The following is a 56,391-nucleotide window of genomic DNA, read 5'->3' as shown; positions in this document are numbered from 1 at the left end:
GTACTGTAAAGGGACGCGCGACGTTGTGTTTATGGGTGCTATTTACGGAAAACGCAGGTCAGTTTGGTCTTATGGCAGCCTGCTGTCGGCCGGTTTATAGATAAGGAGTGGCAGTGTTTAATCGAATCGATCGGTTTTTAATCTATCCCCCAGATGTTGCTCTGAAGGGCGTTACCCGATACAGCCTTGAGTTTCTCTGGTTTGGTATCAAAGAGCTGCGCGCCTGCCTCTTTGCCGGGCTCTTTTTTATAGCGATCTTCTCTGTTCCCCGGAGCGGATTAGGCGGGATCGCGCGCTACGATATCCTGCTGATCGTGGCCCTTGTCATCCAGTTCGTCATGGTGGCAACGAAGCTGGAAAGCCGGGATGAACTGAAGGCCATAACGTTGTTTCACATCCTGGGATTTGGGCTGGAGCTTTTTAAAACTTCTTCTGCGATTGGCTCCTGGCATTACCCCGAGGAGGGGTGGAGTAAAATCGGCGGAGTACCCCTGTTCAGTGGTTTTATGTATGCGGCTGTGGGCAGTTATATCGTCCAGTGCTGGCGCCTTTTTGATCTAAAAATCCGCCATCATCCGCCGGTTTCAATGGCGGTACTTCTCGCTTTAGCGCTATATGCTAACTTTTTCACTCATCATTATGTGGGTGACTATCGCTGGTACATTGCAGCCGTTGCGTTTGGGATGTATGCACGTTCAACGGTGATATTTACCCCTTACGATCGCCCGTACCGGATGCCCCTGCTGCTGGCATTTATCCTGATTGGATTTTTTATCTGGCTGGCTGAAAATCTGGGAACGTTATTTGGCGTCTGGCAATATCCCAATCAGATTGGCGCCTGGGCAACGGTGCATGTCGGAAAGTGGGGAGCATGGTCGTTGCTGGTAATGATGACCTTCACCATTACGTTGTTTCTAAAAGATATTAAGAAACGCATACATATTGCGCAGTAGATACCGGTAGTAATTGTACAGCTGCTGCTTGCGGGTGAGCAAAAGCGGAAGATAAGAAGAAAAAGGTGCTTATGGCGCCCCCTGCAGAAAGCAATTATTACGGTAATACCTTGAAATAGTTGTTTATTTATTGCATTTGTGTATTTGGCAGAAAACTTACGCCATTTCGGCAAATGTTTTACGAAAACGCAGCAGTGCGATGGTAAAAAACGCGCCGCCGATCGCCAGCAGGGTCAGGAACTGCGGCCAGACGATGGTAAAGTCCGCGCCGCGATAGAGAATAGCCTGCGCCAGACTCACAAAATGGGTGGTTGGCATACTCAGCATAATATCCTGCACCATCTGCGGCATACTTTCGCGCGGCGTCGAACCGCCGGAAAGCATCTGTAACGGCAGCAGCACCAGAATCATCAGCAGCCCCAGCTGCGGCATTGAACGGGCAACCGTGCCCATAAAAATGCCGATCGACGTCGTAGCGAACAGACTCAACGCCACGCCGAGCATAAACAGCGGGATCGAGCCGTCAATGGGCACCTGCAAGACTCCCTGCACCATACCTGTCAGCGATAGCCCGGAAACCACCAGCACTACCAGCCCCATTGACCAGACCTTAGCGAGCATAATTTCAAACGGCGTTACTGGCATCACCAGCAGATGCTCCACCGTACCGTGCTCGCGCTCGCGGATCAGTGCCGAGCCGGTCAGCACAATCGCCAGCATGGTGATGTTGTTGATAATCGCCATCACCGCGCCGAAACGCTTCTGCTCAAGGTTTGGGTTAAAGCGCATCCTCACCGCCAGATCCACTGGCAGCACGCTATTATCGCGGTAGCGGGCGACAAAGCTGTTTATCTCGCCGGTGACAATATTCTGAATATAGCTATTGCCGGTAAACGCCTGACTCATCCGCGTGGCGTCAACGTTGACCTGCAGATCCGGCTTTTTACCCGCCAGCACGTCGCGCTGAAAGTTCGGCGGAATATTGATGGCGAAGGTATAACGCCCGGCATCCAGCCCGGCGTCCATCTCTTCAGCGGTAATCAGCTCAGGCTCCAGAAACCACGGGCGATAGAAACCGTTGATGATCCGTGATGAGAGTTGTGATCTATCCATATCGGCGATGGCGATCGGCGCCAGATGCAGCGAGCCTGGCATTACCGTCGCGGAGGAGTAGACCGACACGGTAAAGGCAAAGACGATCAGCGCCAGCATCGCTTTATCGCCCAGCAGGCTGCGCAACTCTTTCACCCCGAGGTTATAAATATTGCGTAATCCGCGCATTATCCCTCCTGTTTTTTCAGCAGCCACACGCTCAACCCCAGCACCAGCGGCACGGCAATCAGCAGCGGGATAAACGATGCCCACAGATCGCTAAGCCCCAGTGCTTTCGAAAACGTACCGCGGGCGATGGTCAGAAAGTGGCTGGTTGGGTAGACCTGACCTATCCAGCGGCCCGGCCCTTCCAGCGAAGCCACCGGGTCGATCATCCCGGAAAACTGCGTTGCGGGGATCAATGTGATGATCGCAGTACCGAAAATCGCTGCAATCTGGCTCTTCATAAACGTCGAGATTAGCAGTCCCATGCCGGTTGCGATGGTGACGTATAGCAGCGCCGCCAGCGTCAGCGTCAGGAAACTACCCTTATGCGGCACCCCAAACATAAAGACTGACAGCGCGCACAACAGCAGGAAATTGAACATCCCCAGCACGATGTAGGGTAGCTGTTTGCCAAGTAAAAATTCGCTGCGGGTGGTCGGCGTGACGTACAGATTGATAATCGATCCCAGCTCTTTTTCCCGCACCACGCTCAGGGCGCTGAGCATTGCCGGGATCATCATCAGCAGCAGCGGAATTACCGCCGGAACGATGGCGGGCAGGCTTTTTACATCCGGGTTGTAGCGATAGCGGGTCTCTATTGACATCAGCGAGGTGTCGCCGCTGGCGTTAGGTTGCCGCCCGGCCATTTCCTGTAGCCAGGCCAGATGCATTGCCTGCACGTAGCCTCGCACCGTCTCCGCGCGGTTGGGCATCGCGCCGTCAACCCACACGCCAATCTGCACCGGCGTGCCGCGAGCAATATCGCGGCCAAAGTTCGGCGGGATCTCAATCGCCACCGCCAGCTCGCCATTGCGCATTCGGCGATCCAGATCGTCGTAGCTGTAGAGCGGCGTACGTTCGATAAAGTAGCGTGACCCGGCGATGCTCTGCGTCCAGCTCTGACTACTGACCGTTTGATCGCGATCGAGTACGGCGAAGCGCAGATTTTCTACATCCATACTAATCCCGTACCCCATGATAAACATCAGGATCACCGTACCCAACAACGCCAGCGTCGAACGTACCGGATCGCGTCTCAGCTCCAGTGCCTCCCGGCGGCTATAGCTGAACAGACGGCGCAGGCTGAAGAGCTGACGCGGCGCGTCGGCCTGCTTTTTAGGTGCGCTTTCGATCGCCCCGATGGCGGCGACCGGGTCTGCCGCGTCCTGTAGCCAGGCGATAAACGCCTCTTCAAGATTTGCCGTACCGCGTTGTTTTACCAGCGCTTGCGGCGTATCGCTGGCCAACACCTTGCCCGCGTGCATCAGCGAGATCCGGTCGCAGCGTTCCGCTTCGTTCATAAAGTGGGTGGAGATAAAAATGGTGACCTTATCTCGCCGCGCCAGGTCAACCATCAACTGCCAGAACATATCGCGGGCGATAGGATCGACGCCGGAGGTCGGCTCATCAAGGAGCAGCATCTCCGGGCGATGGATCACCGCCACCGCCAGCGATAGTCTTTGCCGGATGCCCAGCGGCAGCGCGGCGGGCAGGGCGTGCTCGACGTCGGTGAGCATAAAGCGCTGGCTCATCTCGGCCACGCGAGCGGGGATCTCTGCGTCAGGGATGTGAAACAGGCGCGCGTGCAGCTCCAGATTCTGGCGCACGCTCAGTTCGCTATAGAGTGAAAACGCCTGCGACATGTAGCCCACGCGGCGGCGGGTGTCGATATCCTTCGGATCTATCGGCTGGCCGAATAGCCAGGCTTCGCCTTCGCTGGCGGGCAGCAGCCCGGTCAGCATCTTCATGGTGGTAGATTTGCCGCAGCCGTTTGAGCCGAGAAAGCCGAAAATCTCGCCGCGCGAAATGCGGAAATTGACATTATCCACTGCGACAAAATCACCAAAACGCATGGTCAGCCCGCGCGCTTCAATGGCTATCTCATCTTCTGCGGCGTCACGTGGCGGAATAACGACTTGCTGATGCGTGTTGCGTAACGCTTCCGGCAGCAGGGCGATGAACGCCTGCTCCAGCGTCTGACTGGCGGTTTGCGTTCGTAGCTGTTCAGCGCTGCCGGTAGCCAGCACCTCACCCGCGTTCATGGCGACCAGCCAGTCGAAACGCTCGGCCTCTTCCATATAGGCAGTGGCGACCAGCATACTCATTTCCGGCTGACGCTCGCGGATGGTGTCGATAAGCTCCCAGAACTGCGCCCGGGAGAGTGGGTCGACGCCGGTAGTGGGTTCATCAAGAATCAGCAACTGCGGATCGTGGATCAGCGCGCAGCACAGGCCGAGTTTCTGCTTCATCCCACCGGAGAGTTTCCCTGCCGGGCGATCGCGGAACGGCGCCAGCCCGGTGCTGTGCAGCAGCTCGTCGATACGGCTTTCCCGCTCGTGCTTATCATGGCCGAACAGGCGGGCAAAGAAGTCGACATTCTCATACACCGAGAGGGTGTGATAGAGGTTTTTCCCCAGCCCTTGCGGCATCCAGGCGATTTTCGAGCAGACGTTGCGCCGATGCCGGGCGTCGCGCATGTCGCCGCCAAGCACCAGGACGTTACCCTGCCCGATAACCCGCGCGCCAGCGATCAGCGACAGCAGGCTGGATTTGCCTACGCCGTCGGGGCCGATTAGCCCGACCATGCAGCGTGAGGGGAGGGTCAGCGTGATATCGCGTAGTGCGGTCGTCGCGCCAAAGCGCTGGCTGACATTCTCCAGGCTGGCGACCGGGGGATAAACGTCCAGTTTCATTGCGGCACCCTTACCGCCAGCGCGGCGGGCCACGGCTGCTCTTTATCCAGCCGCACGTAGGCCATACCCGGCAGGCCGGTCTTCACATACTCCAGATGCTGCGCCAGCAGTTCAGGGGGAATGCGCGCTTTGACGCGGAACATCAATTTGAGCCGCTCATCGTGGGTTTCGACGGTTTTCGGCGTGAACTGGGCGACGCTGGCGACAAAGCTGATATTGGCCGGAATGACCAGATGCGGTGCGGCGTCGAGCACGATACGTACTTCGCTGCCCAGCGCCAGCAGACCCGCCTGCTCGGTTGGCAGGAAGAAGGTCATATAAACGTCGGCCAGATCGACCATATTAAGCACCCGGCCACCGGCGGCCAGTACTTCGCCCGGCTCGGCGACGCGGTACTGGATGCGGCCGTCGCGCGGGGCTTTCAGCGTACTATCCTCAATATCGGCAATGATGCGTCGCTCAGTCGCCTGAGCGGCCTCCACGCGGGTTTGCGCCTGAATAATGTTGGTGCGCGCGGCTTCAATAGCGGCCTTATCGGCGGAAACCTGCGCTCTGGCGGACTCCAGCGCCGCTCTACCGCTCCCGGCGGCTGCCCGGTCGTCATCCAGTTGTTGCGCCGATACCGCGCCGCGCTGGGAGAGCGTGCTGGAGCGAACGTGGCGTTTAGCGGCTGCGTCCAGCTCCGCCTGGCGCTGTTTCACCACAGCTTCGCTGGCGCGCATTTCGCTTTGCCGTTGATCCAGCAGCGCCCTGGCGGCAGCGACCGCGCTTTGCGCCTCTTTAATCTGCGCGGCGGCTTCCAGCCGTTGCTCGTTCAGCACCCGGGAGTCCATTTTCGCCAGTACGTCGCCCTGGTGGACAAACTGCCCCTCCTTCACCAGGATGACGTCAATACGACCGGCGATTTTGGTGGCGATATCCACCTCAGTAGCCTCAATTCTGCCGTTACTGCTGGCAAAGCCGTCCGGCAGTCCCGGCGGACGCAGCATCCACCACGCCACGGCGGCGGCAATTACCGCGAAACCGATAATGCACCAGGTCCAATGTCGTTTTAATTTATCCATACGCTACCCGCTCTGTTCCCTGTTGCTGAGTGGCGCGCGTTTCGTACTAAAGACGGAGGGGGAGGCTGTGAGGTGTGCTACTTATGTGATCATCATCAGCAATCCTGGCCGTAAATGAAACACGCACAGTTATAGCTACTGTGAATGTCATATTAACACCGGAATCGTTTATGTCCATACTGTTAGTAATGAATTGAAAAAACGTTAACATAACGAGAACAGTGTTGATGCGATCAGCTGCGCGGCGGCGGCGGGTAGAGGTAAGCCGGTTCCACCAGCCTTCTTTATAGCCTGCTTCTGTCCTGCCGGGTCAACGCCAGCAAGCAGCTTCATTTTTGCTTCTGATTGTTTTGCCCTGGCCCCAGTGTTCAGGATGCATATAGAAGAATGAAGGGCTGTGATGGTTCTTGTTCTGGAGTGAGGAGGTGGGTTCTGGCAGGAATGGCGTCCCCTGCAGGAATCGAACCTACAACTAGCCCTTAGGAGGGGCTCGTTATATCCATTTAACTAAGGGGACGAGGCGGCAAGATTATAACGTTAAATCCCTTTTGCGTTAAGCACATTGCCGCCTGACTGCTTAAAGAGTCGCCATTCAGGATGCTTTTTTAGCCTTCTCTTGCTCTTTCTGCTGCGCCTGAAGTTCCGCCTTGCGCTTGTTCGACATGTCATTACGAATTTGGGCGTGACTCAGCAGGGCAAAAATAAAGGTGCCTCCGCAAATATTTCCCGCAAGCGTCGGCAGGGCGAACGGCCAGAAAAACTCCGTCCAGTGTAGCGTACCGTTGAACACCAGATAGAGGATCTCAACCGTACCCACCACAATATGCGTCGTATCGGCCAGCGCGATAAGCCAGGTCATCAGAATAATCACCACAATCTTGGCTGAGCCAGCTGAAGGAAACATCCAGACCATCGTGGCGATAAGCCAGCCGGAGATAATCGCGTTAGCAAACATCTCAAACGGGGTGTTTTTCATTACGTCCATACCGATTTGAACGAACGCATCGCGCGTCTTTTCGTCAAAAATCGGCATATATTCAAACGCCCATGCCGCAATCCCGGTGCCAATCAGGTTCCCCAGCAGCACCACGCTCCACAGACGCATCAACAGGCCAAAATTCCCCAGGGTGGGATTTTGCATTACCGGCAGGACCGCCGTGACGGTGTTTTCCGTAAAGAGCTGCTGGCGCGCCATAATGACAATAATAAAGCCGAAGGTGTAACCCAGATTCTCAATCAGAAAACCACCCGGGACACCTTCCAGATGCACATGGAAAATCCCCTTAGCCAGCAGGGAGGCTCCCATCGACAGACCGGCGGCGATGGCAGACCAGAGCAGGGCCATGGCGTCACGCTCCATCTCCTTTTCGCCATCCTGACGAATATGCTCGTGAATCGCCATGGCGCGCGACGGCAGGCGATCCTCATCCACCTCTATCTCTTCGCCGCTGCGATTCTCCTCGCTCTCCACTTCCAGCTCGTCACTCTCTTTGTTGATTTTCTCTTCTTTTATATTGTCCATATAAAGACATCCTCAGCCTGAACATGGTATTAAGCGTAGCGGTTTTTTGTGACATACCCGGTAGCTATGCTCTGAAATTGTCGGTAATGACAATAAAGGCAATACAGGGAAGGCGCAGAGCCGATAAAATCAGAAACGAAACGAAAATAATAAAGTCGGGCTATGCTGAGATCGAGGCGGTGGCGAAGGTGCTATCGCATGCGTGGACATCGGTAAGCGTGCTGTTACAATCAGCAGCATGTTAACAGGCGGGGCGTATGTCGCTTCGTTACGGATGGCAATCAACGATAGCCATACTGCACAGGGAGAAACTTATGAAATTTCGGCTGTCGGCGCTTGCGCTGGGCACCACCTTGCTCGTGGGCTGCGCCAGCTCAGGCGAGCAAACGGGGCGCTCCGATCCTTTAGAAGGGTTCAACCGCACCATGTACAACTTCAACTACAACATGCTGGATCCCTACGTGGTGCGTCCGGTCGCTGTGGCATGGCGCGATTATGTTCCGCAACCTGCGCGTAATGGGCTGAGTAATTTTACCAGCAACCTGGAAGAGCCCGCGGTGATGGTCAACTATTTCCTGCAGGGCGATCCCTATCAGGGAATGGTGCACTTTACCCGCTTCTTCCTTAATACCCTGCTCGGCATGGGCGGCTTTATCGACGTGGCGGGAATGGCGAATCCGAAACTCCAGCGTGAACAGCCGCATCGCTTCGGTAGTACGCTCGGGCACTATGGCGTAGGCTACGGCCCGTATGTGCAACTGCCTTTTTATGGCAGCTTTACGCTGCGTGATGAAGGCGGGGATGCGGTGGATACGCTCTATCCGGCGCTGTCATGGCTCACCTGGCCGCTCTCTATCGGCAAGTGGGCGGTAGAGGGGATCGAAACCCGTGCCCAGCTGCTCGATTCCGACGGCCTGCTGCGCCAGTCCTCCGATCCTTATATTATGGTTCGCGAAGCTTACTTCCAGAATCATGACTTTATTGCCAACGGCGGCAAGCTTAAGCCAGAAGAGAACCCGAACGCGAAAGCGATCGAGAATGAACTTTCTGAGATCGATTCAGAATAAAAAAAAGGTGAGCCAGGCTCACCTTTTTATCATTTACGCTATCAGAATGCGTAGTTGAAGTTCGCGCCGTAGAGCCAGGCTTTACCCTTGGATTCGAACTCGTACGGGCCTTCCTGGAAGCTGACTTTCTGACCGTGCATATAAGAGACGCCGACATCCACCGAGGCATCTTCGTTAAATGCGTAGGTTGCACCCGCACTCACCCAGAAGCGATCCTGATCCGGGATGGAGATAGACCGATGATCTGCCGGTACCGGGCTGTCATCAAAGGCAACGCCGGTACGGAAGGTCCAGTTATCATCCATATAATAGGTAGTACCCAGCGCGATACGGTAGGCGTCGCGATAGCTTTCATCTTTATAGAACAGCGTATCGCCATCGCTGTTGGTCGCTTTCAGCTCCTGGAACTGGCTCCAGCTGGTATAGGTCAGGCTGTAGTGAATCGCCCACTGCGGCGCCACTTTGTTATACCCCGACAGCTCCCACATTTCCGGCAGGTTGAGGGTTAAAGAACCACCGGTTGTCCGGCCATCGGTACCCATCGGCAGACCGAACGTGCCGAGGATTTGGTTATAGGCGGAGGGCAGGCTGCTCTTGTAATCGCCGTCGAAATCAATTTTGACTTCGGAACGATAGGTGAAGCCATAACGGTTATCTTTATCGACTTCATACAGAATACCGGCGTTCCAGCCAAAGCCCCATTCGTCGCCTTTCAGATGCGCAATCTGCGTATCACCAGGAATACCGGCGACCTGCTGCGCAAGCGGCGGCGGCAGCGCGCCAGAGCCAGCAACAATCTGGCCCAGGTCACCTGCATAACGCTCGATTTTGGCTCGGGCGTATACGGCATCGAAGCCCACGCCAAAGCTCCAGTGGTTATCCAGACGGTAGGCGCCGCTCAGGTTGAGGTTGAGGGTCTCCAGATCGGTTTTCCCGCCAAATGCGCCAGCCGGGTAGTTATTTGAAAATTCAGTCGCTAAGCCGTAGTTAGAGGTGACCGATGCGCCCCAGCCAAACTGGTCGTTAATCGGGGCGACAAAATGCAGGTTCGGTACCCAGGCGGTGGGGGCGATATTATCCCCATGCAGGCTACGACCGGTCGGAGAGGTACCGGTAATATCGACGCCCGGATCAACGAAAATAGCCCCCGCCGAGAAAGTAGGGCGGTCAAACAGAGTGATCAGCGCCGGGTTGCGGCTGACGTTGCCCGCGTCATCGGCGATAGCACCTTCCCCGGAGTAGGCTCGGCCAAGTCCAGAGGCGGAAAATTCGTTAAGCTGGAAGCCCGCTGACCAGGCGGAGGAGGAGACGATTGCCACTGCAACTGCTAACGCAGTTTTGTTGAACAGGGTTTTCTGGCTCATGACCAAAACCTCATCGAGTTATTTTTATTCAATAAATGTTACATACAGTAACAGGAGCGCGAAGTGTAGGGTCTGCGGTAATACTTAGAAATCAGACCAGTGGCGAGAGTATAGGTCTGACCAGATGTAATGTTGCAAGTTTGTTTATAAGATTTTTCAGAGTTGTTTTTCGAAACGGGATCTGCGTGGCAAAAATGGGGGCCGCTTCGTTGGTGAAAAAAAGCCATATTTGAGTTAGATCATTTTTTATTGTGATATTGGTCACTTATCCCCATTCATAGCATTAACGGCTGGAGCCCCTCCTTGCAGGAGAGTAAAATAGTCGCATTCTGTTTAGCTCGCGCCACGCGCGAAAAGAGAGGAGATTACGCTATGAGTAAATGCAGTGCTGATGAGACCCCGGTTTGCTGCTGTATGGATGTTGGCACCATCATGGACAACTCCGATTGCACCGCTTCCTGGAGCCGCGTTTTTGCAACCCGTGCCGAAGCAGAAGAGATGCTCGCTTCGCTGACCAAACGCGCGCGCGATGTGGAATCTGAACCCTGCCAAATCAGCTCCACCTTCACCGACGTTGAAGGCGGCGTGCAGCTGGATATCGATTTTGTCTTTGCCTGCGAAGCGGAAACGCTGATTTTCCAGCTCGGTCTGCGTTAATCCCTTCACGCTACGCGTTACATCCCGGCCCCTGATTGTTCAGGGGCCTCTTTTTTTCTGTTTTACCTCGCAATTTTTCAACTCCCCGATTGGCTGAATGTAAAATAATGGTTAAAACTGTTATCAGGTCAGACCACTTAATATTTTGTCATTTCACAGGGGAGCGTTATGAGTCAGGCATTACCGCTAATCACCCGCGAGGGCGATCGCATTGCCATTGTGAGCGGATTACGCACGCCGTTTGCCCGACAGGCGACCGCATATCACGGTATACCGGCAGTCGATCTCGGGAAAATGGTGGTAGGGGAGATGCTGGCTCGCAGCGAAATCCCCGCTGAAGTCATTGAGCAGCTGGTCTTTGGCCAGGTCGTTCAGATGCCTGAAGCGCCCAATATCGCCCGTGAAATTGTGCTGGGCACCGGGATGAGCGTCCATACCGATGCCTACAGCGTAAGCCGCGCCTGCGCCACCAGCTTTCAGGCGGTGGCGAACGTGGCGGAAAGCCTGATGGCAGGCACCATTCGCGCCGGGATCGCAGGCGGCGCCGACTCCTCTTCCGTACTGCCCATTGGCGTCAGCAAAAAGCTGGCGCGTGTGCTGGTGGATGTGAATAAAGCGCGCACGATGAGCCAGCGGCTGAAGCTTTTCTCCCGCCTGCGCCTGCGCGATCTGGCCCCCGTCCCGCCTGCCGTGGCGGAATATTCCACCGGTCTGCGCATGGGCGATACCGCCGAGCAGATGGCGAAAACCTATGGCATCACCCGGGAGCAGCAGGATGCGCTGGCGCACCGCTCCCACCAGCTTGCGGCGCAGGCCTGGTCAGAGGGGAAACTGAGCGACGAGGTGATGACAGCCTATGTGCCGCCATACCGCCAGCCGTTAGCGGAGGACAACAATATTCGCGGCGCGTCGACGCTGGCGGACTACGCCAGACTGCGTCCGGCATTCGATCGTAAACATGGCACCGTTACGGCAGCAAACAGTACGCCGCTGACCGACGGCGCGGCGGCGGTGATCCTGATGACCGAATCCCGCGCCAGGGAGCTGGGCCTGACGCCGCTCGGCTATCTGCGCAGCTATGCATTCACCGCGATTGATGTCTGGCAGGACATGCTGCTCGGCCCCGCCTGGTCAACGCCGCTTGCGCTGGAGCGCGCCGGTTTAACGCTTTCCGATCTTACCCTTATCGACATGCATGAAGCGTTTGCGGCGCAGACCCTGGCTAACCTGCAGCTGCTTGCCAGCGATCGTTTTGCCCGGGAAGTGCTGGGCCGTTCGCAGGCTACCGGCGAAGTTGATGAGAGCAAATTCAACGTGCTGGGCGGCTCGATTGCCTACGGGCATCCGTTTGCCGCCACCGGTGCGCGCATGATTACCCAAACGCTACGCGAACTGCGTCGACGCGGCGGTGGATTCGGGCTGGTTACCGCCTGTGCCGCAGGCGGGCTGGGCGCAGCGATGGTTCTGGAGGCTGAATAATGGAGAATATTTCCGCTTTTACCCTGACGATCCGCCCGGATCAGGTTGCCGTGGTCACCATCGACGTGCCGGATGAGAAAATGAATACCCTGAAGGCTGAGTTTGGCCAGCAGGTCCGCGCGATTCTGAAGCAGATCCGCGATGACAAGGCGGTGCGCGGGCTGGTCTTTATCTCCGCCAAGCCCGATAACTTTATCGCCGGGGCGGATATCAACATGATTGCCCGCGCCAGCAGCGCGCAGGAGGCGGAAGATCTTGCCCGGCAGGGGCAACAGATTATGGCTGAGATCCACAGCATGCCGATCCCGACGATCGCGGCGATCCACGGTGCCTGTCTCGGCGGCGGGCTGGAGCTGGCGCTGGCCTGCCACAGCCGCGTCTGTACCGACGATCCTAAAACGCTGCTTGGCCTGCCGGAGGTGCAGCTGGGATTACTGCCGGGTTCCGGCGGTACGCAGCGGCTGCCGCGCCTCGTTGGCGTCAGCACCGCGCTGGAGATGATCCTGACCGGCAAACAGCTTCGCCCCCGTCAGGCGCTAAGGGCGGGGCTGGTGGACGAGGTGGTGCCACATACCATTCTGCTGGAGGCGGCGGTTGCGCTGGCGTTAAAGGGGCGCCAGACCCGTCGTCCTCTGCCGGTGCGTGAGCGTGTGCTTGCCGGACCGCTTGGACGCACTCTGCTGTTCAATATGGTGGGTAAAAAGACCGAGCACAAAACCAAAGGCAACTATCCGGCGGCAAAACGCATTCTTGAGGTTATTGAAACCGGACTGGCGCAGGGCAGCAGCAGCGGCTATGCGGCAGAGGCCAAAGCCTTTGGCGAGCTGGCGATGACACCGCAGTCCCGGGCGCTGCGTAACATTTTCTTCGCCAGCACCGAGGTGAAAAAAGATCCCGGCAGCGCCGCTGCCGCCGGTCCGCTTCACGCCGTGGGCGTGCTGGGGGGCGGACTAATGGGTGGCGGTATCGCCTTTGTTACCGCCAGCAAGGGCAAACTGCCGGTTCGCATCAAAGATATCAATCCGCAGGGGATCAATCACGCGCTGGCCTATAGCTGGCAGCTGCTTGATAAGAAGGTCAAACGCCGCCACATCAGGGCAGGCGAGCGCGATCGCGAGCTGGCGCTAATTTCCGGCACCACCGACTACAGCGGCTTTGGTCATCGTGACGTGGTGATTGAGGCAGTCTTTGAGGATCTGGCGCTCAAGCAGCAGATGGTGGCAGAAGTGGAGCAGCACTGCGCACCGCACACGATTTTTGCCTCGAATACTTCCTCCCTGCCCATCGGGGATATCGCCGCGCAGGCGGCCAGGCCGGAGCAGGTCATCGGGCTGCACTACTTCAGCCCGGTCGAGAAAATGCCTCTGGTGGAGGTGATTCCCCATGCCGCCACCAGCCCGCAAACCATCGCAACGGTGGTGAAGCTCGCTAAAAAACAGGGGAAAACCCCGATTGTGGTGGCGGATAAAGCCGGTTTTTACGTAAACCGCATTCTGGCGCCCTATATAAATGAGGCGATGCGCCTGCTCACCGAAGGTGAGAAGGTGGAGCATGTGGATGAAGCGCTGGTTAAATATGGTTTTCCGGTCGGCCCAATCCAACTTTTGGATGAGGTCGGAATCGATACCGGCACTAAAATTATTCCTGTGCTTGAGGCCGCTTATGGAGAGCGTTTTAGTCCGCCTGCAAACATTGTTTCTGCAATTTTGAATGACGATCGCAAAGGCAGAAAAAATGGCCGGGGTTTCTATCTTTACGCGGTAAAAGGGCGTAAAAGCAAGAAGCAGGTAGACCCTTCAGTTTACGGGCTTATTCGCGCTTCCGGGCAGGGGCAGTTAACGGCTCAGCAGTGTGCCGAGCGTTGCGTGATGATGATGCTTAACGAAGCGGCGCGCTGTTTCGACGAGCAGGTGGTGAAAAATGCCCGCGATGGCGACATCGGCGCGGTGTTTGGCATCGGTTTTCCACCTTTCCTGGGTGGCCCGTTCCGCTATATGGATAGTCTGGGCGCGGGTGACGTGGTGGCAACATTACAGCGGCTGACTACGCTGTATGGCCCACGATTTACGCCATGCGAGGCGTTGCTGCGGATGGCGGAAAATAATCAAAATTTTTGGCCAACAGAGGAAACTGACCTCGCAAATCAGGGTCAAAGTAGGGTACATCCCACATTGAATGAGACCGCTACTGGTTAAAGTGTAATCAGCCATTGACTATACTTACATCAATGAGGTAAAACACAGCGTTTCATTCATTGGATGGATCAGGCACAATGCCCGACCATCGGGTTTTCTACCTCGTTTATCTTCATTAACAGGTAGTCAACGCCGATGATTCTGGTTAACAAAAGCGGTGCAATATGCAAGTTTTTATCATGCGTCACGGCGACGCGGCACTCGATGCCGCCAGTGACTCTGTTCGTCCTTTAACACCCTGTGGCTGTGACGAATCCCGTCTCATGGCAACATGGCTCGAGGGGCAAAAAGTGGATATCGAACGCGTTCTGGTTAGCCCTTTTCTGCGAGCTGAACAAACGCTGGATGTGGTAGGGGAGTGTATGGCCCTGCCGGCTCAGGTCGATGTCCTTCCTGAACTCACCCCCTGCGGCGATGTCGGCCTGGTAAGCGGCTATCTGCAGACGCTCTGCGCCGAAGGGGTCACCTCCGCGCTGGTTATCTCTCACCTGCCGCTGGTTGGCTACCTGGTCTCTGAACTCTGCCCCGGCGAAACGCCGCCGATGTTCACCACCTCGGCTATCGCTAACGTTACCCTTGACGATGAGGGTAAAGGGGTCTTTAACTGGCAAATGAGCCCCTGCAATCTCAGGATGGCGAAAGCGATCTGATGCTAAGGGCAAAGGCGGGTCGCCCTGTTACCCGCCAGTCCCATCAGCGCCGTCAGGGCAATTCTGGCGGCAACCACTCCTCGACTTCAATCAACACCAGCAGCGCGGCGTCGCCGCCATACTCTTTCGGCGCCTGATGAAAAGCCATGACGTGGGGATGCTGCGCCAGCCATAGCGGCGTCTGCTGTTTAAGAATATGTTTACCGTGACCGTGCATCACGCAGGCGCAAAAAACATGTTCGCGGCGGCAGGCGGCGATCAGCGCACCCAGCTCCTGCTTGGCCTGCATCTGCGTCAGGCCGTGCAGATCGAGAAACAGCTCCGGTGAATAGTCTCCCCGGCGCAGCTTCTTCAACTCAAAGTGGCTGACATCCTGGCGCACATACTTTACGGCCCCTTCGGTATTGAGCAGCGGCTGAAACTCATCAGAAAAGTAGTGGCTGTTATCCGCCTGCTCTGACAGCAGCCGTTTAACCGGCACCTCCGTCACTTTTTTACGCAGGGGACGGTGCACGATGGTGTCCTGCCTGATTTCACGCGTCCCGCTCATTAGCTGGCGAAACAGCGCCTGATCCTCCTCGCTAAGCGTTGTTTTCTTTTTCATTTCTCACTCTCATCTCTTATTTCCTCTAGTTTACCTGAGGCGGAGGCAAGCAAAACGCATTTTTTCACGCATCGCTGCGGGCGACATTGCTGATTTATCGCCGTCTTCATGGCAAACTAGCCGCCGAAAATTATGCGAGCATGCCCTGGAGGAAAGAGTGGATAAAATATTTGTCGATGAAGCAGTAAACGAGCTGCATACCATACAGGACATGTTGCGCTGGTCGGTTAGCCGCTTCAGCGCCGCCAATATCTGGTACGGACACGGTACCGATAACCCATGGGATGAGGCGGTACAGCTGGTGCTGCCGTCACTCTACCTGCCGCTGGATATTCCTGAAGATATGCGCACCGCGCGCCTTACCTCCAGCGAAAAACACCGCATTGTCGAGCGTGTGATCCGCCGCGTTAACGAACGTATTCCGGTGGCTTACCTCACCAATAAAGCCTGGTTCTGCGGCCACGAGTTTTACGTGGATGAACGCGTGCTGGTGCCGCGCTCCCCGATTGGCGAGTTGATCAACAACCGCTTTGCCGGGCTGATTAACCATCAGCCGCAGCACATTCTGGATATGTGCACCGGCAGCGGCTGCATTGCGATTGCCTGCGCCTACGCCTTCCCGGAAGCGGAAGTTGACGCGGTGGATATCTCTACCGACGCGCTGGCGGTAACTGAGCATAATATTGAAGAGCACGGTCTGATCCACCACGTGACGCCGATCCGCTCCGACCTGTTCCGCGAGCTGCCGCCGTTGCAGTACGATCTGATCGTGACCAACCCGCCTTACGTGGACGCGGAAGACATGTCCGATCTGCCAAATGAGTATCGCCACGAGCCGGAGCTGGGGCTGGCCTCCGGCAGCGACGGCCTGAAGCTGACGCGCCGTATTCTGGCCTGCGCCCCGGATTACCTGACCGATGACGGTATTCTGATTTGTGAAGTCGGTAACAGCATGGTACATCTGATAGAGCAATATCCCGACGTGCCGTTCACCTGGCTTGAGTTTGATAACGGCGGTGACGGCGTCTTTATGTTGACCAAAGCGCAGCTTGTCGCCGCCCGGGAATATTTCAGCATCTATAAAGATTAATCCAGCGGGCTACGGCCCGTTACACAACGCACAATCAGAAAAAACAACGGAACCGTGATGGCAGGAAACAGTATTGGACAATTATTCCGCGTGACCACCTTCGGAGAGTCGCACGGGCTGGCGCTGGGCTGTATCGTTGATGGTGTACCGCCCGGCATCGAACTGACCGAGGCTGACCTTCAGCACGATCTCGATCGCCGTCGCCCGGGGACTTCGCGCTATACCACCCAGCGCCGCGAGCCCGATGCGGTCAAAATTCTCTCCGGCGTCTTTGAAGGCCGTACCACCGGCACCAGCATCGGGCTGCTGATTGAAAATACCGATCAGCGCTCCCAGGACTATGGCGCCATTAAAGATCTGTTCCGTCCGGGCCACGCGGACTATACCTACGAGCAAAAGTATGGTTTTCGCGACTATCGCGGCGGCGGACGCTCCTCCGCGAGAGAAACCGCCATGCGCGTGGCGGCGGGCGCGATTGCGAAAAAATATCTGCAGCAGAAATTTGGCATCACCATTCGCGGCTGCCTGACCCAGATGGGCGATATTCCGCTGGCTATTAAAGCCTGGGACCAGGTTGAACAGAACCCCTTTTTCTGTGCCGACCCGGAGAAGATCGAGGCGCTGGACGAGCTGATGCGCAGCCTGAAGAAAGAGGGCGACTCCATCGGCGCGAAGGTGACGGTAGTGGCCGACGGCGTACCGCCCGGGCTTGGTGAGCCGGTATTTGACCGCCTTGACGCCGATATTGCCCATGCGCTGATGAGTATCAACGCGGTGAAGGGGGTGGAAATCGGCGACGGTTTTGACGTGGTTCAGCTTCGCGGCAGCCAGAACCGCGACGAAATCACTGCTCAGGGTTTCCAGAGCAACCACGCGGGCGGCATTCTCGGCGGTATCAGCAGCGGGCAGCAGATTATCGCTAACATCGCGCTGAAGCCCACCTCCAGTATTACCGTACCCGGACGTACCCTGAACCGTTCTGGTGAAGAAGTTGAGATGATCACCAAAGGGCGTCACGATCCTTGTGTTGGGATCCGCGCGGTGCCGATCGCGGAAGCGATGCTGGCGATCGTGCTGATGGATCACCTCCTGCGCCATCGCGCGCAGAACGCGGACGTAACGACTCCTCTTCCACGCTGGTAACCATGAAAAAAACCGCAATCGCTCTGCTGGCGCTGCTCGCCAGCGGGGCTTCGCTGGCGGCGACGCCGTGGCAAAAAATTACCCAGCCGGTGGCGGGCAGCCCGCAGTCGATCGGTGCCTTTTCCAACGGCTGTATCGTCGGCGCGCAGCCGCTGCCGCTCCAGTCTGACAGCTGGCAGGTGATGCGCACCGACCAGCGCCGCTACTTTGGCCATCCGGATCTGCTGCTGTTTATTCAGCGGCTGGGCAGCCAGGTCCATAGTCTGGGATTAGGCACTCTGCTGATTGGCGACATGGGAATGCCGGCGGGCGGGCGCTTTAACGGCGGCCACGCCAGCCACCAGACCGGCCTCGACGTCGATATCTTCCTGCAGCTGCCGAAGGCCCGCTGGAGCGCGGCCCAGCTGTTAAAACCGCAGGCACTGGACCTGGTCGCTGCCGACGGTAAAAACGTGGTGCCGTCGCTCTGGTCGAAGGATATCTTCAGCCTGATTAAGCTGGCGGCCAACGATAATGACGTCACGCGGATTTTCGTCAATCCGGCAATCAAAAAACAGCTCTGCCTGGATGCCGGCAGCGATCGCGACTGGCTGCGCAAGGTGCGCCCCTGGTTCCAGCATCGCGCCCATATGCATGTGCGCCTGCGCTGTCCGGCTGACAGCCTGGAGTGCATCGATCAGCCGCCGCCGCCGCCCGGCGATGGCTGCGGCTACGAACTGCAAAGCTGGTTCGAGCCCGCTTCGCCTGGAACAACCAAGCCTGAGAAGAAGAGACCGCCTGTGCTGCCGCCTTCCTGCCAGGCGCTACTGGATGAGCATCTGCTGTAATGGATAATTTTGTCGATCTGTTCATGGTCTCCCCGACCATGCTGGTGGCCCTCTTTTTTGTCGCCATGCTGGCGGGATTTATCGATTCGCTGGCGGGTGGGGGCGGGCTGCTCACGGTTCCGGCGCTGCTGGCGGCAGGCATGAATCCCGCCCAGGCGCTGGCAACTAATAAGCTACAGGCATGCGGCGGCTCGCTCTCCTCTTCGCTCTACTTCGTGCGCCGCAAGGTTGTCAACCTGGCCGATCAAAAGCTCAATATCGCGATGACCTTTATCGGCTCAACCGCCGGTGCGCTGCTGGTGCAGCATGTCCAGTCAGATATTCTGCGCCAGATCCTGCCGGTGCTGGTTATCTGTATCGGTCTCTATTTTTTGCTGATGCCTAAGCTTGGAGAAGAGGACCGACAGCGTCGTCTGCACGGGCTGCCGTTCGCCCTGATCGCGGGCGGCTGCGTTGGCTTCTACGACGGCTTCTTCGGCCCCGGCGCGGGATCGTTTTACGCGCTGGCCTTCGTTACCCTCGCCGGGTTTAACCTGGCGAAATCCACCGCCCATGCCAAAGTGCTTAACGCCACCTCCAACGTCGGCGGCCTGCTGCTCTTTATCATCGGCGGCAAGGTGGTGTGGGCCACCGGATTTGTGATGATGGCGGGGCAGTTTTTAGGCGCGCGCGTCGGCTCGCGCCTGGTATTAAGCAAAGGACAGACGCTTATCCGGCCGATGATTGTTATCGTCTCGGCGGTAATGAGCGCCAAACTTCTTTATGACAGCCATGGACAGGAGATCCTCCACTTTCTGGGGATGCACTAATGAAAACTACCCATCACTATGAACAGCTGATCGACATATTCGATCGCTGCTTTGCGGATGATTTTAATACCCGTCTGATTAAAGGCGACGACGAACCGATCTATCTTCCTGCTGATGCCGACGTGCCGTATAACCGTATCGTCTTCGCGCACGGCTACTATGCCAGCGCGCTGCATGAAATTTCGCACTGGTGCATTGCCGGTAAAACGCGCCGCGAGCAGGTGGACTTTGGCTACTGGTACTGCCCGGACGGGCGGGATGCCGCTACCCAGGGGCAGTTCGAAGATGTTGAGGTCAAGCCGCAGGCGTTTGACTGGCTCTTTTGCGTGGCGGCGGGCTACCCCTTTAACGTCAGCTGCGACAACCTTGAGGGCGACGTCGAGCCGGATCGCGTCAAGTTTCAGCGTCGCGTCCACGCGCAGGTGATGGAATACCTTGAGAAGGGGATCCCTGCCCGTCCGGCGCGTTTTATCAAAGCCTTACAGGATTACTACCACACGCCGGAGATCAAGGCGGAACACTTCCCCTGGCCGGAAGATATTAATTGAGGAAAGAAGATGATCGCAGAATTTGAATCACGCGTCCTGGCGTTAATTGATGACATGGTGGAACACGCCAGCGATGATGAGCTGTTTGCCAGCGGCTATCTGCGTGGTCATCTGACCCTGGCGATAGCGGAGCTGGAAGCGGGGGACGATCACTCCGCCGAAGCCGTCCACGCCGAGGTGAGCCGCAGCCTGGAGAAAGCTATTCAGGCGGGGGAACTCTCCCCGCGCGATCAGTCTCTGGTGCTGGGCATGTGGGATAATCTCTTCCAGCAGGCGACGCAGAAGTAATGCAGTCACCCTCTCCCTGGGGAGAGGGCGTTCTTTAGACTACCGCTTTCCCCTTCAGCAGCTTTCTCACCCACAGTCGGTTTGGATTCAGCCCCGCAAGCGTTGCGCCATCCAGCGGGACAGGCTCGTTGCTCATCTGCGCGGCCAGTACTTCCGCCAGCAGCGGCGCCGAACATAAGCCGCGTGAACCCAGCGCGCCAATCATAAAGAGATCGGGCCAGACCGGGGCGCTTTTCGCCTCAGCCTGCGTCTGCGCCAGTTGCTGATAGACCTCTAGCGTGGCCGCATAATCGGGCACATTGCCCACCATCGGCAGGTGATCGCGGGTCGCGCAGCGCACGGCGCAACGGGCATCGCCATCGCTGACGTCCACTTCTTTTGCCCATTCTGCCTGCGGGAAGCAATCCAGCAGACGCTGGCGATTTTGCTGCTGATCTTCCTCCCGGTAGTCGCACTCAGCCTGCCCGCGACGATAGCTGGCCCCGATGCAGTGGTGACCGTTCGTCGGATTTTGCGGCGTCAGATAACCGTCGTAGCAGAGCACCTGGCGCAGTTTGCCGAGTTCAGGCGTTGAGGGGATATGGCTGACCTGTCCGGCGACCGAGTAGACCGGCAGCATTGCCGTTTGCGAAAAGTCGTTGATACGGTGGCCGTTCGCCACAACCATGCAGGCATGCTCGGCGGTCTGGCCGTTCTCAAAGCGCACCTGCCAGCCCGCGTCGGTGCGGGTCAGCGACGCGGCTTCCTGGTTGTAGTGCACCTTCAGCCCGCGCGTCTGCGCAAGATCGAGAAGGGCGGCCACCAGCTCAGCCGGGCAGAGCCAGCCGCCCAGTGGATAATGAATACCGCCGCAGCCGGTCTCAAGTCCCGTATTTTCGGCAACCTGCGCAGCATCCACTTTTTCGGCGAGCGCTTCCGGCAGGCCCAGGGAGAGCATCTGTGCGATTTTTTGCTGGCTCTTCTCATCCCAGCCGAGCTGGGTGACGCCGCACCAGTCGTGGTCGAATGCGACAGGCAGCGCATCGTAGAGGCGCCGCGCGAAGGTAAACGCCGCCGGGAAAAAGCGGCTCAGGGCCGGATCGTGGGCGCTCAGCAGCGGATAGAGCGCCCCCTGACGGTTGCCGGAAGCGCCCTGGGCCGGTTCGCTATCCGCGCAATAGAGCGTCACCTGCCAGCCGCGCTGAATAAGCGCCAGCGCGAGCAGCGCGCTGGCAATCCCGCCGCCAATAATTGCCGTTTCGCGCGCGTTGCTGCCGCTGCGGGCAAACCACGGCGTGCGCGGCGCCGGGGATGCCGGCTGTTCCATCACGCCCACCAGCATTTCGCGCTTGCGGCCAAAGCCTTTCTGCTTGCGCATGGTGAAGCCCGCCTCCTGCAGTCCGCGGCGGACAAACCCGGCGGAGGTAAAGGTTGCCAGCGTGGCGCCTGGCCGCGCCAGCCGCGCCATCGCGGTAAAGAGATGCGTGCTCCACATATCCGGGTTCTTTGCCGGAGCAAAACCGTCCAGGAACCAGGCGTCAACCTGGCCGTCCAGGGAATCATCCAGCTGGTTGGTCAGCTCGTTAATATCGCCGAGCCATAAATCGAGCGTCACTCTCCCTTCATCAAGCAGCAAACGATGGCAGCCAGCAAGAGGCAAAGGCCACTGTGCCTGCAGCTGGCTGGCCCAGGGAGCCAGCTCCGGCCAGCGCTGATGGGCAAGCCGCAGGTCGTGCGCGGTAAGGGGGAATTTTTCAAAGCTGATGAAATGCAGCCTTTGCAGCGTCGCCTCAGGATGCGCCGCACGAAAGCGATCGAACGCCTGCCAGAGCGTCAGAAAGTTAAGCCCGGTTCCAAAACCGCTCTCCGCCACGACGAACAGGCTGCGTGAATGGGTGGGAAAACGGGCGCTGAGCTGATTTCCTTCGAGGAAAACATAACGTGTCTCTTCCAGTCCGTTATCATTAGAGAAGTAGACATCGTCAAAATCTCGGGAAACAGGTGTACCCTCAGCGTTAAATTCAAGGTTGGCGGGTTGTATAGCAGTTTGTTTCACGTAAGTTACTCGTCTGACAGGCGGTGGCACGATCTTAACGATGTGGAGCAATCGGCGCAAATTTCCGCAGAAATTGGCTGATCGGACTTGTTCGGCGTACAAGTGTACGCTATTGTGCGAATCGAAACTTAAAATAGTGCGACTTACAGACTTACAGAGGTATTGAATGAAACGTGCAGTGATTACTGGCCTGGGCATCGTTTCCAGCATCGGTAATAACCAGCAGGAAGTCCTGGCATCTCTGCGTGAAGGACGCTCCGGGATCACTTTCTCTGAAGAGTTTAAAAATTCAGGAATGCGCAGCCACGTATGGGGTAACGTCAAACTGGACACCACCGGTTTGATCGACCGTAAAGTGGTTCGTTTCATGAACGATGCCTCTATTTACGCCTTTCTTTCCATGCAGGAAGCGATTGCCGACGCTGGCCTGAGCGAAGAGGTTTACCAGAACAACCCGCGTGTGGGCCTGATTGCCGGCTCCGGCGGTTCGTCTAAAGCGCAGGTGTTCGGTGCAGACGCGATGCGTAGCCCGCGCGGCCTGAAAGCGGTGGGTCCTTACGTTGTGACCAAAGCTATGGGTTCAGCGGTTTCCGCCTGCCTCGCCACGCCGTTCAAAATCCACGGTGTGAACTACTCCATTAGCTCCGCGTGTGCGACATCCGCTCACTGTATTGGTAATGCGGTCGAGCAGATCCAGCTGGGCAAGCAGGACATCGTATTTGCCGGTGGCGGCGAAGAGCTGGGCTGGGAAATGGCCTGCGAGTTCGACGCTATGGGCGCACTTTCCACCAAATACAACGAGACGCCGGAAAAAGCTTCCCGTACCTATGATGCAAACCGCGATGGCTTTGTTATCGCAGGCGGTGGCGGTATGGTGGTCGTTGAAGAGCTGGAGCACGCTCTGGCGCGCGGCGCGCGCATCTATGCGGAAATCGTTGGCTATGGCGCCACCTCCGATGGCGCAGACATGGTTGCCCCATCCGGTGAAGGCGCGGTGCGCTGCATGAAGATGGCGATGCATGGCGTTGATACGCCGATAGACTATCTGAACTCCCACGGGACTTCTACTCCGGTAGGCGACGTGAAAGAGCTGGGTGCGATTCGTGAAGTGTTTGGCGACAACAGCCCGGCTATCTCTGCGACCAAAGCGATGACCGGCCACTCTCTGGGTGCCGCAGGCGTCCAGGAAGCGATCTACTCTCTGCTGATGCTGGAACATGGCTTTATCGCCCCGAGCATCAACATCGAAGAGATGGACGAGCAGGCTGCTGGTCTGAACATCGTGACCGAAACCACCGAGCGTGAACTGACTACCGTGATGTCCAACAGCTTCGGTTTTGGCGGCACCAACGCCACTCTGGTTATGCGCAAGCTGAAAGCGTAACCATTTGAATGTATAGTAGAAGGGAGCCTGATGGCTCCCTTTTTTATGCACGTATTTCGGAGTTAAGCATGACTGTCGTCAACTCTGCCAGCCACGCCTCTTCTGGCAATGGCCCGCTGTTTCGCATCGCTTTCGCAGTATTTCTTACCTACATGACCGTTGGCCTGCCGTTGCCGGTGATCCCGCTTTTTGTCCATCACGAGCTGGGCTATGGCAATACCCTGGTGGGCATCGCGGTGGGTATCCAGTTTTTAGCGACCGTCTTAACCCGCGGCTACGCCGGGCGGCTGGCGGATCAGCACGGCGCAAAACGCTCCGCGCTGCAGGGAATGTTTGCCTGCGCGGTGGCAGGCGGCGCGTGGCTGCTGGCGGCCCTGCTGCCGGTAGACGCCCCGGTGAAGTTTGCCCTGCTGATTGTAGGGCGTCTTATCCTTGGCTTTGGCGAGAGCCAGCTGCTAACCGGGACGCTTACCTGGGGAATGGGGCTGGTGGGGCCGGCCCGTTCCGGCAAGGTGATGTCCTGGAACGGCATGGCGATCTACGGCGCGCTGGCTGCTGGGGCGCCGCTGGGGCTGCTGATCCATAGCCACTTTGGTTTTGCCGCCCTGGCGGGGACGACGATGGTACTGCCGCTGCTGGCCTGGGCGTTTAACGGCACAGTGCGCAAGGTGCCAGCCCATAAGGGGGAGCGCCCCTCGCTCTGGAGCGTGCTGGGGCAAATCTGGCAGCCCGGCCTGGGGCTGGCGCTACAGGGCGTCGGCTTTGCGGTGATCGGTACCTTTGTGTCGCTTTACTTTATGAGCCGCGGCTGGGCGATGGCGGGCTTTACGCTGACCGCCTTTGGCGGCGCGTTTGTGCTGATGCGCATTCTGTTTGGCTGGATGCCGGATCGCTTTGGCGGTGTGAGAGTCGCGGTGGCGTCGCTGGTGATTGAGACAGCTGGCCTGCTGCTGCTGTGGCAGGCTCCGGTGGCGTGGGTGGCGCTGCTCGGCGCAGCGCTGACCGGCAGCGGCTGTTCATTAATCTTTCCCGCGCTCGGGGTGGAGGTGGTGAAACGGGTTGCTCCTCAGGTACGGGGCACCGCCCTTGGCGGCTATGCCGCGTTTCAGGATATCTCCTACGGAGTAACCGGGCCGCTGGCGGGCCTGCTTGCCACCTCGTTTGGCTATCCGTCGGTCTTTCTGGCTGGCGCGGTCACGGCGGTGGTGGGGATAGGGGTGACGCTGGTAGCGTTTCGTCGAACCTAGCCTTTTAGCCGGGTGGCGCTGCGCTTACCCGGCCTACAGTCCGCGATCTGGCAAACCCGGTAAGCGTAGGTCACAGCCAGCCAGACGTTTGCCAGCCCTTGTAGGCCCGGTAAGCGGAGCGCCACCGGGCAAAATCTCACACAACCAGCCAGAAGATCGCCAGCGCTTGTAGGCCCGGTAAGCGCAGCGCCACCGGGCAAAAACTCACGCAACCAGTAAGAAGATCGCCAGCCTTTGTAGGCCCGGTAAGCGTAGCGCCACCGGGCAAAATTTCACGCAACCAGTAAGAAGATCGCCAGCCCTTGTAGGCCCGGTAAGCGCAGCGCCACCGGGCAAAATCTCACACAACCAGCCAGAAGATCGCCAGCGCAATCAGCAGGGCAACCAGCATCACCCCCGGACGGGCGGAAAGGGTTCTGAAGGTCTCCACGATCGGCGCAAAAAACGGGCTGTAGATGGGCTGAATATGCTGTGCCTCGGGGATGCCCCCCTCTCGCTCAGAGCGGCGCACCACAATCTGGTTAAGGATATCCTGCACCTGAGCAACGGTTAACACCGTTTGCGGTGTGGCCTGCCAGTTCTGTTGGGCGTAGTCGCGTATCGCCTCAAATTCCTGCGGCTCCAGCGGCTGTTTCAGCGCTGCCTGCACGGTCTGAAGCGTTGGCGCGCTATGGGCGCTGAGCGTCTGTCGCGCCTGGAGCCAGGTCACCAGATGGGTAAACTGCTTCGCCGGGATCAGCTCGCCCGCTTTCACACCGGAAAGCTCCAGCATCGACTGCCAGATAAGCTTCGTGGGTTCGCCGGTGGCGGCGGCAAGGCGGGTCACCATCTGCTTGAGGGTATTATGCTCGGCGGGCTGGAGCGGCCGCTCGGTCGCCGGACGCTGCTGCGGCTGCGGAATGGAGAGCTGGTTATTCTGCAAAAGCGTCAGTACGGTTTTAAGCTGGGCGGGCGTCAGCTGGCTGAGCGCCGTCTGGCCATATTCCTGACGGACGAAATCGCTGACTGCCTGACGGTTATTGCCCAGGCCCAGCAGGTCTGTCAGCTGTGACATAACCTGACGGTTCGTATGATTTTGCTGCGCAGTGACGAGGCGCTGGTTCAGGTTCTGCTCAGCGGCGGGGAAGTGGCGCGACAGCAATGGCATATCGCCTTTCACTCCCAAATCGTGCTTTATACCCGCCCACACCTCCGCACTCTGTTGCGAGGTAAGCGCAACCAGACGCGTGATCAGGCGCTCCAGCACGGTGCGCTGCTGGGTAGAAAGAGGCTGTTCGCCCAAAGAGGCGGAAGGAGAGGGCCCCTCACCGGGAGGGCGCGGCGGCGTACCTGAAATAGGCTGCATCGTCAAAAATCCTTAAGCGTGTTACTCACCGTAAACCAGGTTTACGTGTATGCCTGGCCGCGAGATTATGGCACACTTGCGCGGATAACTTCCTCTCAAACAGGTACTCAGACGTGAAAATCCTCGTTGATGAAAATATGCCTTATGCCCGCGAGCTCTTTAGCCGCCTGGGCGACGTCAGGGCTGTTCCTGGCCGTCCCGTTCCCGTTGAGGCGCTGGATGACGCCGACGCGTTAATGGTGCGCTCCGTGACGAAGGTTAACGAGGCGCTGCTGGCCGGCAAGCGCGTGAAATTCGTTGGCACCGCCACCGCGGGAACCGATCATGTGGATGACGCCTGGCTTGCGCAGGCGGGTATTGGCTTTTCCGCCGCGCCGGGCTGTAACGCCATCGCCGTGGTGGAGTATGTCTTTTCCGCGCTGTTAATGCTTGGCGAGCGCGATGGCTTTGCGCTGACCGATCGCACCGTGGGCATTATTGGCGTAGGTAACGTCGGCGGGCGCCTGCAAAAACGCCTGGAGGCGCTGGGGATCCGCACGCTGCTGTGCGATCCGCCGCGCGCCGATCGTGGCGAGGCGGGGGATTTCCGTTCCCTTGATGAGCTGGTGGCCGAGTGCGACGTGCTTACCTTCCATACGCCGCTCTTTAAAGAGGGGCCGTATAAAAGCTTACATCTGGCGGATGAGTCGCTACTTCGTCGGCTGAAGCCGGGCGCTATCCTCATCAACGCCTGCCGCGGGCCGGTGGTGGATAACGCGGCGCTGAAGCGCACCCTGGAGGAGGGACAAGATCTGAGCGTGGTGCTGGACGTCTGGGAGCCGGAGCCGGATCTTGACGTGGAACTGCTCAAACTCGTTGATCTGGGCACAGCGCATATTGCGGGCTATACGTTGGAAGGCAAAGCGCGCGGCACCACCCAGGTGTTCGAAGCCTACAGCGCTTTTCTCGGCCAGCCGCAGCAGGTGGCGCTCGATACCCTGCTACCCGCGCCGGAATTTGGCCGTATCACGCTGCACGGCCCGCTCGACGAGTCTGCGCTGAAAAGGCTGGTGCATTTAGTGTATGATGTGCGCCGCGATGACGCCCTGCTGCGAAAAGTGGCGGGCACGCCGGGTGAGTTTGACAGGCTGCGTAAGCACTATCTTGAACGTCGCGAATGGTCATCCCTGTATGTGATTTGTGACGACGCCGATGCGGCGGCGCTGCTGAGCAAACTGGGGTTCAACGCCGTTCACCATCCGGCACGTTAATATCTTCTTAATGCTCCCTGTCGGGTAAGCCGGCAGGGACGCTTTTTTATTTCTGGAGTAAACCACCATGTCTGAAGGCTGGAATATTGCCGTACTGGGCGCCACCGGCGCCGTGGGTGAAGCCCTGCTCGAAACCCTTGCCGAGCGTCAGTTCCCGGTGGGTGAAATCTATGCGCTGGCCCGTAGCGAGAGCGCGGGCGAATCGCTGCGCTTTGGCGGTAAAACGGTCCTCGTGCAGAACAGTGCCGACTTTGACTGGACGCAGGCGCAGCTGGCCTTTTTCGCCGCAGGCGCGGAAGCTTCTGCTATGTATGTGGAAGAGGCGACCAACGCCGGCTGCCTGGTGATTGACCTCAGCGGCCTTTTTGCCCTGGAGCCTGATGTGCCGCTGGTGGTGCCGGAGGTTAACCCGTTCGTCCTGGCAGACTATCGCAACCGTAACCTGATCGCCGTGCCGGACAGCCTGACCAGCCAGCTGCTGGCGGCGCTGAAGCCGCTGATTGACGAAGGCGGCCTGTCGCGTATCGCCGTGACCAGCCTGCTTTCCGCCTCTGCTAACGGTAAAAAGGCTGTAGACGCCCTGGCGGGGCAGAGCGCGAAGCTGCTCAACGGCATCCCCATTGATGAAGATGATTTCTTTGGCCGCCAGCTGGCGTTCAATATGTTGCCGATCCTGCCGGATCGCGAAGGCAGCGTGCGCGAGGAGCGTCGTATCGTTGACGAAGCGCGCAAAATTCTGCAGGACGAGGGGCTGATGATCTCCGCCAGCTGCATCCAGTCGCCGGTCTTTTACGGTCATGCGCAGATGGTCAGCTTCGAAGCGATGCGTCCCCTGGCGGCGGAAGAGGCGCGCGACGCCTTTGCCCGCGGCGAAGATATCGTGCTGAGCGAAGAGAACGAATTTCCGACGCAGGTGGGGGATGCCACCGGCAACGCGCAGCTCTCCGTCGGCTGCGTGCGTAACGACTACGGTATGCCGGAGCAGGTGCAGTTCTGGTCAGTGGCCGACAACGTGCGCTTCGGCGGCGCGCTGATGGCGGTGAAAATCGCCGAGAAGCTGGTGCAGGAGTATTTGTACTGATGTCAGATGTGGAGCAGAAGCCGGTCCATAAGATCGCGCTCGGCATTGAGTACGACGGCAGCAAATATTATGGCTGGCAGCGCCAGAATGAGGTGCGTAGCGTCCAGGAAAAGCTGGAAAAGGCGCTCTCGCAGGTGGCGAATGAACCCATTAACGTCTTTTGCGCCGGTCGCACCGATGCGGGCGTACACGGCACCGGGCAGGTGGTCCATTTTGAAACCACCGCCGTGCGCAAGGATGCCGCCTGGACGCTGGGCGTAAATGCGAATTTACCTGGTGACATCGCGGTGCGTTGGGTGAAAGATGTCCCCGCTGATTTTCATGCGCGTTTCAGCGCCACCGCGCGCCGTTACCGCTACGTCATCTATAATCAGCGCCTGCGTCCCGGCGTGTTAAGCCAGGGGGTGACGCATTACTACGAGCCGCTCGATGCACAACGTATGCACCGGGCTGCGCAGTCGCTGCTGGGCGAAAACGACTTCACCTCGTTTCGCGCGGTTCAGTGTCAGTCGCGTACGCCGTGGCGCAACGTTATGCACATTAACGTTAACCGCTTTGGCGCTTATGTGGTGGTGGATATCAAAGCGAATGCCTTTGTACATCATATGGTCAGGAATATTGTCGGCAGCCTGATGGAAGTAGGCGCCGGACACCAGCCGGAGAGCTGGATTGCAGACCTGCTGGCGGCGAAGGACAGAACGCTGGCGGCAGCCACGGCGAAGGCGGAAGGGCTCTATCTCGTCTCAGTAGATTACCCGGAACGGTATGACCTTCCAAAACCGCCCATGGGCCCGCTCTTTTTAGCGGACTAACGCAGAGGCAATTAAGGCTAAGACAATATGGACTTTATACATTTTATTATTGATTTCATTCTGCATATTGATGTTCACCTGGCGGAGCTGGTCGCGCAGTACGGCGTCTGGGTCTATGCCATCCTTTTCCTGATCCTCTTTTGTGAAACGGGTCTGGTGGTCACGCCGTTTTTACCTGGCGATTCGCTGCTGTTTGTGGCCGGGGCGCTCTCCGCGCTGCCGACTAACGATCTGAACGTGCACCTGATGGTGGCGCTGATGGTGGTTGCGGCGGTTGTCGGCGATGCGGTGAACTACACCATCGGGCGACTGTTTGGTGAAAAATTATTCAGCAACCCGCAGTCAAAAATTTTCCGTCGCAGCTATTTAGAGAAGACCCACGAGTTTTACGAACGCCACGGCGGAAAAACCATTATTCTCGCCCGTTTTGTGCCGATCGTTCGTACCTTTGCCCCCTTTGTTGCGGGAATGGGGCATATGTCCTATCGTCATTTTGCCGCTTATAACGTCATCGGCGCGCTGCTGTGGGTGCTGCTCTTTACCTACGCAGGCTATCTCTTCGGCGATCTTCCTATCGTCCAGGAAAACCTTAAGTTACTGATTGTGGCGATTATTGTCCTGTCAGTGCTGCCGGGCGTGGTGGAAGTGATTCGCCACAGACGCGCGGCGGCAAAAAACGCGAAGTAAACGTACGCCAGCGGTTCGACCACTTTTTTATCCAAAGTTTCGGGCTGTTATGTTTTAATGTGTAACATTCATGGTCTGTGAGGGGCAAAAATGGCATTATGCGCCCCTTACAGCAAAACTGGTACTAAACCAGGTTCAGGCAGAAAGGTTATCAATGAGCTGGATTGAACGAATTAAAAGCAATATAACCCCCACCCGTAAGGCGAGTATTCCTGAAGGGGTGTGGACCAAGTGTGACAGCTGCGGCCAGGTCCTGTACCGTGCCGAGCTGGAACGTAATCTTGAGGTCTGCCCGAAGTGCGACCATCACATGCGTATGTCGGCGCGTAATCGCCTGCATAGCCTGCTGGATGAAGGTTCTCTGGTAGAGCTGGGTAGCGAGCTTGAGCCGAAAGATGTGCTGAAGTTCCGCGACTCCAAGAAGTATAAGGATCGTCTCGCCTCCGCGCAGAAAGAGACCGGTGAGAAAGATGCGCTGGTGGTGATGAAAGGCACCCTGCACACGATGCCGGTTGTGGCGGCGGCGTTTGAGTTCTCCTTTATGGGCGGCTCAATGGGCTCCGTCGTGGGCGCGCGCTTTATTCGTGCCGTAGAGCAGGCGCTGGAGGACAACTGTCCGCTGATCTGCTTCTCCGCCTCCGGCGGTGCGCGTATGCAGGAAGCGCTGATGTCGCTGATGCAGATGGCGAAAACCTCCGCGGCGCTGGCGAAGATGCAGGAGCGCGGCTTGCCGTATATCTCCGTGCTGACCGATCCGACAATGGGCGGCGTCTCCGCGAGTTTTGCGATGCTGGGCGACCTGAATATCGCCGAGCCGAAAGCGCTGATCGGCTTTGCCGGCCCGCGTGTTATCGAGCAGACCGTTCGTGAAAAACTGCCGCCGGGCTTCCAGCGCAGTGAGTTCCTGATTGAAAAAGGGGCGATTGATATGATCGTCCGCCGCCCGGAAATGCGCCTCAAGCTGGCGAGCATCCTGGCGAAGCTGATGAATCAGCCCGCGCCGAGACCCGACGCGCCGCGCGAAAGCGTGGTAGTGCCGGATCAGGAACCCGAGGCCTGATAACTGAAAAGGGCAGGGCCAGACGGCGCTGCCCTTTTGTTTTATAACTGTCACTGATAAGCGCCTGTCATGGAAAATAACCGCACTCCCCAAGCCACGTCGCCCCTGGCCACGTGGCTTTCCTATCTGGAAAACCTGCACAGTAAAACCATTGATATGGGACTTGAGCGCGTAAGCAACGTCGCGGCGCGCCTCGATGTGCTCAGGCCTGCTCCGTTTGTCTTTACGGTGGCGGGGACTAACGGTAAAGGCACTACCTGCCGCACTTTGGAAGCGATGCTGATGGCGGCGGGGTTTAGGGTAGGGGTCTACAGCTCTCCCCATCTGGTGCGTTATACGGAGCGCGTCCGCGTGCAGAACAGTGAGCTGCCGGAGTCGGCACACACGGCTTCGTTTGCTGAAATCGAGGCGGCACGCGGGGAGATCTCCCTGACCTATTTCGAGTACGGGACGCTCTCCGCGCTGTGGCTCTTTAAGCAGGCGCAGCTGGATGTGGTGATCCTGGAGGTGGGTCTGGGAGGACGTCTGGACGCCACGAATATTGTGGATGCCGACGTGGCGGTAGTGACCAGCATCGCGCTGGATCATATTGACTGGCTGGGCCCGGACCGTGAAAGCATTGGCCGCGAGAAGGCGGGTATCTTTCGTGCCAGCCGGCCCGCAGTGGTCGGCGAGCCCGATATGCCGCATACCATCGCCGATGTCGCCCGGGAGAAGGGCGCCTTGTTGCTTCGTCGCGGCGCGGAGTGGCGCTATACGATCAACGAGCAGGAGTGGTCCTTTAGCGACGCGCAGGGGACGCTGGATAACCTGCCGCTGCCGCAGGTGCCCCAGCCTAACGCGGCCACCGCGCTGGCGGCGTTGCGCGCAAGCGGACTGGCGGTGAGCGAGCAGGCGATACGCGACGGTATCCAGAACGCCATTTTGCCGGGACGCTTTCAGATCGTCAGCGAATCGCCGCGTCTGATCCTGGATGTGGCGCATAACCCCCATGCTGCGGCCTATCTCGCAGAAAGGGTAAATTCGTTACCAAAAACCGGGTGCGTGCTGGCGGTTATCGGTATGCTGCACGATAAAGATATTGGCGGTACGCTGGCCTGCATGGAGCGTGTTGTCGATTGCTGGTATTGTGCTCCTCTGGAGGGGCCGCGCGGCGCTTCAGCCGAACAGCTCATGGAGCATCTCGGGAAAGGTGACGTTTATGCCAGCGTAGCGCAGGCATGGCGCGCCGCAATGGCCGATGCGAAACCAGAAGATACCGTGCTGGTGTGTGGTTCGTTCCACACGGTGGCACACGTCATGGAAGCGATGGACGCGGGGAGAACCGGTGGCAAGTAAGTTTCAGAACCGTTTAGCAGGAACCATTGTGCTGGTCGCGCTGGGGGTGATTATTCTCCCCGGCTTGCTCGACGGGCAAAAAAAGCATTATCAGGATGAGTTTGCGGCGATCCCGCTGGTGCCGAAACCGGGCGATCGCGACGAGCCGGACATGTTGCCTGCGGCAACCCAGGCGCTACCGGCCCAGCCGCCGGAAGGCGCGGCGGAAGAGGTGCGCGCCGGAGATGCGGCTGCGCCCTCGCTTGATCCTTCTCGTCTGGCGGTCGCCGCCAACACGATCGATCCCGTTCCGGTGCCGGTGGAGCAGCCCAAAGTGGTGGAAAAACCTAAACCGGTAGAGAAACCGCAGCCGAAACCGCAGCGTGATAAAGCCGAACAGCTCGCCGCCGCGGCCGAAGAGGCGCCGGCGGAGAAACCGGCTCCGACGGGCAAAGCCTGGGTAGTGCAGCTTGGCGCGCTGAAGAATGCCGACAAAGTGAATGAGATTGTCGGCAAGCTGCGGGGCGCAGGCTATCGGGTTTATACATCGCCTTCGACGCCGGTGCAGGGTAAAATTACCCGCATTCTCGTTGGCCCTGACGCATCGAAAGATAAGATGAAGGGTTCGCTCGGGGAGTTAAAGCAGCTCTCTGGTCTGAGCGGGGTGGTGATGAATTACAGCGTGAACTAAGGTTTGTTTTTCCCCTCACCCCGGCCCTCTCCCCACAGGGGAGAGGGGGGCAGGCTCCTGGCCTCGATGGAATGGGGGAGAGAGTGATAAAGGTTCGTGTTTTCTTCTCCCCCTGGAGGAGCTTGCCCCAACGAGGCACGGGCCCGGGCACGCGGTCGGACTGTCCCCTCTCCCCTGTGGGGAGAGGGTTAGGATGAGGGGCCGCCAGGCCTCCAGAGAGAGGCGAAAAGCCCGTGGCGTTGAGCATTTTTTCAACGCCTTTTTTATTTAGGCGTGGCATGGAAATCGCTACGCAAACGTTTTCTTTTTCTGTTAGAATGCGCCCCGTACCGGAAGACAGGGCGTTTAATCGTAGGACATATATGGTCTGGATTGATTACGCCATTATCGCGGTGATTGGATTTTCCTGTCTGGTTAGCCTGATCCGCGGCTTTGTACGTGAAGCTTTATCGCTGGTGACCTGGGGTTGTGCTTTCTTTGTCGCCAGTCATTACTACACTTACCTGTCTGTCTGGTTCACGGGCTTTAATGATGAACTGGTCCGAAACGGAATCGCCATCGCGCTGCTGTTTATCGCAACGCTGATTGTGGGCGCTGTTGTTAACTTCGTGATAGGCCAGCTGGTGGAAAAAACCGGCCTGTCAGGAACGGACAGGGTGCTTGGCATCTGTTTTGGCGCGCTGCGGGGCGCGTTGATTGTCGCCGCGATCCTCTTCTTTCTTGATACCTTCACCGGGATGTCAAAAAGCGAGGACTGGCAGAAGTCGCAGCTTATTCCGCATTTCAGCATCATCATCAGATGGTTTTTTGACTATCTGCAAAGCTCGTCGAGTTTCTTGCCCAGAACCTGACCGGTTCTGAGATGTAGCTTAGAGTTTGGTTCATTAGGCGGGTTTACGCGCCATTTTGAACCGGGGACGCGTGGATTTGCCTGGCACTGACACGCTCTCCCTGTTCAGAGTGGCTGCGCCAATAATGCCTAATAAACCAAACTCTTAACGAGGAAAGATGAATGTGCGGTATTGTCGGTATCGCCGGTGTTATGCCGGTAAACCAGTCGATTTATGACGCGTTAACGGTGCTTCAGCACCGCGGACAGGATGCAGCGGGTATCATCACCATTGATGCAAACAACTGCTTTCGTTTACGTAAGGCCAACGGTCTGGTGAACGACGTGTTTGAAGCCCGTCACATGCAGCGTCTGCAGGGTAATATGGGAATTGGTCACGTTCGCTATCCGACTGCTGGTAGCTCCAGCGCTTCAGAAGCCCAGCCTTTTTACGTTAACTCGCCGTATGGCATTACCCTGGCCCACAACGGCAACCTGACTAACGCCCATGAGCTGCGTAAAAAGCTGTTCGAAGAGAAACGTCGTCACATCAACACCACCTCAGATTCTGAAATCCTGCTGAATATTTTCGCCAGCGAGCTGGATAACTTCCGCCACTATCCGCTGGAAGCTGACAATATCTTTGCCGCCATTGCTGCTACTAACCGCCTGATCCGCGGCGCGTACGCCTGCGTGGCGATGATTATCGGCCACGGCATGGTCGCTTTCCGCGATCCGAACGGCATTCGTCCGCTGGTATTAGGCAAGCGCGATATCGGGGATGGCCGTACCGAATATATGGTCGCTTCCGAGAGCGTGGCGCTGGACACCCTGGGCTTTGAGTTCCTGCGTGACGTGGCGCCGGGCGAAGCGGTTTATATTACCGAGAAAGGGCAGCTCTTCACCCGCCAGTGCGCGGAAAACCCGGTCAGCAACCCGTGCCTCTTCGAATATGTCTATTTTGCCCGTCCAGACTCGTTTATCGACAAGATCTCCGTCTACAGCGCCCGTGTGAATATGGGGACTAAGCTGGGAGAGAAAATCGCCCGCGAATGGGACGATCTCGATATCGACGTGGTCATCCCGATCCCGGAAACCTCCTGTGATATCGCGCTGGAGATCGCCCGTATCCTTGATAAGCCGTACCGTCAGGGCTTTGTGAAAAACCGCTACGTGGGCCGCACCTTTATCATGCCGGGCCAGCAGCTGCGCCGTAAGTCGGTGCGCCGCAAGCTCAACGCTAACCGCGCCGAGTTCCGCGACAAAAACGTGCTGCTGGTGGATGACTCCATCGTGCGCGGCACCACCTCAGAGCAGATTATCGAGATGGCGCGCGAAGCGGGTGCGAAAAAGGTTTACCTCGCCTCAGCGGCGCCGGAAATTCGCTTCCCGAACGTTTATGGTATCGACATGCCTACCGCCAACGAGCTGATTGCTCACGGGCGTGAAGTGGATGAGATCCGCCAGATCATCGGCGCTGATGGTCTGATTTTCCAGGACCTCAACGATCTGATTGAGGCGGTACGGGCCGAGAACCCGGATATTCAGCAGTTTGAATGTTCGGTCTTTAACGGTATCTACGTGACCAAAGATGTCGATCAAGGCTATCTGGACTATCTGGACTCGCTGCGCAACGACGATGCAAAAGCGGTACAACTACAAAACGACCTCGAAAGCTTAGAGATGCACAACGAGGGCTAAGCCTGCGCAGGCGAGGGGGCGCCCCTCGCTTGCAACTTCCCGCCAAATCCTGCACAGTCAGCCCTTAAGCGATAAAGGGTAGAAGCATGAAACGACTCATTACAGGGATTTCCGGCGCCAGCGGCGCGATTTATGGCGTGCGTCTGTTGCAGATATTGCGCGACGTCCCGGATGTGGAAACGCATCTGGTGATGAGCCAGGCTGCGCGGCAGACCCTCTCCCTTGAAACCGACTTTTCCCTGCGGGACGTGCAGGCGCTGGCTGATGTGGTCCATGACGCCCGCGATATCGCCGCCAGCATCTCCTCCGGCTCCTTTAAAACCGCAGGCATGGTGATCTTACCCTGCTCAATCAAAACCCTCTCCGGCATCGTGAACAGCTATACCGACACGCTGGTAACCCGTGCCGCCGATGTGGTGCTGAAAGAGCGACGTCCGCTGGTGCTCTGCGTACGGGAGACGCCGCTGCACCTGGGGCATCTGCGGCTGATGACCCAGGCCGCGGAGCTGGGCGCGGTGATTATGCCGCCGGTGCCTGCGTTCTATCATCGCCCGCAGACGATCGATGAGATCGTTAATCAGACGGTGAACCGGGTGCTCGATCAGTTTGATATCGAACTGCCGGACGATCTTTTTACCCGCTGGCAAGGCGTCTGAGCCCTGTGCAACAGCATGAAACGCGAATTTGCCCTGTTTCAGGGCAATTCTGCAACCGCGATCATATCCTCAACATTTAATCTCTTTTTTCCCTGTTTCCTTCTGCGGTTCGTCTGGCGGACCTGCTATCTTTCACCCTTAAGGCGTTATCGCAACGTTTTATTAACATATTTAACGTCGATTTTTTGAGCAGACGATAATGTGGCATAAGACCTGCAAGAAAAGCCTGCAACACAACACAACAGATAAAAATATTGAGGGTAAATGAATGAAAAAGACGGTTCTTGCTCTGTCTTTGCTGGTGGGATTAAGCGCAGCGGCAGGCAGCTATGCGGCGTTGCCGCAGACGGTGCGCATTGGCACAGACGCCACCTATGCACCGTTCTCATCTAAAAATGCCAAAGGCGATTTTGTCGGATTTGATATCGATCTGGGCAATGAGATGTGCAAACGCATGCAGGCGAAATGCACCTGGGTGGGCAGCGACTTTGACGCCTTAATTCCCTCGCTGAAGGCCAAAAAAATCGACGCGATTATCTCCTCGCTCTCTATTACCGAAAAACGCCAGCAGGAGATCGCCTTCTCTGACAAGCTCTACGCCGCCGATTCCCGTCTGATCGCCGCGAAAGGCTCGCCGATTCAGCCGACTATTGAGTCGCTGAAAGGCAAGCATGTGGGTGTACTGCAGGGGTCGACGCAGGAGGGTTATGCCAACGCCAACTGGCGTGAAAAAGGGGTTGATGTCGTCGCTTACCAGAACCAGGATCTGATTTACTCCGACCTTTCCGCCGGGCGTCTGGACGCAGCTTTCCAGGATGAAGTGGCCGCGAGCGAAGGTTTCCTGAAGCAGCCGGCAGGTAAAGAGTTTGCGTTTGCCGGCCCGTCAGTGAAGGATAAAAAATACTTTGGCGATGGTACCGGCATTGGCCTGCGTAAGGATGATGCTGAGCTGAAGGCTGCCTTTGACAAGGCGTTCGCTGAACTGCGTAAAGATGGCACCTACGACAAAATGGCGAAGAAATATTTCGACTTCAACGTCTACGGCGATTAATCATCCGACAGGGGAGCGGTAATGCTCCCCGCGGCGGTGCATGACGGGCTTTGTTGCTCTATTTTGGTGCAGTTGATGCACCTTGTTGGGGCAATTCATGCATAATTAAGCATTCCGTGTGCAATAATTACCGCTTTATGACCATTAGTTTTTGCCTTAAAGCAGGGATTAATGGCACATTAAGCAGACCCCGTCGTCGTGAAAATCCCGTATAAGACAGTTTGTTGAGGACAGATATGAAAAAACTGGTGTTGTCTCTTTCTCTGGCGCTGGCCTTTTCCAGCGCTACCGCGGCTTTTGCAGCAATTCCGCAGAAAATTCGTATCGGTACCGATCCGACTTATGCTCCGTTTGAATCCAAAAATGCCCAGGGCGAACTGGTCGGTTTCGACATCGATCTGGCTAATGAGTTATGTAAACGCATCCAGGCACAATGTACCTACGTTGAAAACCCGCTGGACGCGCTGATCCCCTCGCTGAAAGCGAAGAAAATCGACGTCATCATGTCTTCTCTCTCCATCACCGAAAAACGCCAGCAGGAAATCGCCTTTACCGACAAGCTCTACGCGGCGGACTCCCGCCTGGTGGTGGCGAAATCTTCTGATATCCAGCCGACCGTCGACTCCCTGAAAGGTAAGCGCGTCGGCGTCCTGCAGGGCACCACGCAGGAAACCTACGGCAATGAACACTGGGCGCCAAAAGGGATCGAGATTGTCTCTTACCAGGGCCAGGAAAATATCTACGCTGACCTGACCGCAGGCCGTATCGACGCCGCGTTCCAGGATGAAGTGGCGGCGAGCGAAGGTTTTCTGAAGCAGCCAGCAGGCAAGGACTATAAGTTCGGCGGTCCTTCCATCAAAGATGAAAAACTGTTTGGCGTCGGCACCGGCATGGGGCTGCGCAAAGAGGATAATGAACTGCGCGAAGCGCTGAACAAGGCGTTTGCCGGGATGCGCGCGGACGGCACTTACGAAAAACTGGCAAAAAAATATTTTGATTTCGATGTCTACGGCGGCTGATTGCCCCGCTAAATAATTCTCCCCTCCTGCGGGAGGGGAAAAGAGACGGGTTACCACACACGACAGGGCAGGCAGTATGCTGTACGGATTTTCTGGCGTAATTTTACAGGGCGCGCTTGTCACCCTGGAGCTGGCGTTAAGCTCCGTGGTGCTGGCGGTTCTGATAGGCCTGGCGGGCGCGGGGGCCAAACTCTCCGGCAACCGACCCCTGGCGCTGATATTTGAAGGTTATACCACCCTGATTCGCGGCGTACCGGACCTGGTCCTGATGCTGCTGATCTTCTACGGGCTGCAAATCGCCCTTAACGGCGTCACCGATGGGCTGGGGATGGATCAAATCGATATCGACCCGATGGTGGCCGGTATCATCACCCTCGGCTTTATCTACGGCGCTTACTTCACCGAAACCTTCCGTGGCGCCTATATGGCCGTCCCGAAGGGCCATATTGAGGCGGCAACCGCGTTCGGCTTCACCTCGTCGCAAACCTTCCGCCGGATTATGTTCCCGGCCATGATGCGCTTTGCGCTGCCGGGCATCGGCAATAACTGGCAGGTGATCCTGAAGGCCACCGCGCTGGTCTCCCTGCTGGGGCTGGAAGATGTGGTAAAAGCAACGCAGCTGGCGGGGAAAAGCACCTGGGAGCCGTTCTATTTTGCGGTCGTTTGCGGAGCTATCTATCTGGTCTTTACCACCGTATCGAACGGCGTTCTGCTGCTGCTGGAACGGCGCTACTCCGTAGGCGTGAAGAGGGCCGATCTGTGATTGAAATTATTCAGGAGTACTGGAAAGCGCTGCTCTGGACCGACGGCTATCGCTTTACCGGGGTGGCGATAACGCTATGGCTGCTCATCGCCTCGGTGGTGATGGGCGGTATTCTGGCTATCTTTCTTGCTATCGGGCGGGTATCGAATAATAAGTTTATCCGGTTTCCCATCTGGCTCTTTACTTACGTCTTTCGCGGTACACCGCTCTATGTCCAGCTGCTGGTCTTTTACTCCGGCATGTACACGCTGGAGATTGTGAAAGGCACCGAGCTGCTCAACGCTTTTTTCCGCAGCGGGCTCAACTGTACCGTGCTGGCGCTGACGCTGAACACCTGCGCCTATACCACCGAGATTTTCGCCGGGGCGATCCGTTCGGTGCCGCACGGAGAAATTGAAGCGGCGCGCGCCTATGGCTTCTCCTCTGTGAAGCTCTATCGCTGCATTATCCTGCCGTCGGCGCTGCGCATTGCGCTGCCCGCCTACAGCAACGAGGTAATTTTAATGCTGCACTCTACCGCGCTGGCCTTCACCGCTACCGTGCCGGATCTGCTGAAAATTGCGCGCGATATCAACTCGGCGACCTATCAACCTTTTACCGCCTTTGGGATCGCCGCGGTGCTCTATTTAATCATATCGTACGTCCTGATAAGTCTGTTCCGTAAGGCTGAGAAACGCTGGTTGCAGCATGTTAAGCCGTCGACGCACTGAGAATCTTATGGCTGAAAATAAATTAAACGTTATCGATTTGCACAAGCGCTACGGCGAACATGAGGTGCTGAAAGGGGTGTCGCTCCAGGCGAACGCGGGCGATGTGATCAGTATTATCGGCTCGTCCGGCTCCGGGAAGAGCACCTTCCTGCGCTGCATTAACTTTCTGGAGAAGCCGAGCGAAGGCTCGATAGTGGTGAGCGGGCAGACGATTGGCCTGGTACGTGACAAGGACGGGCAGCTTAAGGTGGCGGATAAAAACCAGTTACGCCTGCTGCGTACCCGCCTGACCATGGTGTTCCAGCACTTTAACCTCTGGAGCCACATGACGGTGCTGGAGAACGTGATGGAAGCGCCGGTGCAGGTGCTGGGCCTGAGCAAGCAGGAGGCGCGCGCCCGGGCGGTAAAATATCTGGCGAAGGTGGGTATCGACGAGCGCCAGCAGATGAAATATCCGGTGCATCTCTCCGGTGGCCAGCAGCAGCGTGTCTCCATAGCCCGCGCGCTGGCAATGGAGCCGGAAGTGCTGCTATTCGACGAACCCACTTCGGCGCTCGATCCTGAGCTGGTGGGGGAAGTGCTGCGCATCATGCAGCAGCTGGCCGAAGAGGGAAAAACGATGGTGGTAGTGACGCACGAAATGGGCTTTGCCCGTAACGTCTCCAGCCACGTTATCTTCCTGCATCAGGGCAAAATTGAGGAGCAGGGGCACCCGGATGAGGTACTGGGTAATCCGCAAAGTCCGCGCTTGCAGCAGTTCCTGAAAGGGTCGTTGAAGTAGTTTCCTTGCCTGGCCTGCGGCGCTGGGCCGTGTAAACGGCGCGGGTATTCAGACCGCGCCGCGCTCCAGCCGGTAGACCCAGTCGTCATAGCGCGCTCCGTTAATGTCATACGCTTTTTCGAGGATCTGCGTACGCACAAACCCCGCTTTCTCCAGGACCCGCACCGAACCGCGGTTATCCGCCAGTACATAAGCGTTAACCGCCCTGATGCCCGCTTCGCGAAACCCATAATCGCATACGGCCCGTAGCGCCTCGCTGGCGACCCCTTTCCCCTGCGCTTCGGGGATCACCGTGTAGCCAATATCGGCCTCATCCGGGTGTTGTGAACTGACATGCAGACCGATATCCCCCAACGGGGTGGTATCGCCATCGGCGCGGATCACAAAGGTGTGCGGGGTAACCAGACGCAGAGCGAAAAGGCGGCGGATCTCTTTTTCCGGGAGGATGGCCGCCATATAGCGCATGACCAGGGGATTTTTACGCAGGGCGTGAAAAAAGGGCCAGTCCGAAGGGAGAAAAGGAGTGAGCCGAAGCCGGGAAGTCTTGATGGTTGCCATAGTTACGCCATTCCGTCAGGTCTGGCGTATCATTTTAACATACCCGGCCCGGGGCGGTTACCCCACCACATCCGCCAGCGCTTCGTCCAAATCATACCAGCGGAAGCTAAAACCGGCGGCTTCCAGACGTTTTGGCAACGCGCGCTGGCCGCCGAGTACCAGCACGGCGGATTCGCCCATCATCAGGCGGATGGCGCTGGCAGGGGCGCGCATTACTGCCGGGCGGTGCACCGCGTGGCCAAGCGCATGGGCGAAACGTTCGTTACGCACCGGGTAGGGCGACACCATATTAAACGGGCCGCGCAGGTCGTTATCCAGCAGCCAGAGAATACCGTTGACCATATCATCAATATGGATCCAGGCCAGATACTGACGGCCTGTGCCAATCGGGCCGCCGAGGCCCAGTCTGAAGACCGGCACCATTTTGCCAAGGATGCCGCCGTTCGGCGCCAGTACGACGCCGGTGCGCAGCAGGCAGACGCGGGTACGGTCGCTCTGCGCTTCGCAGGCGATCTGCTCCCAGCGCGCGCAGAGTTTATGGGTAAATTCATTGTGCGGCGGCTCCTCTTCGGTCACCACCACCTCGCCCAGATCGCCATAGTAGCCGCACGCCGAGCCGGAAATGAGCACCGATGGCGGCGTTTCGCTGGCGTGAAACAGCTCCACCAGCCGCTGGGTGAGGCTCCAGCGACTGTCGCACAGCCGTTTTTTTTGCTCGTTGGTCCAGCGCTTGTCGGCGATGGGCTCCCCGGCGAGATTGATTACGGCGTCGAAGCCGTCCAGATTTTGATGGTCCGCCAGCCCTTTCCAGAAGCTGACGTTGCTGCCGAGGGTTTGGCGCGCCTTATCCAGATTGCGCGTTACTACGGTCACCTCGTGCTTAAGCTCCAGCAGACGAGGAATAAGATGGCGGCCAATAAGCCCCGTACCGCCGGTCACCAGAATCTTCATACCACCTCCAGGGTTGCGCTTAGCGTTGCCAGCGTAACGTCATGGAGACGGAGTCGGCGTAGCGTAGCGCGTGAAGTTTATCGATCTCTACTTCAGCATAGGTCACCCAGGGATGTTCGCGTGCGATATCAAGCACATCCTGCGTTAATTTTTCCAGCAGCGAGAAGCGATGCTCCTCTACGTAACGAATAATATTTTTCGTGATGGTGCGATAGTTCAGCGCATCGTTGATATCTTCGCTGGCGCGCGCCCTGTCGGCAGGGTAGTGGATCGCCACGTTGATTACGATATCCTGCCGGTTTTCAATCTCCTCGGGCTTAATGCCGATAAAAGTGCGTAAGCGTAAGTTTTTTATACGAATAATAGCGTCATGCTGTGACATTGCAGGCTTCCTCCGTTCATGGATGACGCCATGATACATGAGGAATGACGGCGCGCCCACGCAGGGGCGCGCTTAAATCTCGTGCGCTTTTTGCAGGGCGAGCTGCGTCGCCGGGCGGGTGCGGATCCGCTCATACCAGTTGTTCACCGCAGGCCATGCGGCGAGATCGACGCGCTGGCGTTCATGGGCGTTGATCCACGGCCAGCAGGCGATGTCGGCAATGCTGTAGCGATCGCCTCCGAGCCACGGGCACTTCTCCAGCCGCTTGTTCAGCACGCCGTACAGCCGCTGCGTCTCTACCTGATAGCGTTCGATCGCGTAAGGGATGGGCTGCGGCGCGTAGTGGTTAAAGTGATGATTCTGCCCAAGCATCGGTCCCAGGCCGCTTGCCTGCCAGAAGAGCCACTGTAAGGTATGGTGACGTTCGCGCAGCTCGCCGCTGAGCAACATGCCGGTTTTCTCGGCCAGATAGAGCAGGATCTCCCCGGATTCGAACAGGCTGAGCGGTCTGCCGCCGTCGGCAGGGGCATGATCGACAATCGCGGGGATTTTATTGTTTGGCGAAATGGCCAGAAAGTCGGGGCGGAACTGCTCGCCTTTGCCAATATCCACCCGGATGATGCGGTAGTCCAGCTCCGCCTCCTCAAGAAAAAGGGTGATCTTATGGCCGTTAGGGGTCGGGGCATAATAGAGGTCAATCATCTCAACTCCTGTCATCGAAAATACTTCTCCCCAACGAGTATAGGTGCTGGCGCAAAATCGTGAGTTTTCCTCAGGTGACAGAACGGGCAAGAGATTATATGTTGAGTAAAAACCGTTCAGCCAAAGAGGGATGTGATGAGCCAGCCTGCGATTACCCTGTGGTCCGATGCCAGTTATTTTTCACCTTATGTGATGAGTGTTTATGTCGCGCTCGCGGAGAAGGGGCTCTCCTTTAGCTTACAGACCGTTGACCTTGCGCGCGGCGATCATCTGCAACCCGCCTGGCGGGGATATGGTTTAACCCGTCGGGTTCCTCTGCTGGAGGTGGATGGCTTTTTATTGAGCGAATCCTCCGCCATTGATGAATATCTGGAGGAGCGGTTTGCGCCGCCGGAGTGGGAGCGGATCTACCCGCATGACCGGGAAAAACGCGCCCGCGCGCGCCAGATCCAGGCGTGGCTGCGCAGCGACCTAGGTCCGCTTCGCGAGGAGCGCTCCACGGAGGTGGTCTTTGGCGGCGTGAAAAAGCCTCCGCTTAGCAAAGCGGGGGCGGCGAGTGCGCAAAAACTGACAGAAACGGCGGGCGCGCTGCTGGCCCACGGTCAACCCAACCTGTTTGGCGAATGGTGCATCGCTGATGCGGATCTGGCCCTGATGATCAACCGGCTGGTGCTGAACGGGGACGCGGTGGCGCCGCTGCTGGCGGACTACGCCGCTTTCCAGTGGCAGCGCGCCTCAGTGCAGCGTTATGCGGCACTTTCAGCAAAGCGGGCGGCTGAATAATTTTACCGGTTCCGGTATAATTTCGCGGTCTGTTTTTTTGAGGAGTGGCTGATGAAACTCATGTTTGCATCGGATATTCATGGCTCGCTGCCCGCTGCGGAACGCGTAATTTCCCTCTTTGAGCAGAGCGGGGCGCAGTGGCTGGTGATCCTGGGCGATGTGCTGAACCATGGCCCGCGCAACCCTGTACCGCAAGGCTATGCGCCTGCGCAGGTTGCTGAAAAGCTTAATCACTACGCCGCAAAAATCATTGCCGTGCGGGGCAACTGCGACAGCGAAGTGGATCAGATGTTGCTCTCTTTTCCGATAACCGCCCCCTGGCAGCAGGTTTTGCTGGAAAGCGGCCGTCTTTTCCTCACTCACGGCCATCTCTTTAGCCCGGATAACCTGCCGCCGCTGGCGACTGGCGATGTGCTGGTTTACGGTCATACTCATATTCCGGTGGCAGAGAAACGTGATGGCCTTTGTTATTTTAATCCAGGCTCCGTCACCTTCCCGAAAGGGGGCTTTGCGCCGAGCTATGGCCTGCTGGAAGCGGATCGGCTGAGCGTTATCGCACTTAATGATCAGCAAGTTATTGCGCAGGTCAACATTAATCCGTAAGTTACACCTCACAAGTCAAACGCGCCGAGAGAGCGCTTAAACGAGAAGGGTTCCGATGGTGGAGCAGAGTCATTTGGCAGGTACCGAGTGGGTTGATATTGTCAGCGAAGACAATGAAGTGATCGCGCAGGCGAGCCGCGAGCAGATGCGGGCTCAGCGTCTGCGTCATCGCGCAACCTATATCGTTGTTCATGACGGAATGGGTAAAATTCTGGTGCAGCGTCGTACCGAAACGAAGGATTTCCTTCCGGGTATGCTGGATGCCACCGCAGGCGGCGTAGTGCAGTCTGATGAACTGCTGCTGGATTCCGCCCGCCGCGAGGCGGAAGAAGAGCTGGGCATCGCCGGTGTGCCGCTGGCGGAGCACGGCCAGTTCTACTTCGAAGATGAACACTGCCGCGTCTGGGGAAGCCTCTTTAGCTGCGTTTCCCACGGACCTTTTGCCCTCCAGGAAGAGGAGGTGAGCGAAGTAAGCTGGATGACGCCGGAAGAGATCACCGCCCGCTGCGACGAGTTTACCCCGGACTCCCTGAAGGCGCTGGCGCTGTGGATGAGCCGCAACGCCAGTAATGATTCCGCCAGAGTGGAAAAAGAGGAAGAGGCGGAGTAAGCCTCAGCAGCTATCCCGCAGACACAGGCTGGAGGCGATGGTTTTCTGATCGCTCCAGTCTCCGTCATTTAAGCGCTCCAGCAGGGCGCGACCTGCTTCTGTCCCTATCCTGCGATGCGGCACGGCCATGGTGGTCAGCGGCGGCTGGCAGACCCGGCTGACATCGCTGTCGCCAAAACCCACCACCGCCAGATCGTCAGGCACCTTGATGCGACGGCGCTGGCACTCATAAAGTACCCCGCACGCCAGCTCGTCCGAAACGCAGACCAGCGCATCCAGTTCCGGCCATGCCAGCAGAAACTCCGGTAGCTGGGATGCGCCTGTTGAGAAAGTGGGAGGGAGCGCGGCGTTAATTACCCGGTTCGGCGACATATGGTGACGCAGCATCGCTTTATACCAGCCCTGCAGATGCTGCTGAAAAATCCACTGCTCCTGATTGGCGCAGAGCAGGCCGATGTTCTGGTAGCCGCGCTGGATCAGCAGTTCCGTCAGTTCATACATAGCCGCGACGTTATCAATACCGATGTTCATATCGATGGGATCGGCGCGCATCGCCCCCATCTCCATTACCGGTATGGAGGCGTTTTTCAGCCACTGTCGCACGGTGTCGGTATGCTCGACGGTCAACAGTATGGCGGCGGCGATATTGGAGGCCAGCAGCGTCTCCAGCAGCGTCTCTTCCTGTTCCGGACGATGCTGAGACTCCGCCAGCATCATCTGATAGCCGGCTGGCTGAAGGATCTGCTGCAGGCCGGCGAACATCTCAGAACAGCCATTTTCAGCAAGATTGGGAACCACCATCGCGATGGTTCGCGACGAGGCGGAAGCGAGCGCGCTGGCGGCCAGATTGGGCATATAGCCCAGCTCCTGGACCGCGGCTTCAATTTTCTCACGGAGTTTATCAGAGACCTGCTCCGGCGTGCGTAAAGCACGCGACACCGTCATGGTACCGACTCCGGCAAGCTGAGCGACATCGGCGAGTGTCACTTTACCGGTACTGCGCCGTTTACGGGTTAAAGACATACCAGTTCCTGAAACGCGTTTTCTTTTTCATCATTTGTTACACGTGGTGTGGAGTATACCCTCTAAATCCCTTTTTTTGCTGTGATTTACCCGGATGATTACGATTTGATAGCGCTATCACAAATTTGAATGTTACCGTCTGGTAGCGCTATCTTTGTGATCATGATCCCAGCTATCCTCCATTCTGTTGCATAGAGTTTGTTCATTGTTAACCGCCAGGAGGGAAAATCGTGCTGAAGAACTGGCTCACTGATGCCACCATCGCGCTGGAAGAGAGCATGGAAAGCTGGCCGCAGGCGCTGGAGCGTTGCGCAGGGCCGCTGCTGGAAAGCAACGTTATCGGGCCGGAGTATGTAACGGCCATCGTTGAACAGCATCATCGCCTGGGCCCGTACTATGTACTGGCGCCGGGGCTGGCAATGCCGCATGCGCGCCCGGAAGAGGGGGCCAAAGGATTAGGACTTTCGCTGCTGAAATTAAAAGAGGGCGTCTCCTTTGGGTCGCCTGAATTTGACCCGGTGGATGTGATTATTATGCTGGCGGCCCCGGATAAACATAGCCATATCGGGATGATCTCCGCGCTGGCGGAACTCTTTTCCAGCGATGAAGAGATGGAAAAATTACATGAGGCGAAGACGCTTGAGGAGATAAAAGCCATTATCGAACGCTTCTGATTTTATTTGTTGTTCCGGTTACCTGCACATTACGCAATCGCGTGATGGGGTTTTACTCTACTCAAAATAAGGGCATCACAATGAAAATTATGGCAATTTGCGGTTCCGGCCTGGGCAGTAGTTTTATGGTCGAGATGAATATTAAAAAAGTGCTTAAGAAATTAAATATTGAGGCGGAAGTAGAACATTCCGATCTCTCCTCTGCCACGCCGGGAGCCGCCGATCTCTTTGTGATGGCGAAGGATATTGCCGCCAGCGCCAGCGTGCCGGAAAACCAGCTGGTGGTGATCAGCAATATTATCGACATCAACGAACTGGAAGCGCAGCTGAGCGCCTGGTTCTCCAGACAATAATTTTAGTGAGGTGGATATGTTTATCCTCGAAACGCTGAACTTCGTTGTTGATATTCTTAAGGTGCCGTCGGTGCTGGTGGGCTTAATTGCTCTTATTGGCCTGGTGGCACAGAAAAAAGCCTTTTCCGATGTTATAAAAGGCACCATTAAAACTATTCTCGGATTTATTGTGCTGGGTGGCGGGGCCACCGTGCTGGTCGGTTCGTTAAATCCCCTGGGAGGCATGTTTGAACACGCTTTTACCATTCAGGGGATCATTCCAAATAACGAAGCGATTGTCTCTATCGCGCTGGAAAAATATGGCGCCTCGACGGCACTTATTATGGCCTTCGGCATGGTGGCGAATATCGTGGTCGCCCGTTTTACCCGGCTGAAATATATCTTCCTTACCGGGCACCACACCTTCTATATGGCCTGTATGATCGGCGTGATCCTCACCGTGGCGGGGTTCGAGGGAGTAGGGCTGGTCTTTACTGGTTCGCTGATCCTCGGTCTGATCATGGCCTTCTTCCCGGCGCTGGCGCAGCGCTATATGAAACGTATTACCGGCAATGATGACATCGCCTTCGGCCATTTCGGCACGCTGGGCTATGTGCTCTCCGGCTGGATCGGCAGCGTGGTGGGTAAAGGCTCGCGCTCGACGGAAGAGATGAACCTGCCGAAAAATTTAAGCTTCCTGCGCGACAGCTCTATCTCCATCTCGCTGACCATGATGATTATCTACCTGATCATGGCGGTCAGCGCCGGGCGGGAGTATGTGGAAGCGACCTTCAGCGCCGGTCAGAACTACCTCGTCTACGCCATTATTATGGCCATTACCTTCGCGGCAGGGGTATTTATCATCCTGCAGGGGGTGCGCCTGATCCTGGCGGAAATCGTGCCGGCCTTTACCGGCTTTTCGGAAAAACTGGTGCCCAACGCGCGTCCCGCGCTCGACTGTCCGGTGGTCTATCCCTATGCCCCTAACGCCGTGCTGATTGGCTTTCTCTTCAGCTTCCTTGGCGGGCTGGTAGGGCTCTTTATCTGCGGGCAGTTTAGCTGGGTCCTGATCCTGCCGGGCGTGGTTCCGCACTTCTTTACCGGCGCGACCGCCGGGGTATTTGGCAACGCCACCGGCGGGCGGCGCGGCGCGATGATCGGCGCGTTTGCCAACGGCCTGCTGATCACCTTCCTGCCGATTATGCTGCTGCCCGTGCTGGGCGCGATCGGCTTCTCCAATACCACCTTCTCCGATGCCGACTTCGGCGCGGTGGGAATTGTGCTGGGCAACCTGGCGCGCTTCATGTCGCCGCTGGCTATCACCGGACTGATCGTGGCGGTGTTCGCGCTGCTGGTGGCCTACAACGTGTTCGCGAAAACCAAAATTCAGGCGCAGGAAAAGAGCGGAGCTAAATCATGAATGAACAAGAGATTACGCAACTGGCACGCGACATTCGCCTCGCCACTCTCAGGTCACTGACACACCTTGGGTTTGGTCACTATGGTGGCAGTATGTCGGTGGTGGAGACGCTGGCGGTTCTCTACGGCGCGGTGATGAAAATCGACCCGGCGGATCCGGACTGGCCGGAGCGTGACTACTTTGTGCTGTCGAAGGGCCACGCAGGTCCGGCGCTTTACAGCACCCTGGCCATTAAGGGTTACTTCCCGGTGGAGGAGCTCTATACCCTCAACCAGAACGGGACGCGGTTGCCGAGCCACCCGGATCGGCTCAAAACCCGCGGCGTAGATGCCACCACCGGCTCGCTGGGGCAGGGGATCTCTATTGCAGGAGGCATGGCGCTGTCGCACAAGCTTGCCGGGCGCCCCAACCGGGTTTTTTGCATTGTCGGCGACGGCGAGTTAAACGAGGGGCAGTGCTGGGAGGCGTTCCAGTTTATCGCGCATCATCGCCTGAACAATCTGACAATATTTGTCGACTGGAATAAGCAGCAGCTGGACGGCGAACTGGATGAAATCATCTGCGCGTTTGATCTGGAGGGGAAATTCCGCGCCTTTGGTTTTGATGTGGTGACGGTGAAAGGAGACGACATCCCGGCGCTGCTGGAGGTCACTCTGCCGAAACCTGCCGCCGACGCCCGACCACGGGTGGTGATCCTCGACAGCATCAAAGGACAGGGGGTGCCTTACCTGGAGCAGCTCAGCAATTCGCACCATCTGCGTCTCAACGACGAGGCCAAAGCCGCCCTGAACGAGACGATCCGCCAACTGGAGGCCACACATGTTTAAGGTTGCACCCGCAGGACAAACTGATGCCGTTGAGATGCGTAAAGTCTACGCCGGATTTGTGGCCAGGCAGATCGAGGCGGGGAGCGATATTATCGCTCTGGAAGCCGATCTGATGAGCTCTATGGCAATGGACAGCGTCGCGCGTGACTATCCGCAGCAGGTAATCAACTGCGGCATTATGGAAGCCAACGTGATTGGCACCGCGGCGGGGCTGTCGCTGACCGGGCGCAAGCCGTTTGTCCACACCTTTACCGCCTTTGCCAGCCGCCGCTGCTTTGATCAGCTTTTTATGTCGCTCGACTATCAGCGCAATAACGTCAAGGTGATCGCCTCCGATGCGGGGGTAACCGCCTGTCATAACGGCGGCACCCATATGTCGTTTGAGGATATGGGGATTGTGCGCGGTCTGGCGCATTCGGTGGTGCTGGAAGTGACCGATGCGGTGATGTTCGAAGATGTGCTGCGCCAGCTTATCGATCTGGAGGGCTTTTACTGGGTGCGCACCATCCGTAAGCAGGCGCCGAGCGTTTACGCGCCGGGGTCGACCTTTACCATTGGCAAGGGCAACGTACTGCGCGAAGGGAACGATATCACGCTTATCGCCAACGGTATTATGGTGGCGCAGGCGCTGGAGGCGGCACGGCAGCTGGAGCAGGAAGGGGTGAGCGCGGCGGTGATCGACATGTTCACCCTGAAACCCATCGACCGGGTGCTTGTAAAAAATTACGCCGAGAAAACCGGGCGGATCGTCACCTGCGAAAACCACAGCATCCACAACGGACTGGGGTCGGCCGTGGCGGAGGTGCTAGTGGAAACCTGCCCGGTGCCGATGCGTCGCGTAGGAGTGAAGGAGCGCTACGGCCAGGTAGGGACGCAGGATTTCCTGCAGAAGGAGTATGGCCTCACGGCGCACGATATTGTCTCGGCGGCGAGAGAGTTGCTGTAATAAAAAAGGCGACCCTGAGGTCGCCTTTTTGTTGCAACGGTTTTGTAGGCCGGATAAGCGAAGCGCCATCCGGCAAAACATTACTGCTGCTGTGCCGACTGAATCGCGGTCAGCGCGATGGTGTAGACGATATCGTCAACCAGCGCACCACGAGAAAGGTCGTTCACCGGCTTGCGCATACCCTGCAGCATCGGCCCGATGGAGATCAGGTCGGCTGAACGCTGTACCGCTTTGTAGGTGGTGTTACCGGTGTTCAGATCCGGGAAGATGAACACGGTAGCGCGACCGGCAACCGGAGAGTTCGGCGCTTTGGATTTCGCAACATCAGCCATAACTGCGGCATCGTACTGCAGCGGGCCGTCGATCATCAGATCAGGACGTTTTTCCTGCGCGATGCGGGTCGCTTCACGCACTTTCTCAACGTCGCTACCTGCGCCGGAGGTACCGGTGGAGTAGGAGAGCATCGCCACGCGCGGTTCGATACCGAAGGCAGTCGCGGAGTCCGCAGACTGGATAGCGATCTCTGCCAGCTGTTCGGCGGTCGGATCCGGGTTAATCGCGCAGTCACCGTAAACGTAAACCTGTTCCGGCAGCAGCATGAAGAATACGGAGGAGACCAGCGAGCTGCCCGGCGCGGTTTTAATCAGCTGCAGCGGCGGACGGATGGTGTTCGCGGTGGTGTGAACCGCACCGGAAACCAGGCCGTCAACTTCGTCCTGCTCCAGCATCAGGGTGCCGAGAACCACGTTGTCTTCCAGCTGTTCGCGGGCAACGGCTTCGGTCATACCTTTATTCTTACGCAGCTCAACCAGGCGAGCAACGTAGCTTTCGCGAACCACTTCCGGGTCGACGATTTCGATGCCAGCGCCCAGCTCAACGCCCTGAGAGGCGGCTACGCGGTTGATCTCGTCCGGGTTACCCAGCAGCACGCAGGTCGCGATACCACGTTCGGCGCAGATAGCAGCCGCTTTAACGGTACGCGGCTCGTCGCCTTCCGGCAGAACCACGCGTTTGCCCGCTTTACGCGCCAGCTCGGTCAGCTGATAGCGGAAGGCTGGCGGAGAGAGACGACGGCTGCGCTCGGAGGTCGCGGTCAGGGATTCGATCCAGTCAGCGTTGATGTAGCCAGCAACGTATTCCTGAACCTTCTCGATGCGCTCGTGATCGTCAACCGGTACTTCCAGGTTGAAGCTCTGCAGGCTCAGGGAGGTCTGCCAGGTGTTGGTGTTCACCATAAATACCGGCAGGCCGGTAGCAAACGCGCGTTCGCACAGCTTGCTGATGCGAGCATCCATTTCGTAACCGCCGGTCAGCAGGATTGCGCCGATCTCAACGCCGTTCATCGCCGCCAGACAGGCCGCAACCAGCACGTCAGGACGGTCTGCGGAGGTCACCAGCAGGGAGCCTGCGCGGAAGTGTTCCAGCATGTGCGGAATGCTGCGCGCACAGAAGGTCACGGACTTCACGCGGCGGGTGTTGATGTCGCCTTCGTTGATAATGGTGGCGTTGAGGTGGCGAGCCATGTCGATCGCGCGGGTGGCGATCAGGTCAAAGCTCCACGGCACCGCGCCCAGAACCGGCAGCGGGCTGCTTTCAGCAAGCTTCGCCGGATCGATAGCGATCACCTTCGCTTTGGAAGAATCGTCGAAGATTTCAGAGAGGTCAGGACGGGTACGGCCCTGCTCATCCACTGGCGCGTTCAGCTTGTTAACGATTACGCCGGTGATATTGCTGTTTTTCGCGCCGCCGAAGCTGCTGCGGGTCAGTTCGATACGCTCTTTCAGCTGTTCCGGGGTGTCAGTGCCCTGGGACATCACAAAGACGATTTCCGCGTTCAGGGTTTTCGCGATTTCGAAGTTCAGCGACTGGGCAAACTGATGTTTGCGGGTCGGTACCAGACCTTCAACCAGCACCACTTCCGCGTCTTTGGTGTTCGCGTGGTAGTTGGCGATGATCTCTTCCATCAGCACGTCTTTCTGGTTGCTGGAGAGCAGAGACTCAACGTGGCTCATCTTCAGCGGTTCAGCGGCGGGCAGGCTGGAGTTCTTACGAACGATGGTGGTGGTCTGGTCTGGCGCATCGCCACCGGCGCGCGGCTGGGCGATAGGCTTAAAGACGCTCAGACGAACGCCTTTGCGTTCCATAGCGCGGATCACGCCGAGGCTGACGCTGGTCAGGCCGACGCTGGTTCCGGTAGGGATCAGCATAATTGTACGGGACACGGTTTATCCTCTTTCGTTACCGCCGACTTTCGGCGGGATACAAAACAGCACCGCCAGCATTGCTGGCGGTGGGAGAATCAGGCAGTCAGGCGGGCTGCGTCTTGCGCGATAACCAGCTCTTCGTTGGTCGGGATAACAATCGCCGGACGAGTGCCTTCTTTGTTGATGAAGCCAGACTTGCCGAAACGGGCAGCCAGGTTGCGTTCGTGATCGACTTCGAAGCCCAGCACGCCCAGTTTACCCAGGGAGAGTTCACGCACCATTGCCGCGTTTTCACCGATACCGCCGGTGAAGATAACTGCGTCCAGACGGCCTTCCATCAGCGCAGTGTAAGAGCCGATGTACTTCGCCAGGCGGTGGCAGTAAACGTCCATCGCACGTTTGGCATCTTCTTTGGTGGTGTAGTTGTCTTCAACGTAACGGCAGTCGCTGGTCACTTCGGTCAGACCCAGCAGGCCAGACTCTTTGGTCAGCAGCTTGTTGATCTGATCAACGCTCATGCCCAGGGTGTCGTGCAGGTGGAAGATGATCGCCGGATCGATATCACCAGAACGGGTACCCATTACCAGGCCTTCCAGCGGAGTCAGACCCATGGAGGTATCGACACACTTACCGTTGCGGATAGCCGACACGGAACCACCGTTGCCCAGATGGCAGGTGATGATGTTCAGCTCTTCAACCGGCTTGTTCAGGACCTTGGCCGCTTCCTGAGTGACGTAGAAGTGGCTGGTGCCGTGCGCGCCGTAACGACGTACGCCGTGCTCTTTGTACAGGCTGTACGGCAGGGCATAGAGATAAGATTCTTCCGGCATGGTCTGATGGAACGCGGTGTCAAATACGGCCACGTTTTTATCTTTCAGCTGCGGGAAAGATTTCAGCGCTTCAGCGATACCGATCAGGTGAGCAGGGTTATGCAGCGGCGCGAAAGAGGCGGAATCTTTAATGCCCTGAATAACGGAATCATCAATACGTACGGAACTGGTGTATTTTTCACCGCCGTGGACGATACGGTGACCGATTGCCGACAGCTGAGCAGACAGTTCTGGTTTTTGTGCCAGAATAGTGTTAACGATAAAGTTCAGCGCTTCACTGTGAGCGGCGCCTGCACCTAAAGCCGCTTCTTGTTTGCTGCCGTCCATTTTCCATTTGATACGCGCTTCAGGAAGATGGAAACATTCGGCCAAACCAGAAAGGTATTCGTCACCGTTGGACGCGTCGATAATCGCGAATTTCAGTGAGGAACTACCGCAGTTCAGAACCAGTACTAACTTACTCGACATGGAAGTACCTATTGTTGATACGTGGCTAAAAAAACGTCAAAGAGTCTTAAAGCGTAACGCAAGGCGACCCTGACATTTATGATTAACATCATGCCAGGCGAACATTTCGGCATGATGGAAGAAATAACTATGATTTTATGCCATTTTGAACATTTTTCAGACAATGGCATACTATACGAAAATTTGACGAGTCAATGTTTCTCGTCTACAGCCCTTTGAGGCTGGCACAGAATACCCGATACTGGGTAGACATGACAAAAAATTTTTGAACGTTGTCATGCACAGTTGCTGTTTTGCAAAAAAATTTTAATTTTTATATGTGAAGTTGAGGTAAAGCCATGTCGACACCCCAGACTCCCACCGTGAGCTTTTTTAGCCTGTTTCGTCGGGGCCAACACTACGCCAAAACGTGGCCGCTGGAAAAGCGCCTGGCGCCCGTGTTTGTCGAGAACCGCGCAATCCGTATGACCCGCTACGCCATCCGTTTTATGCCGCCAATTGCGGTCTTTACGCTCTGCTGGCAAATAGCGCTTGGCGGACAGCTCGGTCCCGCGGTCGCCACCGCGCTTTTCGCGCTGAGCCTGCCGATGCAGGGACTATGGTGGCTGGGCAAACGGTCGGTGACGCCGCTGCCTCCTGCTATTTTACACTGGTTTTATGAAGTGCGCGGTAAACTTGAAGAGGCAGGCCAGGCGCTGGCTCCGGTTGAAGGTAAACCAGACTACCAGGCGCTTGCCGACACCCTTAAACGCGCCTTTACGCAACTTGATAAAACATTCCTTGATGACTTGTGATTGATCATCGAAACGGCCGATAAAAGAGGGCACAGTAACAGCTTGTTACCGTGTCTTTTTTTCATGTAATGCGCAACAGGAGCCAAAAGATGGAAATGACCAACGCTCAACGCCTGATTTTGTCCAATCAGTACAAAATGATGACCATGCTTGATCCCGACAACGCTGAGCGCTACCGCCGCCTGCAGACAATTGTTGAACGCGGCTTTGGCCTGCAGATGCGCGAGCTGGATCGTGAATTTGGCGAACTCAAAGAAGAGACCTGCCGCACCATTATCGACATTATGGAGATGTACCACGCGCTGCACGTCTCCTGGACGAACCTTAAGGATGCGCAAACCATCGATGAGCGTCGCGTCACTTTCCTGGGCTTTGATGCCGCCACCGAAGCGCGCTACCTGAGCTATGTGCGTTTTATGGTTAATACCGAAGGCCGTTACACCCATTTTGACGCCGGTACGCACGGTTTTAATGCCCAGACGCCGATGTGGGAAAAATACCAGCGCATGTTAAAGGTATGGCACGCCTGCCCGCGCCAGTACCATCTGAGCAGCAACGAAATTCAGCAAATTATTAACGCCTGACGGAGGTGAATGTGCAGTGTAAAGGTTTTCTGTTTGATCTGGACGGTACGCTGGTGGATTCGCTGCCGGTTGTGGAGCGTTCCTGGCGTCGCTGGGCCGACCGGCATGGGATCCCTCATCAGGAGATATTCGACTTTATCCATGGCAAACAGGCCATTACCTCAATACGTCACTTCTTAGCGGGAAAACCGGAGGCGGAGATTCAGCGGGAATTTACCTGGCTGGAGCAGATTGAGTCTACCGACACCGAAGGCATCGTCGCGCTTCCCGGCGCGCAGGCGCTGCTTCGCCATCTGAACGAGGCGGAGATCCCGTGGGCCATTGTCACCTCCGGCTCAATTCCTGTCGCCCATGCGCGCCACAAGGCGGCGGGGCTGCCAACGCCGGAAGTCTTTATTACCGCCGAGCAGGTCAGCCGCGGCAAACCTGAACCGGACGCCTTTCTGCTTGGCGCCCGACAGCTGGGGCTGGCGCCAGAGGCGTGCGCCGTGGTGGAGGATGCCGCCGCCGGCGTGCTGGCCGGTCTGAACGCCGGCTGTCACGTTATCGCGGTGAATGTGCCAGCAGGCTCGCCGCGTCTGGAGGAGGCGGATTTTGTCCTCGACTCGCTGAACGCGCTATCGGTCGTCAGGCTACCTGACGGGAGTGTAACCGTCTCCCGGAAAATATAATCTATGATTTGGCCCCACATTGCTGGGGCTTTTTTATGGCAAAATTGACGCTCTTTCCACTGACAAGGATATGTTGTGAACGGTGAATTGATCTGGGTGCTCAGCCTGCTTGTTATCGCCATCATTCTCTTTGCCACCGGTAAGGTACGCATGGATGCCGTTGCGTTACTGGTGATCGTTGCTTTTGTACTGAGCGGTACGCTGACGCTTTCGGAGGCGTTCGCCGGCTTTAGCGATCCTAATATCGTGTTGATTGCCGCCCTGTTTATCATCGGCGACGGCCTGGTACGCACCGGCGTGGCGACGGTAATGGGGGCCTGGCTGGTGAAGGTGGCGGGCA

At 57.4% G+C, this 56,391-nt stretch carries 57 protein-coding genes and 1 tRNA gene (1 of these 58 cut by a window edge); 41 read left to right on the top strand and 17 right to left on the bottom strand.

What is annotated here, in order from left to right; all coding sequences use genetic code 11:
- Nucleotides 1-113 precede the first annotated feature (113 nt).
- Complete coding sequence (locus tag BN3796_RS18825; protein WP_061709877.1) at nt 114-953, top strand: DUF817 domain-containing protein; 840 nt, start codon at nt 114-116, stop codon at nt 951-953.
- A gap of 156 nt (nt 954-1,109) precedes the next feature.
- Here the strand turns inward: BN3796_RS18825 and BN3796_RS18820 are convergent, their stop codons facing one another.
- From BN3796_RS18820 to BN3796_RS18800, 6 genes are all read right to left on the bottom strand, one after another.
- Complete coding sequence (locus tag BN3796_RS18820; RefSeq protein WP_061709876.1) at nt 1,110-2,234, bottom strand: ABC transporter permease; 1,125 nt, start codon at nt 2,232-2,234, stop codon at nt 1,110-1,112.
- Entirely contained in the window at nt 2,234-4,963 is a 2,730-nt protein-coding gene (rbbA, locus tag BN3796_RS18815) for a ribosome-associated ATPase/putative transporter RbbA (RefSeq protein WP_061709875.1), read from the bottom strand. The genes BN3796_RS18820 and rbbA overlap by 1 nt, the downstream gene beginning before the upstream one ends.
- Nucleotides 4,960-6,027 carry an HlyD family secretion protein gene (locus tag BN3796_RS18810; RefSeq protein ID WP_061709874.1) on the bottom strand — a complete coding sequence of 356 codons (1,068 nt, stop codon included), beginning with the start codon at nt 6,025-6,027 and terminating at the stop codon, nt 4,960-4,962. Before BN3796_RS18810 ends, rbbA begins: the two co-directional genes overlap by 4 nt.
- Nucleotides 6,028-6,231: 204 nt before the next feature.
- Nucleotides 6,232-6,360: a hypothetical protein gene (locus BN3796_RS21095; RefSeq protein WP_262360334.1), complete on the bottom strand. Its 129-nt coding sequence runs from the start codon at nt 6,358-6,360 to the stop codon at nt 6,232-6,234.
- A gap of 109 nt (nt 6,361-6,469) precedes the next feature.
- Nucleotides 6,470-6,544: transfer RNA gene (locus BN3796_RS18805), tRNA-Arg, on the bottom strand.
- Between the two features lie 75 nt (nt 6,545-6,619).
- Nucleotides 6,620-7,549 (bottom strand): formate/nitrite transporter family protein, encoded by a 930-nt coding sequence (locus BN3796_RS18800; RefSeq protein ID WP_061709873.1) that lies wholly within the window; start codon nt 7,547-7,549, stop codon nt 6,620-6,622.
- 314 nt (nt 7,550-7,863) lie between these two features.
- On the opposite strand from BN3796_RS18800, the gene mlaA reads away from it, so the two are divergent.
- Nucleotides 7,864-8,616 carry a phospholipid-binding lipoprotein MlaA gene (mlaA, locus tag BN3796_RS18795; protein ID WP_061709872.1) on the top strand — a complete coding sequence of 251 codons (753 nt, stop codon included), beginning with the start codon at nt 7,864-7,866 and terminating at the stop codon, nt 8,614-8,616.
- A gap of 41 nt (nt 8,617-8,657) precedes the next feature.
- On the opposite strand, the gene fadL is transcribed toward mlaA, so the two are convergent.
- A complete protein-coding gene (gene fadL, locus BN3796_RS18790) occupies nt 8,658-9,980 on the bottom strand; it encodes a long-chain fatty acid transporter FadL (protein WP_162267589.1) in 1,323 nt (440 codons plus the stop codon).
- A gap of 372 nt (nt 9,981-10,352) precedes the next feature.
- Between fadL and BN3796_RS18785 the strand changes: the two genes are divergently transcribed.
- The 4 genes from BN3796_RS18785 (at nt 10,353) to sixA (ending at nt 14,961) form a co-directional block, all read left to right on the top strand.
- The gene (locus BN3796_RS18785) at nt 10,353-10,637 is read left to right on the top strand and encodes a YfcZ/YiiS family protein (protein ID WP_061709870.1); all 285 of its coding nucleotides are present in this window, start codon (nt 10,353-10,355) and stop codon (nt 10,635-10,637) included.
- 168 nt (nt 10,638-10,805) lie between these two features.
- On the top strand, nt 10,806-12,116 hold the full coding sequence (gene fadI, locus BN3796_RS18780) for an acetyl-CoA C-acyltransferase FadI (protein WP_061709869.1): 1,311 nt from the start codon (nt 10,806-10,808) through the stop codon (nt 12,114-12,116).
- Nucleotides 12,116-14,311 carry a fatty acid oxidation complex subunit alpha FadJ gene (fadJ, locus tag BN3796_RS18775; RefSeq protein ID WP_061709868.1) on the top strand — a complete coding sequence of 732 codons (2,196 nt, stop codon included), beginning with the start codon at nt 12,116-12,118 and terminating at the stop codon, nt 14,309-14,311. Before fadI ends, fadJ begins: the two co-directional genes overlap by 1 nt.
- Before the next feature lie 164 nt (nt 14,312-14,475).
- Nucleotides 14,476-14,961: a phosphohistidine phosphatase SixA gene (sixA, locus tag BN3796_RS18770; RefSeq protein ID WP_061709867.1), complete on the top strand. Its 486-nt coding sequence runs from the start codon at nt 14,476-14,478 to the stop codon at nt 14,959-14,961.
- A gap of 52 nt (nt 14,962-15,013) precedes the next feature.
- Here sixA and smrB read toward each other — a convergent pair whose 3' ends face one another.
- Nucleotides 15,014-15,565, bottom strand: a complete 552-nt coding sequence (gene smrB / locus BN3796_RS18765; RefSeq protein WP_061709866.1) for an endonuclease SmrB — start codon at nt 15,563-15,565, stop codon at nt 15,014-15,016.
- Nucleotides 15,566-15,722: 157 nt separating this feature from the next.
- Between smrB and prmB the strand changes: the two genes are divergently transcribed.
- Genes prmB through BN3796_RS18735 form a run of 6 tightly spaced genes read left to right on the top strand, consistent with a single transcriptional unit; the run spans nt 15,723 to nt 20,270 of the window.
- Entirely contained in the window at nt 15,723-16,655 is a 933-nt protein-coding gene (prmB, locus tag BN3796_RS18760; RefSeq protein ID WP_061709865.1) for a 50S ribosomal protein L3 N(5)-glutamine methyltransferase, read from the top strand.
- A gap of 57 nt (nt 16,656-16,712) precedes the next feature.
- A complete protein-coding gene (gene aroC / locus BN3796_RS18755) occupies nt 16,713-17,798 on the top strand; it encodes a chorismate synthase (RefSeq protein ID WP_061709864.1) in 1,086 nt (361 codons plus the stop codon).
- 2 nt (nt 17,799-17,800) lie between these two features.
- Entirely contained in the window at nt 17,801-18,625 is an 825-nt protein-coding gene (mepA, locus tag BN3796_RS18750; RefSeq protein WP_061709863.1) for a penicillin-insensitive murein endopeptidase, read from the top strand.
- Nucleotides 18,625-19,434: a sulfite exporter TauE/SafE family protein gene (locus BN3796_RS18745; RefSeq protein WP_061709862.1), complete on the top strand. Its 810-nt coding sequence runs from the start codon at nt 18,625-18,627 to the stop codon at nt 19,432-19,434. Before mepA ends, BN3796_RS18745 begins: the two co-directional genes overlap by 1 nt.
- Nucleotides 19,434-19,982, top strand: a complete 549-nt coding sequence (locus BN3796_RS18740) for an elongation factor P hydroxylase (RefSeq protein ID WP_061709861.1) — start codon at nt 19,434-19,436, stop codon at nt 19,980-19,982. The genes BN3796_RS18745 and BN3796_RS18740 overlap by 1 nt, the downstream gene beginning before the upstream one ends.
- Nucleotides 19,983-19,991: 9 nt before the next feature.
- The gene (locus BN3796_RS18735) at nt 19,992-20,270 is read left to right on the top strand and encodes a YfcL family protein (RefSeq protein WP_061709860.1); all 279 of its coding nucleotides are present in this window, start codon (nt 19,992-19,994) and stop codon (nt 20,268-20,270) included.
- Nucleotides 20,271-20,304: 34 nt separating this feature from the next.
- Here the strand turns inward: BN3796_RS18735 and mnmC are convergent, their stop codons facing one another.
- Nucleotides 20,305-22,305 (bottom strand): bifunctional tRNA (5-methylaminomethyl-2-thiouridine)(34)-methyltransferase MnmD/FAD-dependent 5-carboxymethylaminomethyl-2-thiouridine(34) oxidoreductase MnmC, encoded by a 2,001-nt coding sequence (gene mnmC, locus BN3796_RS18730; RefSeq protein WP_061709859.1) that lies wholly within the window; start codon nt 22,303-22,305, stop codon nt 20,305-20,307.
- Between the two features lie 166 nt (nt 22,306-22,471).
- Here mnmC and fabB point away from each other — a divergent pair, with 166 nt between their 5' ends.
- Together fabB and BN3796_RS18720 are read left to right on the top strand one after the other, a co-directional pair.
- Nucleotides 22,472-23,689: a beta-ketoacyl-ACP synthase I gene (gene fabB / locus BN3796_RS18725; protein ID WP_061709858.1), complete on the top strand. Its 1,218-nt coding sequence runs from the start codon at nt 22,472-22,474 to the stop codon at nt 23,687-23,689.
- 68 nt (nt 23,690-23,757) lie between these two features.
- Nucleotides 23,758-24,936, top strand: coding sequence for an MFS transporter (locus BN3796_RS18720; RefSeq protein ID WP_061709857.1), 1,179 nt, complete (start codon nt 23,758-23,760; stop codon nt 24,934-24,936).
- 340 nt (nt 24,937-25,276) lie between these two features.
- Here BN3796_RS18720 and flk read toward each other — a convergent pair whose 3' ends face one another.
- Nucleotides 25,277-26,281: a flagella biosynthesis regulator Flk gene (gene flk, locus BN3796_RS18715; RefSeq protein ID WP_061709856.1), complete on the bottom strand. Its 1,005-nt coding sequence runs from the start codon at nt 26,279-26,281 to the stop codon at nt 25,277-25,279.
- A 113-nt stretch (nt 26,282-26,394) separates the two neighbouring features.
- On the opposite strand from flk, the gene pdxB reads away from it, so the two are divergent.
- The 15 genes from pdxB to hisP all read left to right on the top strand — a co-directional run bounded on the left by pdxB (nt 26,395) and on the right by hisP (nt 40,689).
- Entirely contained in the window at nt 26,395-27,531 is a 1,137-nt protein-coding gene (pdxB, locus tag BN3796_RS18710) for a 4-phosphoerythronate dehydrogenase PdxB (protein WP_061709855.1), read from the top strand.
- Nucleotides 27,532-27,598: 67 nt separating this feature from the next.
- A complete protein-coding gene (locus tag BN3796_RS18705) occupies nt 27,599-28,612 on the top strand; it encodes an aspartate-semialdehyde dehydrogenase (RefSeq protein WP_061709854.1) in 1,014 nt (337 codons plus the stop codon).
- Entirely contained in the window at nt 28,612-29,424 is an 813-nt protein-coding gene (gene truA / locus BN3796_RS18700) for a tRNA pseudouridine(38-40) synthase TruA (RefSeq protein ID WP_061709853.1), read from the top strand. The genes BN3796_RS18705 and truA overlap by 1 nt, the downstream gene beginning before the upstream one ends.
- A 27-nt stretch (nt 29,425-29,451) precedes the next feature.
- Nucleotides 29,452-30,111, top strand: coding sequence for a DedA family protein (locus BN3796_RS18695; RefSeq protein ID WP_061709852.1), 660 nt, complete (start codon nt 29,452-29,454; stop codon nt 30,109-30,111).
- A gap of 154 nt (nt 30,112-30,265) precedes the next feature.
- Nucleotides 30,266-31,171, top strand: a complete 906-nt coding sequence (gene accD / locus BN3796_RS18690; protein WP_061709851.1) for an acetyl-CoA carboxylase, carboxyltransferase subunit beta — start codon at nt 30,266-30,268, stop codon at nt 31,169-31,171.
- 69 nt (nt 31,172-31,240) lie between these two features.
- Nucleotides 31,241-32,509 carry a bifunctional tetrahydrofolate synthase/dihydrofolate synthase gene (gene folC / locus BN3796_RS18685; RefSeq protein WP_061709850.1) on the top strand — a complete coding sequence of 423 codons (1,269 nt, stop codon included), beginning with the start codon at nt 31,241-31,243 and terminating at the stop codon, nt 32,507-32,509.
- Nucleotides 32,499-33,179: a cell division protein DedD gene (gene dedD / locus BN3796_RS18680; RefSeq protein WP_061709849.1), complete on the top strand. Its 681-nt coding sequence runs from the start codon at nt 32,499-32,501 to the stop codon at nt 33,177-33,179. Before folC ends, dedD begins: the two co-directional genes overlap by 11 nt.
- A gap of 362 nt (nt 33,180-33,541) precedes the next feature.
- Complete coding sequence (gene cvpA, locus BN3796_RS18675) at nt 33,542-34,030, top strand: colicin V production protein (protein ID WP_061709848.1); 489 nt, start codon at nt 33,542-33,544, stop codon at nt 34,028-34,030.
- A 161-nt stretch (nt 34,031-34,191) separates the two neighbouring features.
- On the top strand, nt 34,192-35,709 hold the full coding sequence (gene purF, locus BN3796_RS18670; RefSeq protein WP_061709847.1) for an amidophosphoribosyltransferase: 1,518 nt from the start codon (nt 34,192-34,194) through the stop codon (nt 35,707-35,709).
- Nucleotides 35,710-35,795: 86 nt separating this feature from the next.
- On the top strand, nt 35,796-36,365 hold the full coding sequence (locus BN3796_RS18665) for a UbiX family flavin prenyltransferase (RefSeq protein WP_061709846.1): 570 nt from the start codon (nt 35,796-35,798) through the stop codon (nt 36,363-36,365).
- Between the two features lie 268 nt (nt 36,366-36,633).
- Complete coding sequence (argT, locus tag BN3796_RS18660; protein WP_061709845.1) at nt 36,634-37,416, top strand: lysine/arginine/ornithine ABC transporter substrate-binding protein ArgT; 783 nt, start codon at nt 36,634-36,636, stop codon at nt 37,414-37,416.
- Nucleotides 37,417-37,652: 236 nt separating this feature from the next.
- Entirely contained in the window at nt 37,653-38,435 is a 783-nt protein-coding gene (gene hisJ / locus BN3796_RS18655) for a histidine ABC transporter substrate-binding protein HisJ (protein WP_061709844.1), read from the top strand.
- 76 nt (nt 38,436-38,511) lie between these two features.
- Nucleotides 38,512-39,198, top strand: a complete 687-nt coding sequence (locus BN3796_RS18650; protein WP_061709843.1) for a histidine ABC transporter permease HisQ — start codon at nt 38,512-38,514, stop codon at nt 39,196-39,198.
- The gene (locus tag BN3796_RS18645; RefSeq protein ID WP_061709842.1) at nt 39,195-39,908 is read left to right on the top strand and encodes an ABC transporter permease; all 714 of its coding nucleotides are present in this window, start codon (nt 39,195-39,197) and stop codon (nt 39,906-39,908) included. Before BN3796_RS18650 ends, BN3796_RS18645 begins: the two co-directional genes overlap by 4 nt.
- A 7-nt stretch (nt 39,909-39,915) precedes the next feature.
- The gene (gene hisP, locus BN3796_RS18640) at nt 39,916-40,689 is read left to right on the top strand and encodes a histidine ABC transporter ATP-binding protein HisP (protein ID WP_061709841.1); all 774 of its coding nucleotides are present in this window, start codon (nt 39,916-39,918) and stop codon (nt 40,687-40,689) included.
- A 48-nt stretch (nt 40,690-40,737) separates the two neighbouring features.
- On the opposite strand, the gene BN3796_RS18635 is transcribed toward hisP, so the two are convergent.
- The 4 genes from BN3796_RS18635 to yfcG form a co-directional block, all read right to left on the bottom strand.
- Complete coding sequence (locus BN3796_RS18635) at nt 40,738-41,247, bottom strand: GNAT family N-acetyltransferase (RefSeq protein ID WP_061709840.1); 510 nt, start codon at nt 41,245-41,247, stop codon at nt 40,738-40,740.
- A 57-nt stretch (nt 41,248-41,304) separates the two neighbouring features.
- Nucleotides 41,305-42,198 carry a TIGR01777 family oxidoreductase gene (locus BN3796_RS18630; protein WP_061709839.1) on the bottom strand — a complete coding sequence of 298 codons (894 nt, stop codon included), beginning with the start codon at nt 42,196-42,198 and terminating at the stop codon, nt 41,305-41,307.
- A gap of 19 nt (nt 42,199-42,217) precedes the next feature.
- Complete coding sequence (gene folX, locus BN3796_RS18625; RefSeq protein ID WP_061709838.1) at nt 42,218-42,580, bottom strand: dihydroneopterin triphosphate 2'-epimerase; 363 nt, start codon at nt 42,578-42,580, stop codon at nt 42,218-42,220.
- A 72-nt stretch (nt 42,581-42,652) separates the two neighbouring features.
- Nucleotides 42,653-43,282: a GSH-dependent disulfide bond oxidoreductase gene (gene yfcG / locus BN3796_RS18620; protein WP_061709837.1), complete on the bottom strand. Its 630-nt coding sequence runs from the start codon at nt 43,280-43,282 to the stop codon at nt 42,653-42,655.
- Nucleotides 43,283-43,417: 135 nt separating this feature from the next.
- Between yfcG and yfcF the strand changes: the two genes are divergently transcribed.
- The 3 genes from yfcF to yfcD are packed head-to-tail and all read left to right on the top strand — an operon-like array spanning nt 43,418 to nt 45,278.
- The gene (yfcF, locus tag BN3796_RS18615; protein ID WP_061709836.1) at nt 43,418-44,065 is read left to right on the top strand and encodes a glutathione transferase; all 648 of its coding nucleotides are present in this window, start codon (nt 43,418-43,420) and stop codon (nt 44,063-44,065) included.
- Nucleotides 44,066-44,113: 48 nt separating this feature from the next.
- Entirely contained in the window at nt 44,114-44,668 is a 555-nt protein-coding gene (gene yfcE / locus BN3796_RS18610) for a phosphodiesterase (protein WP_162267591.1), read from the top strand.
- Between the two features lie 55 nt (nt 44,669-44,723).
- Entirely contained in the window at nt 44,724-45,278 is a 555-nt protein-coding gene (yfcD, locus tag BN3796_RS18605; protein ID WP_061709834.1) for an NUDIX hydrolase YfcD, read from the top strand.
- 3 nt (nt 45,279-45,281) lie between these two features.
- Here yfcD and BN3796_RS18600 read toward each other — a convergent pair whose 3' ends face one another.
- Entirely contained in the window at nt 45,282-46,301 is a 1,020-nt protein-coding gene (locus tag BN3796_RS18600; RefSeq protein ID WP_061709833.1) for a LacI family DNA-binding transcriptional regulator, read from the bottom strand.
- A 230-nt stretch (nt 46,302-46,531) separates the two neighbouring features.
- On the opposite strand from BN3796_RS18600, the gene BN3796_RS18595 reads away from it, so the two are divergent.
- The 5 genes from BN3796_RS18595 to BN3796_RS18575 all read left to right on the top strand — a co-directional run bounded on the left by BN3796_RS18595 (nt 46,532) and on the right by BN3796_RS18575 (nt 50,500).
- A complete protein-coding gene (locus BN3796_RS18595; protein ID WP_061709832.1) occupies nt 46,532-46,975 on the top strand; it encodes a PTS sugar transporter subunit IIA in 444 nt (147 codons plus the stop codon).
- Between the two features lie 80 nt (nt 46,976-47,055).
- The gene (locus BN3796_RS18590) at nt 47,056-47,328 is read left to right on the top strand and encodes a PTS sugar transporter subunit IIB (RefSeq protein WP_061709831.1); all 273 of its coding nucleotides are present in this window, start codon (nt 47,056-47,058) and stop codon (nt 47,326-47,328) included.
- A gap of 16 nt (nt 47,329-47,344) precedes the next feature.
- Nucleotides 47,345-48,727, top strand: coding sequence for a PTS ascorbate transporter subunit IIC (locus BN3796_RS18585; protein WP_061709830.1), 1,383 nt, complete (start codon nt 47,345-47,347; stop codon nt 48,725-48,727).
- Nucleotides 48,724-49,554: a transketolase gene (locus BN3796_RS18580; RefSeq protein WP_061709829.1), complete on the top strand. Its 831-nt coding sequence runs from the start codon at nt 48,724-48,726 to the stop codon at nt 49,552-49,554. Before BN3796_RS18585 ends, BN3796_RS18580 begins: the two co-directional genes overlap by 4 nt.
- Nucleotides 49,547-50,500, top strand: a complete 954-nt coding sequence (locus BN3796_RS18575; protein WP_061709828.1) for a transketolase family protein — start codon at nt 49,547-49,549, stop codon at nt 50,498-50,500. The genes BN3796_RS18580 and BN3796_RS18575 overlap by 8 nt, the downstream gene beginning before the upstream one ends.
- 80 nt (nt 50,501-50,580) lie before the next feature.
- Here the strand turns inward: BN3796_RS18575 and pta are convergent, their stop codons facing one another.
- A complete protein-coding gene (gene pta / locus BN3796_RS18570) occupies nt 50,581-52,722 on the bottom strand; it encodes a phosphate acetyltransferase (RefSeq protein WP_061709827.1) in 2,142 nt (713 codons plus the stop codon).
- A 77-nt stretch (nt 52,723-52,799) separates the two neighbouring features.
- The gene (gene ackA / locus BN3796_RS18565; RefSeq protein ID WP_061709826.1) at nt 52,800-54,002 is read right to left on the bottom strand and encodes an acetate kinase; all 1,203 of its coding nucleotides are present in this window, start codon (nt 54,000-54,002) and stop codon (nt 52,800-52,802) included.
- Between the two features lie 338 nt (nt 54,003-54,340).
- Between ackA and yfbV the strand changes: the two genes are divergently transcribed.
- From yfbV to BN3796_RS18545, 4 genes are all read left to right on the top strand, one after another.
- The gene (gene yfbV / locus BN3796_RS18560; RefSeq protein ID WP_061709825.1) at nt 54,341-54,796 is read left to right on the top strand and encodes a terminus macrodomain insulation protein YfbV; all 456 of its coding nucleotides are present in this window, start codon (nt 54,341-54,343) and stop codon (nt 54,794-54,796) included.
- An 89-nt stretch (nt 54,797-54,885) separates the two neighbouring features.
- Nucleotides 54,886-55,380 (top strand): YfbU family protein, encoded by a 495-nt coding sequence (locus tag BN3796_RS18555; RefSeq protein WP_061709824.1) that lies wholly within the window; start codon nt 54,886-54,888, stop codon nt 55,378-55,380.
- An 11-nt stretch (nt 55,381-55,391) separates the two neighbouring features.
- On the top strand, nt 55,392-56,051 hold the full coding sequence (locus BN3796_RS18550) for a sugar phosphatase (protein ID WP_061709823.1): 660 nt from the start codon (nt 55,392-55,394) through the stop codon (nt 56,049-56,051).
- Between the two features lie 75 nt (nt 56,052-56,126).
- Nucleotides 56,127-56,391 carry the 5' portion of an SLC13 family permease gene (locus tag BN3796_RS18545; RefSeq protein ID WP_061709822.1) on the top strand. 1,565 nt of this gene lie beyond the right edge of the window, so the window shows 265 of its 1,830 coding nt (coding positions 1-265); its start codon is at nt 56,127-56,129; the stop codon falls past the right edge of the window.

Source organism: Pseudenterobacter timonensis (assembly GCF_900021175.1).
Taxonomy (GTDB): Bacteria; Pseudomonadota; Gammaproteobacteria; order Enterobacterales; family Enterobacteriaceae; genus Enterobacter; species Enterobacter timonensis.
This window is presented reverse-complemented; position numbering and strand designations above follow the sequence as displayed.

Bases quoted from the DNA above. Each gene is read 5' to 3' on its own strand.
- fadL (WP_162267589.1), bottom strand. From the start codon at position 9,980: ATGAGCCAGAAAACCCTGTTCAACAAAACTGCGTTAGCAGTTGCAGTG.
- flk (WP_061709856.1), bottom strand. From the start codon at position 26,281: ATGCAGCCTATTTCAGGTACGCCGCCGCGCCCTCCCGGTGAGGGGCCC.
- accD (WP_061709851.1), top strand. From the start codon at position 30,266: ATGAGCTGGATTGAACGAATTAAAAGCAATATAACCCCCACCCGTAAG.
- fadI (WP_061709869.1), top strand. From the start codon at position 10,806: ATGAGTCAGGCATTACCGCTAATCACCCGCGAGGGCGATCGCATTGCC.
- BN3796_RS18695 (WP_061709852.1), top strand. From the start codon at position 29,452: ATGGACTTTATACATTTTATTATTGATTTCATTCTGCATATTGATGTT.
- BN3796_RS18810 (WP_061709874.1), bottom strand. From the start codon at position 6,027: ATGGATAAATTAAAACGACATTGGACCTGGTGCATTATCGGTTTCGCG.
- BN3796_RS18705 (WP_061709854.1), top strand. From the start codon at position 27,599: ATGTCTGAAGGCTGGAATATTGCCGTACTGGGCGCCACCGGCGCCGTG.
- sixA (WP_061709867.1), top strand. From the start codon at position 14,476: ATGCAAGTTTTTATCATGCGTCACGGCGACGCGGCACTCGATGCCGCC.
- purF (WP_061709847.1), top strand. From the start codon at position 34,192: ATGTGCGGTATTGTCGGTATCGCCGGTGTTATGCCGGTAAACCAGTCG.
- BN3796_RS21095 (WP_262360334.1), bottom strand. From the start codon at position 6,360: ATGAAGCTGCTTGCTGGCGTTGACCCGGCAGGACAGAAGCAGGCTATA.
- yfcG (WP_061709837.1), bottom strand. From the start codon at position 43,282: ATGATTGACCTCTATTATGCCCCGACCCCTAACGGCCATAAGATCACC.
- yfcD (WP_061709834.1), top strand. From the start codon at position 44,724: ATGGTGGAGCAGAGTCATTTGGCAGGTACCGAGTGGGTTGATATTGTC.
- BN3796_RS18735 (WP_061709860.1), top strand. From the start codon at position 19,992: ATGATCGCAGAATTTGAATCACGCGTCCTGGCGTTAATTGATGACATG.
- BN3796_RS18800 (WP_061709873.1), bottom strand. From the start codon at position 7,549: ATGGACAATATAAAAGAAGAGAAAATCAACAAAGAGAGTGACGAGCTG.
- truA (WP_061709853.1), top strand. From the start codon at position 28,612: ATGTCAGATGTGGAGCAGAAGCCGGTCCATAAGATCGCGCTCGGCATT.
- BN3796_RS18650 (WP_061709843.1), top strand. From the start codon at position 38,512: ATGCTGTACGGATTTTCTGGCGTAATTTTACAGGGCGCGCTTGTCACC.
- BN3796_RS18745 (WP_061709862.1), top strand. From the start codon at position 18,625: ATGGATAATTTTGTCGATCTGTTCATGGTCTCCCCGACCATGCTGGTG.
- mlaA (WP_061709872.1), top strand. From the start codon at position 7,864: ATGAAATTTCGGCTGTCGGCGCTTGCGCTGGGCACCACCTTGCTCGTG.
- hisP (WP_061709841.1), top strand. From the start codon at position 39,916: ATGGCTGAAAATAAATTAAACGTTATCGATTTGCACAAGCGCTACGGC.
- argT (WP_061709845.1), top strand. From the start codon at position 36,634: ATGAAAAAGACGGTTCTTGCTCTGTCTTTGCTGGTGGGATTAAGCGCA.
- smrB (WP_061709866.1), bottom strand. From the start codon at position 15,565: ATGAAAAAGAAAACAACGCTTAGCGAGGAGGATCAGGCGCTGTTTCGC.
- fabB (WP_061709858.1), top strand. From the start codon at position 22,472: ATGAAACGTGCAGTGATTACTGGCCTGGGCATCGTTTCCAGCATCGGT.
- BN3796_RS18785 (WP_061709870.1), top strand. From the start codon at position 10,353: ATGAGTAAATGCAGTGCTGATGAGACCCCGGTTTGCTGCTGTATGGAT.
- cvpA (WP_061709848.1), top strand. From the start codon at position 33,542: ATGGTCTGGATTGATTACGCCATTATCGCGGTGATTGGATTTTCCTGT.
- rbbA (WP_061709875.1), bottom strand. From the start codon at position 4,963: ATGAAACTGGACGTTTATCCCCCGGTCGCCAGCCTGGAGAATGTCAGC.
- yfcF (WP_061709836.1), top strand. From the start codon at position 43,418: ATGAGCCAGCCTGCGATTACCCTGTGGTCCGATGCCAGTTATTTTTCA.
- BN3796_RS18630 (WP_061709839.1), bottom strand. From the start codon at position 42,198: ATGAAGATTCTGGTGACCGGCGGTACGGGGCTTATTGGCCGCCATCTT.
- folX (WP_061709838.1), bottom strand. From the start codon at position 42,580: ATGTCACAGCATGACGCTATTATTCGTATAAAAAACTTACGCTTACGC.
- BN3796_RS18720 (WP_061709857.1), top strand. From the start codon at position 23,758: ATGACTGTCGTCAACTCTGCCAGCCACGCCTCTTCTGGCAATGGCCCG.
- BN3796_RS18665 (WP_061709846.1), top strand. From the start codon at position 35,796: ATGAAACGACTCATTACAGGGATTTCCGGCGCCAGCGGCGCGATTTAT.
- aroC (WP_061709864.1), top strand. From the start codon at position 16,713: ATGGCAGGAAACAGTATTGGACAATTATTCCGCGTGACCACCTTCGGA.
- mepA (WP_061709863.1), top strand. From the start codon at position 17,801: ATGAAAAAAACCGCAATCGCTCTGCTGGCGCTGCTCGCCAGCGGGGCT.
- BN3796_RS18580 (WP_061709829.1), top strand. From the start codon at position 48,724: ATGAATGAACAAGAGATTACGCAACTGGCACGCGACATTCGCCTCGCC.
- fadJ (WP_061709868.1), top strand. From the start codon at position 12,116: ATGGAGAATATTTCCGCTTTTACCCTGACGATCCGCCCGGATCAGGTT.
- BN3796_RS18590 (WP_061709831.1), top strand. From the start codon at position 47,056: ATGAAAATTATGGCAATTTGCGGTTCCGGCCTGGGCAGTAGTTTTATG.
- BN3796_RS18600 (WP_061709833.1), bottom strand. From the start codon at position 46,301: ATGTCTTTAACCCGTAAACGGCGCAGTACCGGTAAAGTGACACTCGCC.
- BN3796_RS18555 (WP_061709824.1), top strand. From the start codon at position 54,886: ATGGAAATGACCAACGCTCAACGCCTGATTTTGTCCAATCAGTACAAA.
- folC (WP_061709850.1), top strand. From the start codon at position 31,241: ATGGAAAATAACCGCACTCCCCAAGCCACGTCGCCCCTGGCCACGTGG.
- BN3796_RS18740 (WP_061709861.1), top strand. From the start codon at position 19,434: ATGAAAACTACCCATCACTATGAACAGCTGATCGACATATTCGATCGC.
- BN3796_RS18585 (WP_061709830.1), top strand. From the start codon at position 47,345: ATGTTTATCCTCGAAACGCTGAACTTCGTTGTTGATATTCTTAAGGTG.
- BN3796_RS18820 (WP_061709876.1), bottom strand. From the start codon at position 2,234: ATGCGCGGATTACGCAATATTTATAACCTCGGGGTGAAAGAGTTGCGC.
- ackA (WP_061709826.1), bottom strand. From the start codon at position 54,002: ATGTCGAGTAAGTTAGTACTGGTTCTGAACTGCGGTAGTTCCTCACTG.
- yfbV (WP_061709825.1), top strand. From the start codon at position 54,341: ATGTCGACACCCCAGACTCCCACCGTGAGCTTTTTTAGCCTGTTTCGT.
- BN3796_RS18575 (WP_061709828.1), top strand. From the start codon at position 49,547: ATGTTTAAGGTTGCACCCGCAGGACAAACTGATGCCGTTGAGATGCGT.
- hisJ (WP_061709844.1), top strand. From the start codon at position 37,653: ATGAAAAAACTGGTGTTGTCTCTTTCTCTGGCGCTGGCCTTTTCCAGC.
- BN3796_RS18635 (WP_061709840.1), bottom strand. From the start codon at position 41,247: ATGGCAACCATCAAGACTTCCCGGCTTCGGCTCACTCCTTTTCTCCCT.